Source organism: Mycobacterium sp. 852002-30065_SCH5024008, assembly GCF_001665645.1.
Taxonomy (GTDB): Bacteria; Actinomycetota; Actinomycetes; order Mycobacteriales; family Mycobacteriaceae; genus Mycobacterium; species Mycobacterium paraffinicum.
The window spans coordinates 1-56770 of sequence record NZ_LZSZ01000107.1; the positions used below are offsets into that span (position 1 = coordinate 1).

A 56770-nucleotide genomic window follows, 5' to 3' on the forward strand; every position below is an offset into this window, starting at 1 on the left:
CTGAAGTCGGCATACGAGATGTAGCTCCGTCTCGTGGGCTCGGAGATGTGTATAAGAGACAGGCCCGGAGGGTTGTGCTCGCTGCCGTGGGGATCGGCCGGGGTGCCTGGATACTCGGGAGGCTGGCTCATGTCCGTCCTAGCTGTTGACTCAACCTGTGGGCACGCGCACACGGGAACTTAGCAAAGATGAGTGCTCGGCGCCCGGATTCGTTTTCGTGGTATGCCTGAAGCCGTGTCCGACGGTCTTTTTGACCTGCCCGGCGCGCCGCCGACGAGCGATCACGCCCTGGGCGTGTCGGCCGGTGCACCGCTGGCGGTGCGCATGCGGCCGGCCTCGCTGGACGAGGTGGTCGGCCAGGAGCACCTGCTGGCGCCCGGGTCGCCGCTGCGCCGCCTGGTCGAGGGATCGGGCGTGGCGTCGGCCATCCTCTACGGCCCGCCCGGAAGCGGCAAGACCACACTGGCCGCGCTGATCTCCCAGGCGACCGGCCGCCGGTTCGAGGCGCTGTCGGCGCTGTCGGCCGGGGTCAAGGACGTGCGGGGGGTCATCGAGAAGGCACGGCATGCGCTCCTCAACGGCGAGCAGACGGTGCTGTTCATCGACGAGGTGCACCGCTTCTCCAAGACCCAGCAGGACGCCCTGCTGTCCGCCGTGGAGAACCGGGTGGTGCTGCTGGTGGCGGCGACCACCGAGAACCCGTCGTTCTCCGTGGTGGCGCCCCTGCTGTCCCGGTCGCTGATCCTGCAGCTGCGCCCGCTCGGCGCCGACGACATCCGCGCCGTCGTCCAGCGGGCGATCGACGACCCGCGCGGGCTGGGCGGGAAGGTCGCCGTGGCGCCCGAGGCCGTCGACCTGCTGGTGCAGCTGGCCGCCGGCGACGCCCGCCGCGCCCTGACCGCGCTGGAGGTCGCGGCCGAATCGGCTCAGGGGGCTGGCGACTCCGTCACCGTCGAGACCATCGAGCAGTCGCTGGACAAGGCCGCGGTGCGCTACGACCGCGACGGCGACCAGCACTACGACGTCATCAGCGCCTTCATCAAGTCGGTGCGCGGCTCGGACGTCGACGCGGCGCTGCACTACCTGGCCCGCATGCTCGTCGCGGGGGAGGACCCGCGGTTCCTCGCGCGCCGGCTGATGATCCTGGCCAGCGAGGACATCGGCATGGCCGACCCGAGCGCGCTGCAGATCGCGGTGGCCGCCGCCCAGACCGTGCAGCTGATCGGCATGCCCGAGGCGCAGCTGACGCTGGCGCACGCCACCATCCACCTGGCCACCGCGCCCAAGTCGAACTCCGTCACCACCGCGCTGGCCGCCGCGATGGACGACATCAAGGTGGGTAAGGCCGGCCTGGTGCCATCCCATCTGCGCGACGGGCACTACTCCGGCGCGGCGGCGCTGGGACACGCGCAGGGCTACCAGTACTCGCACAACGATCCCGACGGCGTCGTCGCCCAGCAGTATCCGCCGGACGAGCTGGTGGGCGTGGACTACTACCGGCCGACCGGCCGCGGCGGCGAGCGGGACATGGCCGGGCGGCTGGAACGGTTGCGGGCAATCATCCGCAGGAAGCGGGGACGGTGATGAAAACCTTCACTGACGAGGAGATGGGGCGGCTGCTGGCCACCACCAAGCCCTACAGCGTCGTCATCCTCAAGCAGGGGCCGCGCGTCGGCGAGGACACCACCCCGGGGACCGTCTGGGAGCACGGGCGGCGCAATTTCGGGCTGCGCGACGACGGCGTCATGGCCATCGTGTTGCCGGTCACCGACGGCTCCGACGTCTGCGGGATCGCGGTGTTCGCGGCCTCGGTCGACGACGCCGCCGCGATCATGGCAGACGACCCGGGTGTGGCGAGCGGCGTCTTCACCTTCGAGGTGCACCCCTGCCGCGGATTCCCGGGCGACGCGCTGCCCTAGCGGTCGCCCAGCGCCACGCTGGCGTGTCCCCCGCAAGCGGGCGGTACACCCAGCTCGACGGCCAGGGCGCCGCTAGACCAGCTCGGGCACCCGCAGGTGAGCGATCGCCAGCTCAAACTCGGCCACGTCAACGACCTCGGCGCCCAGCTCCCGAACGCGCCTGCTGCGCAATTCGGTGGCCCGGTCGCGGTTGCGGGCCATGGCGTCCATTGAGTCGAACGTCGAGCAGGACACCGCCCGCCGGCACGCGGGATGGTCGACCAGCAGGCTGGCGCTGCAGAACCCGTCGAGATCCTCCATCTCCGGCAGCACCGACATCCGGTAGAAGTCCAGCGATCGGCTGAGCTGATCAGGCACCACCTTGAGCCAGGTGGCCCGCACGCAGGCTCCCGGACGGGACGGGTGGTCGCGGTGTAGCAAAGCGATGTCCCACTCCTCGACCTGCGCGCTGCCGTCGAACATCAACGCGGCCTGATCGCGAATCGGGGCGACCCGTTCGGCGCTGGCGCGCATGGCGTCGATGCTGTCCCACGAGCTGGTGGCGATGCAGGTTCCGGACTGCCGGTCGACCAACAGTGACAGTCCGACACACCCGTCGATCTCCATGAGGGCCGGCATGACGATGTCGCGAATGTGCGCGATACCGATGTCTACCGATAAGGGTTGCGCCTGGATGGTGGTGGAGCGTGCGTACACGGCCGACCTCCTCTGTTGGGGCTTGTACCGAAGGGGCCCGGTGGGCGACCGGCCCATCAGTTACCTTCCTCCTGCCCGTTGCGCGCCGCAATGCCTTGATGTGGTCGCGCTCACAAACGATTGGCTGGTCGCAACAGGTGCGCCGTAGGCTGGTTCGGATGCATACCGATGTGCTCGACGTGGACACCACACGGCGCCGCATCGTCGATCTGACCGAGGCGGTGCGGGGCTTCTGCTGGTCGCGGGGCGACGGCTTGTGCAATGTGTTCGTCCCGCACGCGACGGCGGGCGTCGCCATCATCGAGACCGGGGCCGGCTCCGACGAGGACCTCCTCGACACGCTGGAACGGCTGCTGCCGCGCGACGACCGTTACCGGCACTCGCATGGCTCGCCGGGCCACGGCGCCGATCACGTGATGCCGGCGCTGGTGGCGCCGTCGGTGACGGTGCCGGTCTCCGCCGGCGAGCCGATGCTGGGCACGTGGCAAAGCATCGTGTTGGTCGACCTGAACCGGGACAACCCGCACCGCTCGGTGCGGTTGAGCTTTCTGGAGGGTTAGCGGCCCGGTAGCCAGCTATTCCGGCGAATACGCTGGAATAGACGTCCACGCAGAAAAAGTGAACAGGAAGAAGCGGACCAGAAGTGCAGACACACGAGATCAGGAAGAGGTTTCTTGATCACTTCGTGAAGGCGGGTCACACCGAGGTGCCCAGCGCATCGGTGATCCTCGACGACCCCAACCTGCTGTTCGTCAACGCGGGCATGGTCCAGTTCGTGCCGTACTTCCTGGGCGCGCGCACACCGCCGTACTCGACGGCCACCAGCATTCAGAAGTGCATCCGCACGCCCGACATCGACGAGGTGGGCATCACCACCCGGCACAACACCTTCTTCCAGATGGCCGGCAACTTCTCGTTCGGCGACTACTTCAAGCGCGGCGCCATCGAGCTGGCGTGGACCCTGCTGACCAACGGCGTGTCCGAGGGCGGCTACGGCCTGGACCCCGAAAGAATCTGGACGACGGTCTATTTCGACGACGACGAGGCCGTGCAGCTGTGGCAGGAGATCGCCGGGCTGCCGGCCGAGCGGATCCAGCGCCGCGGCATGGAAGACAACTACTGGTCCATGGGCATCCCCGGTCCGTGCGGCCCGTCGTCGGAGATCTACTACGACCGTGGCGAGGAGTTCGGCGTCGGCGGCGGCCCGGTGGCCAACGAAGATCGCTACATCGAGATCTGGAACCTCGTGTTCATGCAGAACGAACGCGGCGAGGGCACCGGCAAAACCGACTTCGAAATCCTCGGGCCTCTGCCGCGCAAGAACATTGACACCGGCATGGGCGTCGAGCGCGTCGCGTTCATCCTGCAGGGCGTGCACAACGTCTACGAGACCGACCTGCTGAGGCCCGTCATCGATGCCGTGGCCGCCCGTGCGCCGCGCGGGTACGACGCCGGCAACCACTCCGACGACGTGCGCTACCGGGTCATCGCCGACCACAGCCGCACCGCAGCGATCCTGATCGGCGACGGCGTCACTCCCGGCAACGACGGGCGCGGGTACGTGCTGCGCCGCCTGCTGCGCCGGGTGATCCGTTCGGCCAAGCTGCTCGACATCGAAGGCCCCATCGTCGGCGAGCTGATGGTCACCGTTCGCGACGCGATGGGGCCGTCGTATCCCGAACTGGTCGCCGACTTCGACCGGATCAGGCGGATCGCCGTCGCCGAGGAGACCGCGTTCAACCGCACGCTGGTGGCCGGCTCCAAGCTGTTCGACGAGGTGGCCGGCACCACCAAAGCCGCGGGAGCCAAAGCGATTTCCGGCTCGGACGCCTTCACGCTGCACGACACCTACGGCTTCCCGATCGAGCTGACCCTGGAGATGGCCTCCGAGGCCGGCCTGCAGGTCGACGAGATCGGCTTCCGGGAACTGATGGCCGAACAGCGCCGCCGGGCCAAAGCGGACGCCGCCGCCCGCAAGCACGCGCACGCCGACCTGAGCGCCTACCGCGAGCTGGTCGACGCCGGCCCCACCGAATTCACCGGCTTCGACGAACTGGCCTCCGAGGCAAGAATTCTGGGCATCTTCGTCGACGGGAAGCGGGTGCCGGTGGTGACTCACGGCTCGCGAACGGAAGGGACCGACGGCGCGCACCAGGTCGAACTCGTGCTGGACCGCACTCCGCTCTACGCCGAATCCGGGGGGCAGATCGCCGACGAGGGCACCATCAGCGGGACGGGCGCCTCAGAGTGCGCCCGCGCGGCCGTCACCGACGTGCAGAAGATCGCCAAAACCCTGTGGGTGCACCGGGTCAACGTCGAGTCCGGGGAATTCGTGGAGGGCGACACCGTGGTGGCGGCGGTCGACCCGGAATGGCGCCGGGGTGCCACCCAGGGCCACTCGGGCACCCACATGGTGCACGCCGCGCTGCGACAGGTGCTCGGCCCCAACGCCGTTCAGGCCGGGTCGCTGAACCGCCCGGGCTACCTGCGGTTCGACTTCAACTGGCAGGGTTCGCTGTCCGACGAGCAGCGCACCCAGATCGAAGAGGTCACCAACGAGGCCGTCCAGGCGGACTTCGAGGTGCACACCTTCACCGAGCAACTCGAGAAGGCCAAGGCCATGGGGGCGGTCGCGCTGTTCGGCGAGAGCTACCCGGAGCAGGTGCGGGTGGTGGAGATCGGCGGCCCGTTCTCGCTGGAACTCTGCGGTGGAACCCATGTCCACAACTCGGCGCAGATCGGACCGGTGACCATCCTGGGCGAATCGTCGGTCGGGTCCGGGGTCCGCCGGGTGGAGGCCTACGTCGGGCTGGACTCGTTCCGCCACCTGGCCAAGGAGCGCGCACTGATGGCGGGGCTGGCGTCGTCGCTGAAGGTGCCGTCCGACGAGGTGCCCAGCCGGGTGGCCGGCCTGGTGGAGCGGCTCAAGGCCGCCGAGAAGGAGCTCGAACGCGCGCGGTTGGCCGGGGCGCGAGCCGCCGCGACCAATGCCGCGGCCGGCGCGGAGCGTATCGGTAACGTCCGTGTGGTGGCGCAACGGATGTCGGCGGGGATGACGGCAGGCGACCTGCGTTCCCTGGTGGGCGACATTCGCGGCAAGCTGGGCAGCGACCCCGCCGTGGTGGCGCTGATCGCGGAAGGGGAGGGCGGCACCGTGCCGTACGCGATCGCCGCGAATCCGGCCGCCCAAGACCTCGGGATCCGCGCCAACGACCTGATCAAGCAGCTGGCCGCGACCGTCGACGGCCGCGGCGGGGGCAAGCCCGACCTGGCGCAGGGTTCCGGAAAGGACCCGACCCGCATCGACGCCGCGCTCGAGGCCGTCCGCTCTGAGATAGCGCGGGTCGGCTGAGTGGTTCCCACAGAGCATCGCTTGCCCGACCGGCCCGGCGACCCTGAGCAGGACCCCGGCCGGGGACCACGGCTCGGTATCGACGTCGGCAGCGTGCGCATCGGCGTCGCGTGCAGCGACCCAGACGGCATCCTGGCCACGCCCAAGGAAACCGTGCGCCGCGACCGCTCCGGCAAACACCTGCGGCGGCTGGCCGAGCTGGCCGCCGAGCTCGGGGCGGTCGAGGTGGTCGTCGGGTTGCCGCGGACACTGGCCGACCGCACCGGCCCGTCGGCGGTCGACGCGATGGAGCTGGCCAGCAAACTGGCGGAAGCGCTGGCCCACCGAGTTCCTCCCACCCCGGTGCGGCTGGCCGACGAGCGCCTGACCACCGTCAGCGCGCAGCGATCGCTGCGCGCGGCCGGCGTCCGCGCCAGGGAGCAGCGGGCGGTGATCGACCAGGCGGCCGCCGTGGCCATCTTGCAGAGCTGGCTCGACCAACGCCGAGCCACCCTGACGGCGGGGGAGTCCACCGATGGTTGACAGCGCACGGCGCGAACGGGCTGACCCAGAAGCGGTCGGTCCGTCGCGCAAAGGGGGCCGCGTTGCCCGGAACCGGGCCGACCGGGGGCGTCGCCGGCGGCTGTTCGCCGGCAAGATCGTGCTTGCGGTCGTCGCCGTCGTCGTGCTGGTGGGAGTTTTCGTCGGCGCCAAGCTGTGGCACACGGTGTTCGGGTCCGGCGACGACTACACCGGAAGCGGCAAGCGTGACATCGTGATTCAGATCAAGGACGGTGACTCGACCACCATGGTCGGGGAGACGCTGCAGCACGAGCAGGTGACCAAGACCGTCCGGGCATTCGTCAACGCCGCGCACGGCAACACCAAGATCTCTTCGATCCAGCCCGGCTTCTACCGGATGCGCACCGAGATCCCGGCGGCCAACGCCGTCGAGCGGCTGGCCGACCCGAACAGCCGGGTGGGCCGGCTGGTCATCCCGGAGGGCCGCCAACTCGACGACACCACCGACATGAAGACCAACAAGGTGACCCCGGGCATCCTGACGCTGATCTCCCGTGCCACCTGCGTGACCCTGGACGGCAACCAGCACTGCGTCGCGGTGGAGGAACTGCGGGCGGCGGCGACCAACAGCACGCCCGCGGCCCTGGCGGTGCCGCCGTGGGCGCTCGAGCCGTTCACCGAGCTCGGCAAGGACCATCGCCGGATCGAGGGGCTGATCGCGCCGGGCACCTTCAACGTCGACCCCTCGACGTCGGCCGAGACGATCCTGTCGGGGCTGATCAGCGCCGGCGCCGTGGAGTACGTGAAGTCGGGGTTGGTGGACACCGCCCAGGCCATGGGCCTGTCGCCCTACGACATCCTGGTGGTGGCGTCGCTGGTGGAGCAGGAATCCAAGTCGCAGGACTTCGCGAAGGTCGCGCAGGTCATCTACAACCGCCTGCATGCTCACCACACGCTGGAATTCGACTCGACGGTCAACTACCCGCTGGACCGCCGGGAAGTGGCCACCACCGACGCCGACCGCGCCCAGAAGACGCCGTGGAACACCTATGTGTCGCAGGGGTTGCCGGCGACCGCGATCTGTTCGCCCGGGGTGGACGCCCTGCATGCCGCCGAGCATCCCGAGCCCGGTGACTGGTTGTACTTCGTCACCATCGATGCCCAGGGGACGACGCTGTTCACCAAGGATTATCAGCAGCATCTGGCCAACATCGAGCTGGCTAAGCGCAACGGTGTCCTCGATAGCGCGCGCTGACGGCGCACCCCGGAAAGCGGCGGTGCTCGGCAAGCCGATCGCCCACTCGAAGTCCCCGCAACTGCACCTGGCCGCCTACCGGGCGCTGGGGCTGCACGACTGGACATACGAGCGCATCGAGTGCGACGCCGAGCAGCTGCCGGCGGTGGTCGGTGGGTTCGGACCCGAGTGGGTCGGGGTGTCGGTGACCATGCCGGGCAAGTTCGCCGCCTTGCGGTTCGCCGACGAGCGCACCGAACGCGCCGAGCGGGTGGGGTCGGCCAACACCCTGGTCCGCACGGCGGCGGGCTGGCGGGCGGACAACACCGACATCGACGGCGTGAGCGGGGCGCTGGGGTCAGCGGCCGGGCCGGCGCTGGTGTGCGGGTCGGGTGGGACCGCGCCGGCGGCCGTGCTGGGGCTGGCCCAGCTGGGCGTCACCGCCATCACCGTCGTCGCGCGCAATCCGGACAAGGCCGCCCGGCTGGTGGAGCTCGGCACGGGAATCGGGGTTCCGACGCGGTTCGTGGGTCTGGACAGCAGCGAATTGGCCGCTGCGGTGGCCGGCGCGGAGGTGCTGGTCAGCACGATCCCCGCCGAGGTCGGGGCGCGGTATGCGGACACCTTCGCGGCCATCCCGGTGCTGCTCGACGCCGTCTACGACCCGTGGCCCACGCCGCTGGCCGCCGCGGTGGCCGCCGCCGGCGGCCGCGTGATCAGCGGCCTGCAGATGCTGCTGCATCAGGCCTTCACCCAAGTCGAGCTATTCACAGGCCTCCCGGCGCCGCGAGAGGCCATGGCCGCCGCCTTGGGCTAGCGTCCCGCGGCATGCGGTTGACGGCGGCGGTCGCGGTGCTGGTCTGGCTGGCGGTGTTGAGCGGCTACGACATCCGCGAGCGGCGGTTGCCCAACCTGCTGACGCTGCCCGGCGCCGGGATGATCCTGCTGGCGGCCGCCCTGGCCGGGCGCGGCTGGTCCGCCCTCGCGGGGGCGACGGCGTTGACCGCGGTCTATCTACTGGTGCATTCCGCGGCCCCGGCGGGGATGGGGGCGGGAGACGTCAAGCTCGCGATCGGCCTGGGGGCGCTGGCCGGCTGTTTCGGCGTCGGGGTGTGGTTCCTGGCGGCGCTGGCGGCGCCGCTGCTGACCGTGTCGTTGGGCCTGCTCGGCCGGCTTCTCGGCGGCGCGGGCGCCACGTCGGTGCCGCACGGCCCCTCGATGTGCGCGGCCACCGCCGCCGCGATCGGCCTGGTGCTGGTGTGAGCCCGACGGCCACGCGCGGATTTAAGCCCACCCGGGCGCACATGGGAAGATGATCGGGTGTTGCGTTGGATCACCGCCGGGGAGTCCCATGGCCGCGCCTTGGTGGCCATGCTCGAGGGCATGGTCGCCGGCGTCGAGGTCAACTCGACCGATATCGGCGACCAGTTGGCCCGCCGCCGGCTCGGTTACGGCCGCGGCGCGCGGATGAAGTTCGAGCGCGACGCGGTGACCGTGCTCTCCGGGGTGCGCCACGGCATCACGCTGGGCGGCCCCATCGCCATCGAGATCGGCAACACCGAGTGGCCCAAGTGGGAGACCGTGATGGCCGCCGACCCAGTCGACCCGGCGGAGCTGGCCAATGTGGCGCGCAACGAACCGCTCACCCGGCCGCGGCCCGGCCATGCCGATTACGCGGGCATGCTCAAGTACGGCTTCGACGACGCCCGGCCGGTGCTGGAGCGGGCCAGCGCCCGGGAGACCGCCGCCCGCGTCGCGGTGGGCACCGTCGCGCGGTCCTTCCTGCGCCAGGCCCTGGGTGTCGAGGTGCTTTCGCATGTGATCGCGATCGGTCCGTCGGCGCCCTACGACGGCCCGCCGCCGCGCCCGGAAGACCTGCCCGCGATCGACGACAGCCCCGTGCGCGCCTTCGACAAAGAGGCTGAGGAGTCCATGATCGCCGAGATCGAGGCGGCCAAGAAGGACGGCGACACCCTCGGCGGCGTGGTCGAGGTGGTGGTCATGGGCCTGCCGGTCGGGCTGGGTTCGTTCACCAGCGGCGACAACCGGCTCGACAGCCAGCTCGCCGCCGCGGTGATGGGCATCCAGGCCATCAAGGGCGTGGAGATCGGCGACGGCTTCGAAACGGCCCGCCGCCGCGGTAGCCGCGCCCACGACGAGATGTATCCCGGACCCGACGGCGTGGTCCGCTCGACCAACCGCGCGGGCGGGCTCGAGGGCGGCATGACCAACGGGCAGCCGCTGCGGGTGCGCGCCGCGATGAAACCCATCTCCACCGTGCCGCGGGCGCTGGCCACCGTCGACCTGGCGACCGGTGACGAGGCCGTTGCCATCCACCAGCGCTCGGACGTGTGCGCGGTGCCGGCCGCCGGCGTCGTGGTCGAGGCCATGGTGGCGTTGGTGCTGGCCCGGGCGGCGCTGGAGAAATTCGGCGGTGATTCGCTCACCGAAACCCGCCGCAACATCGAGGCGTATCAGCGCGCCGTCGCCGACCGGGAAGCGCCGGCCGCCCGGGGTACCGCGTGATGGCACCCAGGGCGGTACTGGTCGGGTTGCCGGGTTCGGGCAAGTCCACCATCGGGCGGCGCCTGGCCAAGGCGCTCGGCGTCGGGTTCCTCGACACCGACGCGGCGATCGAGCAGCAGACCGGGCGCAGCATCGCCGACATCTTCGCCGCGGACGGGGAGCAGGAGTTCCGCCGCATCGAGGAGGGCGCGGTGCGCGCCGCGTTGGCCGACCATGACGGCGTGGTGTCGCTCGGAGGTGGGGCCGTCACCAGCCCGGGGGTGTGCGCGGCGCTCGCCGGCCACACCGTCATCTACCTGGAGATCAGCGCCAACGAGGGCGTGCGGCGCACCGGCGGCAGCGCCGTGCGCCCGCTGCTCGCCGGCCCGGACCGCGCCGAGAGATACAAAGCGCTGATGGCCGAGCGGGCCCCGCTGTACCGGCGCGTGTCGACGATCCGCGTCGACACCAACCGCCGCAATCCCGGGGCGGTGGTGCGCTACATCGTGTCCCGGCTGCAGACCCCCGAGAACGCCCACGCGGAGGCCGCGACATGACCCACACCGTGCAGGTGGCCGTCGACCCGCCCTACCCGGTGATCATCGGCACCGACCTGGGCGACCAGCTGGTCGAACTGCTCTGCGACCGGCACCGGGTGGCCATCGTGCACCAACCGGCGCTCGCGCAAACCGCCGAAGCGATCCGAAGCCGCTTGGCGGACAAGGGCGTTGACGCGCACCGCATCGAAATCCCGGACGCCGAGGCCGGAAAGGACCTACCCGTCGTGGGCTTCCTCTGGGAAGTCTTGGGCCGCATCGGGATTGACCGCAAAGACGCGTTGGTCAGCCTTGGCGGCGGCGCCGCCACCGACGTCGCCGGGTTCGCGGCGGCCACCTGGCTACGCGGCGTCGACATCGTCCACATCCCCACCACGTTGCTCGGCATGGTCGACGCGGCCGTCGGCGGCAAGACGGGCATCAACACCGACGCGGGCAAGAACCTGGTGGGCGCGTTCCATCAGCCGCTGGCGGTGCTGGTCGACCTGGCGACCCTGGAAACGTTGCCGCACAACGAACTCGTCGCCGGGATGGCCGAGGTGGTCAAGGCCGGCTTCATCGCCGACCCGGTGATCCTCGATCTCATCGAGGCCGACCCGCAGGCCGCCCTGGACCCCGCGGGTGACGTGCTTCCGGAGCTGATCCGGCGCTCGATCGCCGTCAAGGCCGAGGTCGTCGCCGCCGACGAGAAGGAGTCGGAGCTGCGCGAAATCCTGAACTACGGCCACACCTTGGCGCACGCGATCGAGCGCAGGGAGCGCTACGAGTGGCGGCACGGCGCCGCGGTGTCGGTGGGCCTGGTGTTCGCCGCGGAACTGGCCAGGCTCGCCGGCCGGCTCGACGACGCGACCGCGCAGCGCCATCGCACCGTCCTGTCGGCGCTCGGACTGCCGGTCGGTTACGACGCCGAGGCGTTGCCGCAACTGCTGGAATACATGGCCCAGGACAAGAAGTCGCGCGCCGGGGTGCTGAGGTTCGTGGTGCTCGACGGGCTGGCCAAGCCGGGGCGGCTGGCCGGCCCCGACCCGTCGCTGCTGGCGGCGGCATACGCGGGGCTGTCCGACGGAGAGGACGCCTGATGAGCACCACCGTCAACGTCATCAATGGCCCGAACCTCGGCCGGCTGGGCCGCCGTGAGCCCGAGGTGTACGGGGACACCACGCACGACCAACTGGCCGAGCTCATCGAGCGGGAGGCCGCCGCGCTCGGCCTGAAAGCCGTTGTGCGCCAGAGCGACAACGAAGCCCAACTGCTGGACTGGATCCATTCGGCCGCCGACGCGGGCGAACCGGTGATCCTCAATGCCGGCGGGCTGACCCACACGTCGGTCGCGCTGCGCGACGCGTGCGCCGAGTTGCGCGCGCCCCTGATCGAGGTGCACATCTCCAATGTGCATGCCCGCGAAGACTTTCGGCGGCACTCGTACCTCAGCCCGGTCGCGACGGGGGTGATCGTCGGGCTGGGAATCCAGGGCTACCTGCTCGCCCTGCGCTACCTGGCCGAAGCCGCCAAGGGTTAGCCCCTGCCGGGCGCGTTGCCCGGCGTGGTGGGCTCGTCGCCGGCCTTGCGGATCACCTCGGTTTTGGGCTCGGCCTCGGTCTTGGGGATCGTTTCGGTGGGCGCCTCACGCTCGGTGGTGCCCACCGTTTCGGTGGGCGCCTCACGCTCGGCCGTGGCGACCGCCGCGGTCCGCTCCTCGTGCCGCGCTCCAGCCGTGGGGATCTCCCCGGTCGGCGCGTCGTCACCGCGCACCGCCGAGAACACGTCAGTGTCGCTGTCCCGCCCTTCCCTGTCGCCAAGGCCGTGGCGCTTCTCCGGCTCCTTCTCGAACTGCCGGTCCACCCGCCAGCGGCCGATGGTTACGCCGATGATCCCGGGCAGGAACACGCAGAGCGCGGTGAACGCCGCGAACGTGGTCAGCTCGTTGATCAGGCCACCGGTGTAGAGACCCTTGTACACCAGCGCGATGAGCCAGGAGACGGCGCCGGATAGGACGCCGGCCACCAGGCCGGCCAGCAGCCAGGTCATCGCCAGATCGCGGCGCCGGTCCGGGTCCCGGTTCGCGTGGGCATCGGCCCGGCCGTCGAATACCCCCCAAACGACCACGCCGATGATGAACAAAAGCAGCAGCACCACGCTAAAAAGCCCGGCCTGCGTCTGCCATGCGTTTATCAACGCGCCTTGGAACAAGCGAACGATTACCATCGCCGCGGCGTAGACCAATCCGCGCAGCATCCAGGACCTCATGGGCAATCAGCGTAGCGAGTACCGTCAAGGGTCGTGACACATTCTCAGCGCCGGGACAACCTGAAGGCGCAAATTCGAGCCGGCGGACTGGACGCGCTGCTGGTCAGCGACCTGAACAACGTGCGCTACCTATCCGGGTTCACCGGCTCGAACGGCGCGTTGCTGGTTTTCGCCGACGATCGCGGCCCGGTGCTGGCCACCGACGGCCGGTATCGCACCCAGGCCGCGGAGCAGGCGCCCGGACTCGAGATCGCCATCGAACGCGCCCTCGGGCGCTACCTGGTCGGCCGGGCCGCCGAGGACGGCGTCGAGAAACTGGGCTTCGAAAGCAACGTGGTGACCGTCGACGCCTTCGACGTCCTGACCAGCGAGCTCGGCGAGCGCAAGGCGGCCACCGAGCTGGTGCGGGCCGCCGGGACCGTCGAGGCGCTGCGCGAGGTCAAGGACGACGGTGAGGTGGCGCTGCTGCGGCTGGCCTGCGAGGCGGCCGACGCCGCCCTCGCCACGCTGGTGGAGCGGGGCGGCCTGCGGCCCGGCCGGTCCGAGCGTGAGGTGAGCCGGGAGCTCGAGGCGCTGATGCTCGACCACGGCGCCGACGCGATCTCGTTCGAGACCATCGTGGCCGCCGGGCCGAATTCGGCGATCCCGCATCACCGTCCCACCGACGCCGCGCTGGCGGCCGGGGACTTCGTGAAGATCGACTTCGGCGCGCTGGTGGCCGGCTATCACTCCGACATGACCCGCACCTTCGTGCTCGGCAAGGCCGCCGACTGGCAGCTGGAGATCTATCAGCTGGTCGCCGACGCCCAGCGGGCCGGGCGGGAGGCGTTGCGGGCGGGCGCCAACCTGCGCGACGTCGACGGCGCGGCGCGCCAGCTGATCGTCGACGCGGGCTACGGCGAGCAGTTCGGCCACGGGCTGGGGCACGGCGTGGGGTTGCAGATCCACGAGGCGCCGGGGATCGGCGCCACGTCCACCGGCACGTTGCTGGCCGGTTCGGTGGTGACCGTCGAGCCGGGCGTCTACCTGCCGGGCCGCGGCGGCGTGCGCATCGAGGACACCCTGGTCGTGCCCGGCGAATCCGCGGCGACCCGCGGGCAGGCGCCGGAGTTGCTCACCCGGTTTCCGAAGGAGTTGGCGGTTCTGGCCTAGCCGAACCGCGCGGTTCGGCGGCCTGGCGGCCGGGGGTAAAGTCGGGTGGCGTGAATGGGGTGGAGCCAATCGAGCGTGGGCTGACGCGCTTGCGGGATTTTCGGTGGGAGCTGAGCGCCCAGCCCCTGCGGGAGCTGCGGCTAGAGATCGACATCGTGTATTTCCCAGTCCCGGTGCCGTTTTCCGGCGGGAGAAAGCTCAACGTCCCCTTCTTGACGATGATCAAGCGGCTGCGGCCTTCGCCGAGCGAGCCGGCCGAGGCCGGCCCCTAACGCGGGAGCTTCCCGCCGCCACCCGACGCGCGGGCGTCGGCCGCGTCGCGCTTTAGACTGACGGACAAATTGCAGACAGTTCGCGAACGACTGTCCATCCTCTAGGAGATACACCGAACCGTGGCAAGCACCGCCGATTTCAAGAACGGACTGGTGCTGGTGATCGACGGCCAGCTCTGGCAGATCGTCGAGTTCCAGCACGTCAAACCGGGCAAGGGTCCGGCCTTCGTGCGCACCAAGCTGAAGAATGTGCTTTCCGGCAAGGTCGTCGACAAGACGTACAACGCCGGCGTGAAGGTGGAGACGGCCACCGTCGACCGGCGCGACGCCACGTACCTGTACCGCGACGGCTCGGACTTCGTGTTCATGGACAGCCAGGACTACGAGCAGCACCCGCTGCCGGAGTCGCTGGTCGGCGACGCCGCCCGGTTCCTGCTGGAGGGCCTGCCGGTGCAGGTGGCGTTCCACAACGGGGCCCCGCTCTACCTCGAGCTGCCGGTGTCGGTCGAGATGGAGGTCACCCACACCGAGCCGGGCCTGCAGGGCGACCGGTCCAGCGCCGGCACCAAACCCGCCACCGTGGAGACCGGGGCGGAGATTCAGGTGCCGCTGTTCATCAACACCGGCGACAAGCTGAAGGTGGACACGCGCGACGGCAGCTATTTGGGGCGCGTCAACGCGTGAGCAGGCCCGTCAGGGGGCGCCATCAGGCCCGCAAGCGTGCCGTCGACCTGTTGTTCGAGGCCGAGGCCCGCGGGCTGGGCCCGGCCGAGGTCGCCGACGGGCGCGCCGCGCTGGCCGCGGCGAACTCGGAGGTGGCGCCGTTGCAGCCGTACACGGTCGCGGCCGCCCGGGGGGTCGGGGAACACGCCGCCCACATCGACGACCTGATCAGCTCGCATCTGCAGGGCTGGACGCTGGACCGGCTGCCCGCCGTCGATCGCGCCATCCTGCGGGTCGCGGTGTGGGAGCTGCTCTACGCCGACGACGTCCCGGAGCCGGTCGCCGTGGACGAGGCCGTGCAGCTGGCCAAGGAGCTGTCCACCGACGACTCGCCGGCCTTCGTCAACGGCGTGCTGGGCCAGGTCATGCTGGTGACGCCGCAGATCCGGGCGGCCGCCGCCGCGGTGCGTTCGAGTGCGGCGGCCGCGCCGGAAACCGAGGAACGCCAGGCGTGAGCCGGCTGGAGCTGCGCGCCGTCGTCGCGGGGTTGCTGGCCGCGACGGTGGTGCTGGGTGCCGTGGTCTGCGCCGCCTTCGGCTGGACCATCGTCGCGTCGGCGCTGTCGATCTACGCGCTCGCGGTGGGCGCCTGGCTGTATCACTGCGTCGAGCGGCTGATCGTGGCCCGCCGCATCAGCACGGTTCGCACCGCCGCGAGGCCGCTGCAGCCGCTGCTGCCCGTGATGGCCGCGATCATGGGCCTGACCCAGGCCGTGGTGCGATCGCTGTCCGACGTCACCGAGTTGCCGGCCCGCCGCTGGGACCTTCCGGTACTGCGCTGGGTGGACAGCACGCGCGTCAACCGGCGCATCGTGGACGCTGACGAGGATGACGACGAGCTGAACAGCTGAGGAGAGCTCACGCGAAACGATCACGTGGGCCGCGCGGCGGGGTGAGAATACAAGTCGCTCAGAAAACAGGTGAGGTCATGACTCGATACACCACCCAGCCGCGACGACTCCGCGTCTCCGCGCTGGCGGCGGTGGCCAACCCGTCCTACGCCCGCGTCGACACGTGGAATCTGCTCGACGACGCGTGCCGCCACCTCGCCGAGGTCGACCTGGCCGGGCTCGACAAGACCCACGACGTGGCCAGGGTGAAGCGCCTGATGGACCGCATCGCCGCCTACGAGCGGTACTGGCTGTATCCGGGGGCGGCGAACCTGGCGACGTTCCGCGCGCACCTCGAGAGCCTGTCCACGGTGCGGCTCACCGAAGAGGTTTCCATGGCCGTCCGGCTGCTGAGCGAATACGGCGACCGCGCAGGGCTTTTCGACACCTCGGCGCCGCTGGCCGACCAGGAGCTGGTAGCCCAGGCCAAACAGCAGCAGTTCTACACCGTTTTGCTCGCCGACGACGCGCCCGCGACGGCCCCGGACTGTCTGGCCGAATGCCTGCGGGACCTGCGCAACCCGTCCGACGATGTGCAGTTCGAGATCCTGGTGGTGCCCAGCGTCGAAGACGCCATCACCGCGGTCGCCCTGAACGGCGAGATCCAGGCCGCCATCATCCGCGACGACCTGCCGCTGCGCTCCCGCGACCGGCTGCCGCTGATGAACACGCTGCTCGGGCCCAACGAGGATGCGGACGGGGTCATTCCCGACCGTGCCAACGACTGGGTGGAGTGCGGCGAGTGGATCCGGGAGTTGCGGCCCCACATCGACCTGTATCTGCTGACCGACGAGTCCATCGCGGCGGGCGATGACACCGAGCCCGACGTCTACGACCGGACGTTCTACCGACTCAACGATGTCACCGACCTGCACAGCACCGTCCTCGCCGGGCTTCGAAACCGTTACGCCACACCATTTTTCGATGCGTTGCGGGCGTATGCGGCGGCACCGGTCGGCCAATTCCACGCGCTGCCCGTCGCGCGAGGTGCCAGCATCTTCAACTCGAAGTCGTTGCAGGACATGGGCGAGTTCTACGGCCGCAACATCTTCATGGCCGAGACCTCGACCACGTCCGGCGGCCTGGACTCGTTGCTCGACCCGCACGGCAACATCAAGAAGGCGATGGACAAGGCCGCGCACACGTGGAATTCCGACCACACGTATTTCGTCACCAACGGGACGTCCACCGCCAACAAGATCGTCGTCCAGTCCCTGACCCGGCCGGGCGACATCGTGCTGATCGACCGCAACTGCCACAAGTCGCATCACTACGGGCTGGTGCTGGCGGGTGCGTACCCGTTGTACCTGGATGCTTATCCGTTGCCGCAGTTCGCGATCTACGGGGCCGTGTCGCTGCGCACGATCAAGCAGACGCTGCTGGGTCTCGAGGCGGCCGGCCAGCTGGACCGGGTGCGCATGCTGCTACTGACCAACTGCACCTTCGACGGCGTGGTCTACAACCCGCTGCAGGTCATGCAGGAGGTGCTGGCGATCAAGCCGGACATCTGCTTCTTGTGGGACGAGGCGTGGTACGCGTTCGCGACCGCCGTGCCCTGGGCCCGGCAGCGGACCGCGATGGTGTCGGCCGAGCGTCTCGAGCGGATGCTGGCTTCGCCGGAATACGCTGCCGAGTACCGGGATTGGGCGGCGTCGATGGAAGGGGTCGACCGCTCGGAGTGGGTCGACCGCCCGCTGTTGCCCGACCCCGCCCGCGCGCGGGTCCGCGTGTACGCGACGCATTCGACGCACAAGTCGCTGTCGGCGCTTCGGCAGGCGTCGATGATCCACGTCCGCGACCAGGATTTCAACGCCCTGGCCCGCGATGCGTTCGGTGAGGCGTTCCTGACCCACACCTCGACGTCACCCAACCAGCAACTGCTGGCGTCGCTGGACCTGGCGCGCCGGCAGGTCGACATCGAGGGCTTCCAGCTGGTCCGGCAGACCTACGACATGGCGCTGGTATTCCGCCACCGGGTGCGCCGAGACCGGTTGATCAGCAAGTGGTTCCGCATCCTCGACGAGTCCGATCTGGTGCCCGAGGAGTTCCGGGCGTCGTCGGTGAGTTCCTACCGCGAGGTCCGGCAGGGGGCGCTGGCCGAGTGGAACGAGGCGTGGCGGTCCGATCAGTTCGTGCTGGACGCGACGCGGGTGACGTTGTTCGTCGGCAAGACGGGGATGAACGGGTACGACTTCCGCGAGAAGATCCTGATGGACCGATTCGGCATCCAGATCAACAAGACGTCGATCAACAGCGTGCTGTTGATCTTCACCATCGGTGTGACATGGTCGAGCGTGCACTATCTGCTCGATGTATTACGCAGGGTGGCAATCGATTTCGACCGCGCCGAGAACGCCGCCAGCGTCGCCGACCGGGCGCTGCAGGAGCGTCACGTCGAGGAGATCACGCAGGACCTGCCGCACCTGCCCGACTTCAGCGAGTTCGACGTCGCCTTCCGGCCGGTGGACGCGTGCATCTTCGGCGACATGCGGTCGGCCTTCTACGCCGGATACGAGGAGTCCGATCGCGAGCACGTCCTGATCGGCATGGCGGGCCGGCGTTTGGCGGAGGGCAAGACGCTGGTGTCCACCACGTTCGTGGTGCCCTACCCGCCGGGCTTCCCGGTTTTGGTCCCCGGTCAGGTGGTGTCCAAGGAGATCATCTACTTCTTGGCCCAGCTCGACGTGAAAGAGATCCACGGCTACAACCCCGACCTGGGGCTGTCGGTGTTCACCGAGGTGGCGCTGGCGCGGATGGAGGCCCAGCGGAACGCGGCGCTGGCGGCGGTGGGTACGGCGTATCCCTCGTTCGAGTTGCCGTCGGACGCTTCGGGCATGAACGGCGCCGGCAATGGTGACCGTACCGCGCGAGCCGTCAGCGAAGGCGCCTGAGGCTAGGGACGCGACGGGGCCGAGTATCGGGGGGTGGGCTGCGCCCAGCCGAGCTCGCCTGCCCGGATCCCTCGGGTGATCTCGTCGCCGCGGGCCGGGCTGCCGGCCGGCGCCGTTTCCGGACAGCCGCAGCTGAGGGTGCTGAACGGGCTCGGGTCGGCGCCTGCGGGGCCCGCTGCCACCAACCCCAATCCGACGGCGATGGCGGCGTAGACCAGCATTCGCGTGGTCGCGCGGTTCTTGTGACCCGCCGGGCGTGCAGTACCAGACATGACGGTGTCAGCGTAGGAGCCGATCGCTGAGAAGCCGCTGAGAAGAGTGCTGACCTCGGTGTTTCCCAACGGTGCGCGGCCCTGCAGAATCGGAGGGGTGCTGTCGCCTCGCCTCCCGCACGGGGGCATCGCCGCTCGCTCGGCCGCTGTGTCGGCTGTCGTCGTGCTCTGCGCCCTTGCCCTCGCCGGCGCGGGACTGGACGCGATCCTGTACCGGTCGCTACTGGTGGGCGTCGATTATGCCGCCGCCGAAAGAGTTCGCGACCTGGCGAACGCGCTGCAGGCCGAGCTGCCGGCCGGCCTCGACAACGCCCTGTTGACCACCGACCCCAGGGTGGTCGCCGTGCAAGTGATCGCCCCCGACGGCAGGGTGGTCAAGCGGTCGCGTTCCGCACCCGCCACGCCGCTCGTTCCCGTGAGCGAGTTCGACTTCGCGCTGCGTCGCGGCCTGTCTGACGACGCGGTGGCGGGTGACGACATGCGCGTCAGCGGTCGGCGGGTCGCAACCCCGTCCGGCGATTACACGGTGCTCGTTGGCGGGGGGAGCGAGGCGGTCGAGGAGACCGCGCGGACCGTCGCCCTGCTCCTGGCGGCCGGTGCGCCCATCGTCATCGCGGGGGCGGCGGTCGCGACGTTCGTGCTGGTTCGCCGGTCGCTGCGATCGGTGGACGCGATCCGCGCGCGGGTGGCCGAGATCTCGACCTCCGACCTGGCCGAGCGGGTGCCGGTGCCCAACGGCCGCGACGAGATCGCCGCTCTGGCGGTGACCATGAACCGGATGCTGTCCCGTATCGAAGCCGGCCACCGTGCGCAACAGCGCTTTATCGGCGACGCGTCGCATGAACTGCGCAGCCCGCTGGCCACCATCATCTCCGGGCTGGAAGTCGCCGAGGCCCACCCAGACCTGCTCGACGCCGAGTTGGCGGTCAACACCCTGCTTCCCGAGGCGCAACGCATGCACGCGCTGATCGAAGACCTGCTGCTGCTGGCCCGCGCCGACGAGCAGAGCCTGGTGCGGCGCAAGGAAGTACTCGCCCTCGATGAGGTCGCCGACGTCGAGGTCGCCCGCGTGCGACGGGAGGCGCGCTGCGCAATCGACACCGACATCGGCCCGGTGCGCTGCACCGGCGACCCGATGGCCATCTCGCGAATGATCCGCAACCTGGTGGAAAACGCTGTCCGCCATGCCACTTCGCGTGTCGCCGTGGAAGTCGGCAGCGGCAACGGGACGGCCACTGTTACCGTCAGCGATGACGGCCCGGGGATCTCCCCGGCCGACCGGACCCGGGTGTTCGAGCGCTTCGTGCGTCTGGATTCCGACCGTGCCCGCAGCGGCGGGGGAGCCGGCCTGGGCCTCGCGATCGTCGCCGAGGTGGTCGCCGCTCACGGCGGCTCGGTCGCCATCGAGGACCGGGCGGGCGGCGGAACCCGGATGGTGGTGTCCCTGCCGCTACACGACCCTCAGCACAGCAGCCGGTAGCCGACGCCCCGAATCGTTTCGATGGTGTTGGTGCCGAAGGGAATATCGATCTTGCGACGCAGATATCCCACGTAAACCTCCACCACGTTGTCGGGCCCGCGGTAGTGCGCATCCCACACGTTGCGAAGTATCTCGGCCTTGGTCACGACCATGTCCTTGTTGCGCATGAGGAATTCGAGCACCCCGAATTCCCTGGGGGTCAACGTGATCGGGGCGGAGTCACGGTGGACGGTGTGCCGCGCTGGGTCCAGGCGCAGCGATCCCGCGGCCAGCACCGCGGGCCGCTCCGGCACGCCGCGGCGCATCAGGGCCCGCAGCCGCGCCACCAGCACCCGAAACGAGAACGGTTTGGTCAGGTAGTCGTCGGCTCCCAGGTCGAAAGCGTCCGTTTCGTCGTACTCACCGTCCTTGGCCGTCAGCATCAGGACCGGCGTCCAGACGTTTTGCGCCCGCATCCGGCGCAGCACCTCGTATCCGCTGTGGCCGGGCAGCATGATGTCGAGGATCACCACGTCGAAGCCGGTGTCAACCGCCTCCCGTAGGCCGTCGACGCCCGTGCCGACGGCCACGACGACGAATCCCTCCGCCTTGAGCCCCCGAGCGAGAGTGGCCGACAGCCGCGCCTCGTCCTCGACGAGAAGGACTCTCATGCCATCACGCCTCTTCGTGGGCCGCGCCGGGGTGGTGTCCCGGCCGCTGCGGCAGGACGGCGATCAACGCCACGATGATCGCCGCGATCACGGCCGAGGCCAGCGGGCGGCTCAGGTTGAGGCCGCCGTCGGCGACCGGCTTGTCGATGAAGTCGCCGATCGTTGCGCCCAATGGGCGGGTCAGGATGAACGCAACCCAGAACAACGCGACCCGCGATACGGCGGTCCAGTAGTAGAGCGCGATGACGACGGCAAGGCCGGCGGCGAACACCAACGCCCCACGCTCGTAACCGAATCCGCGAGTGTCCGCGAGCCAGTCGCCCAGCGCGGTGCCCAGGGTCTGCGAGAACGTGATGGTTGCCCAATAGAAGGCCTCGACTTTCGGCGTCGAGACGGTGGTAACCGACACGGTGCCCTCCGACCACCGCCACAGGCCCAAGGTGGCCAGGAGGCAACCCAGGAGCAGGAGCGACCCGCCGGTGTAACCGATGCCGAGCGATCGGTCGGCGAAGTCGGCCAGCGTCGTGCCGAACGTCGTCGACGCCACGATCGTCGCCCAGTACAGGCTCGCGTGGAAGCGTTTGGCGACGATCTGAGCGGCAACCAGCACCACCAGCGCGACGCCGAAAAGGGCGACCCCGGCCGCGTAGCCCCAGTTCAGCGTCATCGTGACGGTGTCGCCGCCCGTCTCGCCCAACGTGGTCGCCAAGATCTTGATGATCCAGAAGCCCAGGGTGACCGCCGGCACCTTGGTCAACGCTTGCCGCGAAAGGTCACTCATCCACAGTCATCTTCCGGTGTCGTCGTTGATGCATTCCTAGGGTAGTCGCGCTGAGAAGACGCTGAGGGCCCGGATAAGAAACCGCTGTGTCCACACTGTGAATCGCCGTGTCGAATGGTCGTCCCACCGGGATCCCAAAAGGCCAGGCGCACAATGCAGTTCCGCACTTCGGGCCACGGGGGCCGGTGCGTGGACGCTGAGCTTTTTGTGTCAATTACCTTAGCGTTCAATAAGTTACAGCGATCTCGGCGCCAGGCGCCGGGTGAACGTCGTGCCACGATGGATTGCATGCTTTCCGGGGCCGGTAGCGCTAGCCAACTGGGCGCGGGTGCGCGCTGGTCGGTCATGATCGTCTCCTTGGGGGTGACGGCAACGTCGTTCCTGTTCATCAATGGCGTTGCGTTCCTGATCCCGTCGCTGCAGGCCCGCCGCGGCATCCCGCTGACCGAAGCCGGCCTGGTGTCGTCCATGCCGAGCTGGGGGATGGTGGTAACGCTTGTGCTCTGGGGCTGGGTGCTGGACCGCGTCGGCGAGCGGCTGGTGCTGACGGCAGGCTCGGCGCTCACGGCGGCAGCGGCCTACGCCGCGGCGTCTGCCCATTCGATGGTGGCCATCGGTGTCTTCCTCTTTCTCGGTGGGATGGCCGCGGCCAGCTGTAACACCGCCGGCGGGCGGCTGGTGTCCGCGTGGTTCCCGGCGCACCAACGGGGCCTGGCGATGGGCATCCGCCAGGCCGCGCAGCCGTTGGGCATCGCGTTGGGCGCGTTGGTGATTCCGGAGCTGGCCGAGCGCGGTCCCCGTTCGGGGCTGATGTTCCTCGCCCTCATGTGCACGGTGGCGGCAGCGGCCAGCACGCTGGGGATCGTCGATCCGCCGCGGAAATCACGCCAGGCAGCCACCGACACGGAACTGGCGAGTCCATATCGCGGGTCGTTCGTGCTGTGGCGGATTCACGCGGTGGGCGCCCTGCTGATGATGCCGCAAACGCTGACGGTGACGTTCATGCTCGTGTGGCTGATGAATCGCCATGGCTGGTCGGTCGCGGCGGCCGGCGGTTTGGTCACCCTGAGTCAGCTGCTGGGCGCGGTGGGCCGAATCGCGGTCGGGCGGTGGTCGGATCGCGTCGGCTCGCGGATGCGGCCGGTCCGCGCCATCGCCATCGCCGCCGCGCTGGCGCTGTTCCTGCTTGCCCTCACCGACGGCACCGGGTCGGGCTACGACGTGTTGCTCATGGTCGCCATCGCGGTGATCGCGATGCTCGACAATGGGCTCGAGGCCACCGCCATCACCGAGTTCGCCGGCCCGTTCTGGAGCGGGCGCGCCCTGGGCGTGCAGAACACCACTCAGCGGCTGATGGCCGCCGCCGGGCCGCCACTCTTCGGCGCGCTGATCGTCGCCGCCGAATACCCGCCCGCCTGGGCGCTTTGCGCGCTGTTCCCGTTGGCGGCCGTCCCGCTGGTGCCCACCCGGCTGCGACCGTCGGGACCGGAGAACCCGAAAAGTGCTGCGCCATCACGATTTACGCTGAATCGGGAGGTGACTGCCGCTAAGTGATCGCGCTCGACGAAGCCGGGCGCTGGGCGAAGCCGGGTAGCCGGCGATCGAGTGTGCGCTGACGGCTTTCAGTGTGCATTCACGGCGGCGACACGCCGGTGACTCCCGCCCTGGACGCACACTGGACTCAGCGCAGAATCCTGGCGTAGAGCAGGCTGTCTTGCGGCTCGGGCCCCAAGTTGGGGTAGACGGCGTGGCGGGCCAGCCGGCCCTCCAACACGAAACCGGCCCGCTCCAGCAACCGCGCCGAACGCACGTTCTCCACATTGCAGGTGGCCCACACCCGATACACCCCCCGGTCGCTGTCGAGCGCGGTCAACAGCATGTCGATCACCTCGGCCATCAAACCCTTGCCCCACCACCGGCGACCCAGGCAATAACCGATTTCGACCGAGTGCGGCACCGGACGCCTGCAACTGGCCAGCCCGACGACCTCACCGCTGTGCCGCAACTCGATCGCCCAGGTCCGCTCGTCGGCCGTGGCGTTGAGCTTCTCGGTGATCACCCGCCGCGTCGCCGCCACGTCGGGATGCGGCGCCCACATCAGGTACTTGGTGACCTCGGGGTCGCGGGCGACCCGCTGGAACAGTGCCCCGGCGTCGTCGAGCACGGGCCGGCGCAACACCAGCCGGGGCCCGGTGATGCGGTCGGGTGGGTAATCGGCCACGGCGCTAGAGGCCGAGCGCTTGATAGGTGCGGCGGACGAATTTCGGCTGCGCCGATTGGAGCTTCGCCAGCGAGGTGTTACCGGCTACCGCCGCCGACACGTCCGCGGACATGTCGGGCAGGTTCTGCACCAGATAGATCAAGACCAGGTCGGCGCTCGGATCGGCCTGCCACCACGTCCCGTAGGCACCCGGCCAGCTGAACGTCCCGAGGCCGCCCGGCCCGAACAACGGCGCGCTCTTGGCGGGGTCGGTCACCACCGACAGGTTCAGGCCGAAGCCGCGGCCCACCCAATACGGCGCCCCGAGGAAGTTGTGCCGCTTCTGTTCGTCGGTGAGCCGGTCGGTGCGCATCAGGCGGGCGGATTCGGGTGACAACACCCGCACGCCGTCGATCGTTCCTTCGCCGAGCAGCATCCGCACGAAACGCAGGTAGTCGTCGGCGGTCGACCACAGGCCGCCACCGGCGTTGGGGAAGGACGGCGGCGTGATGTGCGGCGGCCCCATCGCGTCGTGGTGCAGTTGGCCCTGCCCGTCGAGCCGGTACATGGTCGCGGCGCGCCGGCGTGCCTCGGGGGACACGAAGAACCCGGTGTCGGGCATGCCCACCGGGCCCAGCACGCGTTCGTCGAGAACCTGGTGGAACGGCTTGTCCTCGACGCGTGCCGCGATGACGCCCAGCAGGTCGATGGAGTGGCTGTAGGTAAGTCGGTCGCCGGGCTGATGCACCAGCGGCAGCTTGGCCAGCTCGGCCAGCCAGGCGTCCGGGCCCTGGTTGAACGGCAGCCGCACGTAGGCCTTGGCGATCGGCCCGGACACCGAGAATCCGTAGGCCATGCCGCTGGTGTGGGTGAGCAGATCCTCGATGAGGATGGCGCGCCGCGCCGGATGCGTCCGGTCCAGGGGGCCGTGCGGGTCGTCGAGCACCCGTACGTCGGCCAGCTCGGGCGCCCAGCGCACGATCGGGTCTTTCAACGTCAGCTTGCCCTCGTCGACCAGGCTCATCACCGCCGCGACGGTGACCGGCTTGGTCATCGACGCGATCCGGAACAGCGTGTCGCGCTGCATCGGCAGGCCCGCGTCCACATCGCGGTGACCGATTTCGTTGACCTGCAGCACTTCTCCGCGCCGCCACACCAGCGTCAGCGCACCGGCGAGCAGTCCCGTGTCGCACACTTCGCGGATGGAGGCCGCATTGGCGTCGAGATTCACCCGAATCAGGTTAGCGTCGGGCCCGGGGGAGCCGCGGCCAAGGCTTCATCCACGGTGGGGTAGAGGTCGATGAACTCGTCGAGGCCCACGATGCGCAGCGGCCGGCTGGTGGCCGAGCCGTCGGCGGCCACCCGCAATGACGTCGGGCTGTTCTCGGTCAGGCGATGCACCTCGACGAGCACGGTGATGCCGGCAGAGGACAGGAAATCGACCTCGGTGAGGTCGATGACGAGCACCGCGGGCGTGTCGGCCAGGGCAATGTCGATATGCGTGGCGAGCGAGGGCGCGGTGATGATGTCCACCACACCACTGACCTGCAACACCACCGCGTCACCGGCATCGCGGCGGTTGACCCAGAATTCCTCGCTCCTCACCATCCGAACGTACTGTCTGCCCCGCAACGGGCCATCACCCGGGCCGACTCTTGGCCGGGAGGGTTCGGTCAGCGCCGCTGCGCGCGGACGTACCAGAACGCCATTTCGACCTGCGCGCCCTCGACCTCGCGGCGCATCGTGGCGGGCTCCAGCGACGCGATGTCCCAGCCCGCGCCGCCGAGGACGTCGCGCAGCGTGGACTCCGGGACCGCGGGTCGGGGCCACCGCTCGTCCGGGGCGTTGGCGTCGGAGAAGCAGCTGATCAGCAGCGTGGCGCGGGGCCTGGTCGCCCGGTGCACCGCGGCGGCGTAGTTGCGCTTGCCGTCGTCGTCGAGGCAGTGGAACATCCCGCTGTCGATAACGGTGTCGAACGCATCGGTATAGCCCTCCAGCTTGGTGGAGTCAGCCACCGCGAACGTCACGTCGACCCCAGCGTCATGGGCCCGGCGCTGGGCGGTGACCAGCGCGGTGGGCGAGATGTCGAGCCCGGTGACCCGGAACCCGTTCTGCGCGAGGTAGATGGCGTTGTCGCCGAGCCCGCAGCCGATGTCCAGGACGTCACCGTGGACCCAGCCGCCGGCGTGCCACGCGATGACGTTGTCCTTGGGCGCCTTGGTGTCCCACGGGGGTGTGGCCATCGGCGGGATGCCTTCGCCGGGGCTCTCGCCGCGGTAGAGCGCGTCGAAGTCCATTTGCTGCAATCTGGAGAAGCCCGAGCCCGTCATTTTCGCCAGGGTAGCGCGGCACGGTGTCGCCGTGTGTTCACACATCGCCACGTATCGCGGCCAAATTTCATGACGGTTTCGGTTGCGCAAAGGTACTGCAGCGTACCCGCGATGCAAGGGCCGGTACCGCCTCCTTGGCTTTAGTGTTGACTGCATGGCCGAACTGAACACTTGCGTGAAGCGCTGGCGCACAGCGCTTCACGTATCCGTGTCGGCATTGATGGTTGCCGCCCTCGGACTCGCCGGCACCCCGGTAGCTCATGCGGCTGCGGCCTCGGCGACGTTGTCGGTGGAACATGCGTGGCAGACGGGTTTCATCGCCAACTTCACCGTCACCAACTTGAGCATGGCGCCGCTAACCGATTGGCGGCTCGACTTCGACATGCCGGCGGGACAATCCGTCTTGCACACGTGGAACAGCACCGTCACCCAATCGGGCACCCACTACGTTCTCACCCCCGCGAACTGGAATCGCAGCATCGCACCGGGTGGCTCAGCCACAGGTGGCCTGAGAGGCGTGGTGAGCGGTTCCTTCTCGCCACCGTCGAATTGTCTGCTCAACGGGCAATACCCCTGCACCTAGCGGTGCCGCGCACTGAGGACGCGCCGTAGAGCGCGTCGAAGCCGCTTCGCTGCAGCGGGAGAAGCCCGAGCCCGGCGGGACACCTGGGACGGGTGGGGTGCAGCGGGCCTTCGGGGACGGCGCCACCCGTGCCTCGCGCCGTCGCGCCTTCGAAGAAGTGCTACGCTGCCGGGCAGTCGACATCCTTTAACGATCCGTCCGGCGAGGCGGAGAAGGAGGTCAAGTCTCGTATGGGTGCTTTGGGTGAGAGCGGCGTGGGCCGCGAATCCCGGGAATTGATGTCGGCGGCCGACGTGGGTCGCACCATTTCCCGTATCGCACACCAGATCATCGAAAAGACCGCTCTGGATAATCCCGACGCGCCGCGGGTGGTGCTGTTGGGCATCCCGACCCGCGGCGTGATCCTGGCCAAGCGCCTGGCCACCAACATCGACGAGTACAGCGGTGTTCAGGTCGGCCACGGCGGGCTCGACATCACCCTCTACCGCGACGATCTGATGCAGAAGCCGCCGCGGCCGCTCGAGGCCACCTCGATTCCCGCCGGCGGCATCGACGACGCGCTGGTGATCCTCATCGACGACGTGCTGTACTCCGGGCGCTCGGTGCGCTCCGCGCTGGACGCGCTGCGCGACGTCGGCCGCCCGCGGGTGGTGCAGCTGGCGGTGCTGGTCGACCGCGGCCACCGCGAGCTGCCGCTGCGCGCCGACTACGTCGGCAAGAACGTCCCCACCTCCCGCAGCGAGAGCGTGCACGTGCTGCTGGCCGAGCAGGACGGTCGTGACGGGGTGGTGATCTCGCGATGACGCGTCACCTGCTGGCCGCCGGCGACCTGAGCCGTGACGAGGCCACTGCCATCCTCGACGACGCGGACCGGTTCGCCGAGGCGCTGGTGGGCCGCGAGATCAAGAAGCTGCCGACGCTGCGCGGCCGCACCGTGATCACGATGTTCTACGAGAACTCCACCCGTACCCGGGTGTCGTTCGAGGTGGCCGGCAAATGGATGAGCGCCGACGTGATCAACGTCAGCGCGGCCGGATCGTCGGTGGGCAAGGGGGAGTCGCTGCGCGACACGGCGCTGACGCTGCGGGCGGCCGGCGCCGACGCGCTGATCATCCGGCACCCGGCGTCCGGGGCGGCGCACCTGCTCGTCGACTGGACGTGCGCCGGCAACGACTCCGGCCCCTCGGTGATCAACGCCGGGGACGGCACCCACGAGCACCCGACGCAGGCGCTGCTGGACGCGCTCACCATCCGCCAGCGCCTGGGCGGCATCGAGGGCCGGCGCATCGTGATCGTCGGCGACATCCTGCACAGCCGGGTCGCTCGCTCCAACGTCATGCTGCTGAACACCCTGGGCGCCGAGGTGGTGCTGGTGGCGCCGCCGACGCTGTTGCCGGTCGGCGTCGATGGGTGGCCGGTCACCGTGACCAACGACTTCGACGCCGAGTTGCCCGCCGCCGACGCCGTGTTGATGCTGCGGGTGCAGGCCGAGCGGATGAACGGCGGCTTCTTCCCGTCGGTGCGCGAATACTCCTCCCGCTACGGGCTTTCCGATCGCCGCCAGGCCATGCTGCCCGCCCACGCCGCGGTGCTGCACCCTGGGCCGATGCTGCGCGGCATGGAGATCGCATCGTCGGTTGCCGACTCGTCGCAATCGGCCGTGCTGCAACAGGTTTCCAACGGTGTGCACGTGCGGATGGCGGTGCTGTTCCATGTACTGGTGGGAGCGGAATCCGCCGGAAAAGAGGGCGTGGCATGAGCGTGCTGATCCGCGGGGTCCGGTTGTACGGCGAGGGCGATCGGGTCGACGTGCTGGTCGATGACGGCCAGATCGCCGAAATCGGTGCCAAGTTGGCGATCCGCGACACCGCCGACGTCATCGACGCCACCGGCCACGTGCTGCTGCCGGGACTGGTCGACCTGCACACCCATCTGCGCGAACCGGGCCGCGAGTACGCCGAGGACATCGAAACCGGTTCGGCCGCAGCGGCGTTGGGCGGCTACACCGCGGTGTTCGCGATGGCCAACACCAACCCGGTCGCCGACAGCCCGGTGGTCACCGACCACGTGTGGCACCGCGGCCAACAGGTCGGCCTGGTCGACGTGCACCCCGTCGGCGCCGTCACCGTCGGACTGGCCGGCGCGGAGCTCACCGAGATGGGCATGATGGCGGCCGGGGCCGGCCAGGTCCGGATGTTCTCCGACGACGGCATCTGCGTGCACGACCCGCTGGTGATGCGCCGCGCCCTTGAGTACGCCACCGGCCTGGGGGTGCTCATCGCCCAGCACGCCGAGGAACCCAGGCTGACCGTCGGCGCCGTCGCCCACGAGGGACCGACCGCCGCCCGGTTGGGGCTTTCGGGATGGCCGCGGGCCGCCGAGGAATCGATCGTGGCCCGCGACGCGCTGCTGGCGCGCGACGCCGGCGCCCGCGTCCACATCTGCCACGCGTCCACCGCGGGCACCGTCGAGATCGTGAGATGGGCTAAGGAGCAAGGGATTTCGATCACCGCCGAGGTCACCCCGCATCACCTGATGCTCGACGACGCCAGGCTGGCCAGCTACGACGGGGTGAATCGCGTCAACCCGCCGCTTCGCGAGGCCGCCGACGCGGTGGCGTTGCGGCAGGCCCTGGCCGACGGTGTCATCGACTGTGTGGCCACCGACCATGCCCCGCACGCCGAGCACGAGAAGTGCGTGGAGTTCGCCGCGGCCCGTCCCGGCATGCTGGGTCTGCAGACCGCGCTGTCGGTCGTGGTGCAGACGATGGTGACGCCCGGGCTGTTGACGTGGCGTGACGTCGCGCGGGTGATGAGTGAGAACCCCGCCCGCATCGTCGGGCTGCCCGATCACGGCCGCCCGCTGGAGGTGGGGGAGCCGGCCAACCTGACGGTGGTGGATCCCGACGCCACCTGGACGGTCGCCGGATCGGATCTGGCCAGCCGGTCGGCCAACACGCCATTCGAGTCGATGGCGCTGCCCGCCACCGTGACGGCGACCCTGTTGCGCGGCAAGATCACCGCGCGAGACGGGAAGTGCCCGGCATGAATTCAGGGACGCTGGTGGGGTCGCTGATCTTCGCGGCCGTGCTGGTGGTGGTGATAGCGGTGGTGATCCAGCTGATGATGCGCAGCTGGCGGCGCCGCTCGCTGCGGCAGGCGGAGCTGATCGGCGACCTGCCCGACGTGCCCGACCAGGTGGGCGCGGCGATGGTCACCACCCGCGGCCACTATTGCGGTTCCATGATGGCGCCGGATTGGCACGAGCGGATCGCGGCCGGCGATCTGGGTTATCGAACCCAAGGGGTGCTGACCCGCTATTCCGGCGGAATCATGGTGGAACGGCTGCGGGCCCAACCGATTTGGATTCCGAAGGACTCGATCAGCGCTATCCGCATGGAACGCAGCATGGGAGGCAGGACGCCGGCCCGGATCGGGATATTGGCGATTCGGTGGCGGCTGCCATCAGGAGTCGAGATCGACACCGGCTTTCGCGCAAACCACCGCGAAGACTACGCCGAGTGGCTGGAAGAGGAAGCAGCGTGACGAACAAGGCCCTACTGGTACTCGAGGACGGGCGGGTCTTCACCGGCACGCCGTTCGGCAAGGTCGGCGAAACGCTGGGCGAGGCCGTGTTTTCCACCGGCATGTCCGGCTACCAGGAGACGCTCACCGATCCCAGCTACCACCGGCAGATCGTGGTGGCCACCGCGCCCCAGATCGGCAACACCGGCTGGAACACCGAGGACGGTGAGAGTCGGGGCGACAAGATCTGGGTCGCCGGTTACGCGGTGCGCGACCCGTCGCCGCGCGCGTCGAACTGGCGCGCCACCGGCACCCTGGAGGACGAGCTGGTGCGCCAGCACATCGTCGGGATCGCCGGCATCGACACCCGGGCGGTGGTGCGCCACCTGCGCACCCGCGGATCGATGAAGGCGGGGGTGTTCTCCGGTGAGGCGCTGGCCGACACCGCCGAGTTGGTCGAGCGGGTGCGGGGGCAGCAGTCCATGCTGGGTGCCGACCTCGCCGGCGAGGTCAGCACCCCGGACCGCTACATCGTGGAACCCGAAGGGCCGCAACGCTTCACGGTGGTCGCGCTGGACCTGGGAATCAAGACCAACACCCCACGCAATTTCGCGCGCCGCGGCGTCCGCAGCCACGTGCTGCCGTCGTCGACGAGCTTCGAGCAGATCGCCGACATCAAGCCCGACGGCGTGTTCTTGTCCAACGGCCCCGGCGACCCCGCGACCGCCGACCACGTCGTCGCGCTCACCCGCGAGGTGCTGGGCGCCGGGATCCCGTTGTTCGGCATCTGTTTCGGCAACCAGATCCTGGGCCGGGCGCTGGGCCTGTCCACCTACAAGATGGTCTTCGGTCACCGCGGCATCAACATCCCGGTCATGGACCACGCCACCGGGCGGGTGGCGGTGACCGCGCAGAATCACGGCTTCGCGCTGGAAGGCGAAGCGGGCCAATCCTTCGACACGCCGTTCGGGCAGGCCGTCGTCAGCCACACCTGCGCCAACGACGGGGTGGTCGAGGGCGTCAAACTCGCTGACGGCCGGGCGTTCTCGGTGCAGTACCACCCCGAGGCCGCCGCCGGTCCACACGACGCGGAATACCTGTTCGACCAATTCATCGAGCTCATGGCCGCCCAACAGAGCGAAAGGGGGCGCTAGTGCCGCGTCGCACCGACTTGCGTCACGTGCTGGTGATCGGCTCGGGGCCGATCGTCATCGGCCAGGCGGCCGAATTCGATTACTCCGGCACCCAGGCCTGCCGGGTGCTGCGAGCGGAGGGGCTGCAGGTCAGCCTGATCAACTCCAACCCGGCCACCATCATGACCGATCCGGAATACGCCGACCACACCTACGTCGAGCCCATCACCCCGGCGTTCGTGGAACGGGTGATCGCCCAGCAGGCCGAGCGCGGCAACAAGATCGACGCGCTGCTGGCCACGCTGGGCGGGCAGACCGCGCTCAACACCGCGGTCGCGCTGTACGAGAACGGGGCGCTGGAGCGCCACGGTGTCGAGCTCATCGGGGCCGACATCGACGCCATCCAGCGCGGCGAGGACCGGCAGATGTTCAAGGACATCGTCGCCAAGGTCGGCGGTGAATCTGCCCGCAGCCGAGTGTGTTTCACCATGGAAGAGGTTCGCGAGACGGTCTCCGAGCTCGGCCTGCCGGTCGTGGTGCGGCCCAGCTTCACCATGGGCGGCCTCGGCTCGGGCATGGCGCGATCCATCGAGGAGGTCGACCGGATGGCCGGCGCCGGCCTGGCCGAAAGCCCCAGCGCCAACGTGCTGATCGAGGAATCGATCTACGGCTGGAAGGAATTCGAGCTCGAGCTCATGCGCGACGGCAACGACAACGTGGTCGTGGTGTGCTCGATCGAGAACGTCGACCCGATGGGCGTGCACACCGGTGACTCGGTCACCGTCGCGCCGGCCATGACGCTGACCGACCGGGAATACCAGCGGATGCGCGACCTGGGCATCGCAATCCTGCGCGAGGTCGGCGTGGACACCGGCGGCTGCAACATCCAGTTCGCGATCAACCCGACCGACGGCCGGCTGATCGTCATCGAGATGAACCCCCGGGTGTCTCGGTCCAGCGCGCTGGCCTCCAAGGCCACCGGCTTCCCGATCGCCAAGATCGCCGCCAAGCTGGCCATCGGGTACAGCCTCGACGAGATCGTCAACGACATCACCAAGGAAACGCCGGCCTGCTTCGAACCCACCCTCGACTACGTCGTCGTCAAGGCTCCGCGGTTCGCGTTCGAGAAGTTCCCCGGGGCGGACCCCACCCTGACCACCACGATGAAGTCCGTCGGCGAGGCAATGTCGTTGGGCCGCAACTTCATCGAGGCGCTCGGCAAGGTGATGCGATCGCTGGAGACCACCCGCGCGGGTTTCTGGACCAAGCCGGACCCGGACGGGGACGTCCACGAGGTGCTCGACCGGCTCCGCACCGCGACCGAGGGCCGGCTCTACGACATCGAACTGGCGCTGCGGCTGGGCGCCTCGGTCGAGCAGGTCGCCGAGGCCAGCGGCGTTGACCCGTGGTTCGTCGCCCAGATCGGCGAGCTGGGCAAGCTGCGCACCGAGCTGCTGGACGCCCCGGTGCTCGACACCGACCTGCTGCGCCGCGCCAAGCACAACGGGCTGTCGGACCGCCAGATCGCCGCGCTGCGGCCCGAGTTGGCGGGGGAGAACGGGGTGCGCTCGCTGCGTTCGCGGCTGGGCATCCACCCGGTGTACAAGACGGTGGACACCTGCGCAGCGGAGTTCGAGGCCAGGACGCCCTACCACTACAGCAGTTACGAACTCGACCCGGCGGCCGAGACGGAGGTGGCCCCGCAGGCCGAGCGCCCCAAGGTGCTGATCCTCGGGTCCGGACCCAACCGCATCGGCCAGGGCATCGAATTCGACTACAGCTGCGTGCACGCGGCAACCACGTTGAGCCAGGCCGGTTTTGAGACCGTGATGGTCAACTGCAACCCGGAGACGGTGTCCACCGACTACGACACCGCCGACCGACTGTACTTCGAGCCGCTGACCTTTGAGGACGTGCTGGAGGTGTTCCGCGCCGAGCAGCAGTCGGCCGGCGCGGGGCCCGGGGTGGCGGGCGTCATCGTGCAATTGGGCGGCCAGACCCCGCTCGGGCTGGCGCAGCGCCTCGCCGACGCCGGGGTCCCGATCGTGGGCACCCCGCCCGAGGCGATCGACTTGGCCGAGGACCGCGGCGCCTTCGGCGACGTGCTGCTGAGCGCCGGCTTGCCGGCGCCGAAATACGGCATGGCAACGACTTTCGCGCAGGCCCGCCGGATCGCCGACGAGATCGGTTATCCGGTGCTGGTGCGGCCGTCGTACGTGCTGGGCGGGCGCGGGATGGAGATCGTCTACGACGAGGAGACGCTGGAGGGCTACATCACCCGCGCCACCGAGCTCTCACCCGAGCACCCGGTGCTGGTCGACCGCTTCCTCGAGGACGCGGTGGAGATCGACGTCGACGCGCTGTGCGACGGCAGCGAGGTCTACATCGGCGGGATCATGGAGCACATCGAGGAGGCCGGCATCCACTCCGGCGATTCGGCATGCGCGTTGCCCCCGGTCACGTTGGGCCGCAGCGACATCGAGAAGGTGCGCCACGCGACGGAGGCCATCGCGCACGGCATCGGGGTGATCGGCCTGCTCAACGTGCAGTACGCCCTCAAGGACGACGTGCTCTACGTCCTGGAGGCCAACCCGAGAGCGAGCCGTACCGTTCCTTTCGTATCCAAGGCCACCGCAGTCCCGCTCGCCAAGGCGTGCGCCCGGATCATGTTGGGCGCCACCATTCCCCAGCTCCGCGCCGAAGGCATGCTGGCGGCTTCCCGGGACGGCGCCCACGCGGCGCAGAACGCCCCGATCGCGGTCAAGGAGGCGGTGTTGCCGTTCCACCGCTTCCGTCGCGCCGACGGGGCCGCCATCGACTCACTGCTGGGCCCCGAGATGAAATCGACCGGCGAGGTCATGGGCATCGACCGCGACTTCGGCAGCGCCTTCGCCAAGAGCCAGACCGCCGCGTACGGGTCGCTGCCGGCCGAGGGCACCATCTTCGTCTCGGTCGCCAACCGGGACAAGCGGTCGCTGGTGTTCCCGGTCAAGCGCCTTGCCGACCTGGGCTTCCGCGTCCTGGCCACCGAGGGCACGGCGGAGATGTTGCGCCGCAACGGGATTCCCTGTGACGAGGTTCGTAAGCACTTCGAGCCGGCGCAGCCGGGCCGCCCGGCCGTGTCCGCCGTCGACGCGATCAAGGCCGGCGAAATCGACATGGTGATCAACACGCCCTACGGCAATTCCGGCCCCCGCATCGACGGCTACGAGATCCGTTCGGCCGCGGTGTCGGTCAACATCCCCTGCGTCACAACGGTGCAGGGCGCGTCGGCCGCCATCCAGGGCATCGAGGCCGGCATCCGCGGCGACATCGGCGTGCGGTCCCTGCAAGAACTGCACAGCCTGATGGGGCAGGGCGCCGCGCCCGGCGAAGGCACCCGGTGACAAGGTTCGGCCTCCGGCTGGCCGAGGCCAAGGCGCAACGCGGCCCGCTGTGCGTGGGAATCGACCCGCACCCCGAGCTGCTACGCGCGTGGGATTTGCCGACCACCGCCGACGGGCTGGCCGCGTTCTGCGACATCTGCGTCGAGGCGTTCGCCGGGTTCGCCGTCGTCAAGCCCCAGGTGGCGTTCTTCGAGTCCTACGGCGCCGCCGGGTTCGCCGTGCTGGAACGCACCATCGCGGCCCTGCGGTCGGTGGGCGTGCTGGTTCTGGCCGACGCGAAGCGCGGCGACATCGGCACCACGATGGCGGCGTACGCCGCCGCCTGGGCGGGGGACTCGCCGCTGGCCGCTGACGCCGTGACTGCCTCGCCGTACCTGGGGTTCGGCTCGCTGCGGCCGCTGCTGGAGGCCGCCGCCGCGCACGATCGGGGTGTGTTCGTGCTGGCCGCCACCTCCAACCCCGAGGGGGCGACCGTCCAGCGCGCCGCGTTCGACGGCCGCACGGTCGCCCAGCTGGTCGTCGACCAGGCGGCGGTGGTGAACAAGTCCGCCACGCCGGACGGGCCCGGATACGTCGGCGTGGTGGTGGGCGCGACGGTCCTCGAGGCCCCCGACCTCGGCGCGCTGGGCGGACCGGTCCTGGTGCCGGGGCTGGGCGTGCAGGGCGGCCGGCCGGAGGCGCTCGCCGGGCTGGGCGGGGCGCATCCCGGCCAGCTGCTGCCCGCGGTGGCGCGCGAGGTGCTGCGCGCCGGGCCGGGAGTCCCCGAGCTGCGGGCGGCCGGCGAGCGGATGCTGGACGCGGTGGCCTATCTGGGAGCCCTCTAGACGCCCCGCTGGGCGCCGAGTGTGGCCCCTACGCACCGGAAACGCCACGGGGCCGCGTCCGGGGCCCCAGGCGCGCGTCAGTCCGACGCGATCGACGTGCTGGGCCGGGCGGTCTCCACGATCACCGTGGTGGCCTTGACGACCGCCACGGCGACGCTGCCGGGCCGCAGCTGCAATTCCTCGGCGGCCTCGGTGCTCATCAGCGAGACGACGGTGAACGGGCCGCACTGCATCTCCACCTGGGCCATCACCTTGTCGCTGGTGACCTTGGTGACCAGGCCGACAAAGCGGTTGCGGGCCGAGCTGCCGATGCTGAGCGGGTCCGGCGGCGGGGCGGGCGCGTTGGTCCTGGAAAACCGGGCCAGGTCCTCGCTGGCGATCACCTTGCGGCCGGCCGCGTCGTGACTGACCGACAACGATCCTTGGTTGATCCATCGCCGGACGGTGTCGTCGCTGACTCCGAGCAGCTCAGCGGCCTGACGGATCCGCAGGTTCGACACCGCTAGATGGTAACCCGGCCGGTATTAGCTGGGGCTGCTACCAGCAATCGTCACCTGGTCGAACCGCGCCGGACGGCAGCGACGCGACACGCGCGACACGCGACGAAAAATGCGTGATCCCCGGCACGAGGGGTTTTCGGCCGTCGAGACCGCCCTTCGCCGCCGCCCCGGCGACGGTGACCCCGCCACTCCGATGTGCTAAAACCGCTGGTCAGAGCGCTGATTTCGGCGCCCGACAAGGCGATGCCGCCGCGCGGAGGGCACCGGTCGCGGACGTCGTCGGCGACGTTCGGCGAACCGGATTTTCGGGCCGCGCGCGGGGCTCATGCTGGGAGTTTGCCCCCCGAACCAGGGGGTCGGGTTAGATTTCGTCAGGAGGCCTGAGTACGGTCGTCTGCGCTGGCTGAAGTGCCGGCGGAGACAAAAAGCGATCGATTGAGATTGATTGATCAGATACGGAGGAATCGTGGCCCTTCCCCAGTTGACCGACGAGCAGCGCGCGGCCGCGTTGGAGAAGGCGGCTGCCGCACGTCGAGCGAGAGCAGAGCTCAAGGACCGGCTGAAGCGCGGCGGCACCAACCTCACGCAGGTGCTCAAGGACGCCGAGACCGACGAAGTCCTGGGCAAGATGAAGGTTTCCGCGCTGCTTGAGGCGTTGCCCAAGGTGGGCAAGGTCAAAGCACAGGAAATCATGACCGAGCTGGAGATCGCCCCCACCCGCCGCCTGCGCGGCCTGGGCGATCGGCAGCGCAAGGCCCTGCTGGAAAAGTTCGGCTCTTAACCCGGCCTCGGCCAACCCGCCCTGTGGGCGCACCGGCCCAGGAGCGCCAGTGAGCGCCGGCGGGGGACCGGACGTCGAGCACGGGACGCGTCCCAAACCACCTGGCAAGGGACGCGTGGTCGTGCTGTCCGGTCCCTCCGCGGTCGGCAAGTCGACAGTGGTCCGGTGTCTGCGCGAGCGGATACCGGACCTGCATTTCAGCGTCTCTGCCACGACGCGGGCGCCGCGGCCGGGTGAGGTCGACGGCGTCGATTACCACTTCGTCAGCCCCGCCCGCTTCCAGCAGCTCATCGACGACGGCGCGCTGCTGGAGTGGGCCGACATCCACGGCGGACTGCACCGGTCGGGCACCCTGGCCGAGCCGGTGCGGACCGCCACCGCCGCCGGGATCCCGGTGCTCATCGAGGTCGACCTGGCCGGCGCCAGGGCGGTCAAGAAGGCGATGCCCGAGGCAATCGCCGTTTTCCTGGCCCCACCCAGCTGGGAAGACCTGGAGTCCAGACTCGTCGGCCGCGGCACCGAAACACCGGAGGCCATGCAGCGCCGCCTCGAGACCGCCCGCATTGAAATGGCGGCCAAGGACGACTTCGACGAGGTCGTCGTCAACAGTCAATTGGAGTCTGCGTGCGCAGAATTGGTATCCTTGCTGGTGGAAACTGCGCCGGCTCGGCATGAGGCGCCCGGCCAGACCAGTCAGACCAGATCCAATCGAGACTGAGCATCGAATTGCCAGCGGTAGTTAAGCCGTTTCGGGGCTCTGACCGCTTCGAACGTTGAGGAGATTGACCTAAGTGACCATTCCGCAGTCCGACGCCGCGTTGGCCGCCGTCCCCGATCGGTTTGACCCCTCGGCGGGAGGGCAGGGCGCCTACGACACCCCGCTGGGCATCACCAACCCGCCCATCGACGAGCTGCTGGACCGCGTGTCGAGCAAGTACGCCCTGGTGATCTACGCCGCCAAGCGGGCCCGCCAGATCAACGATTACTACAACCAGCTCGGCGAGGGCATCCTCGAATACGTTGGACCGCTGGTCGAGCCGGGGCTTCAGGAGAAGCCGCTGTCGATCGCCCTGCGCGAAATCCACGCCGACCTGCTCGAGCACACCGAGGGCGAGTAACTAGGGCAGGGCCGGGCAGGCTGTGGACCGTAAACGGATCGTCGTCGGCGTCTCCGGTGGCATCGCCGCCTACAAGGCGTGCACGGTCGTTCGTCAGCTCTCCGAGGCCGGCCACCTGGTCCGGGTCATTCCCACCGAATCCGCGCTGCGGTTCGTCGGGGCCGCCACCTTCGAGGCACTCTCCGGCCAGCCGGTGCACACCGGGGTTTTCGAGAACGTCCCGGAGGTGCCGCACGTTCAGCTCGGCCAGAAGGCCGACCTGGTTCTGGTGGCGCCGGCCACCGCGGATCTGCTGGCGCGCGCGGTGCACGGCCGCGCCGACGACCTGCTGACCGCAACCCTGCTCACGGCGCGATGCCCGGTGTTGTTCGCGCCGGCGATGCACACCGAGATGTGGTTGCACCCGGCCACCGTCGACAACGTGGCGACGCTGCGGCGCCGTGGCGCGGTGGTGCTGGAACCCGCCTTCGGCCGGCTCACCGGCCCCGACAGCGGCTCGGGCCGGCTGCCCGAGGCGGAGGAGATCACCACGCTGGCCCAGCTGCTGCTGGAGCGCCACGACGCGCTTCCCTACGACCTCGCCGGATGCAAGGTGCTGGTGACCGCCGGCGGCACCCGCGAACCGATCGACCCGGTGCGCTTCATCGGCAACCGCAGCTCGGGCAAGCAGGGCTACGCGGTGGCCCGCGTCGCCGCCCAGCGGGGCGCCGAGGTCACGCTGATCGCCGGTCACACCGCCGGACTTATCGACCCCGCGGGCGTCGAGGTGGTCCACGTCAGCTCCGCGGAGCAGCTCGGTGACGCGGTGGCCAAGCACGCCCCCGCGGCCGACGTGCTGGTGATGGCGGCCGCCGTCGCCGACTTCCGGCCCGCGCAGGTTTCCGCCGCCAAGATCAAAAAGGGTGACGAAGGGCCACCGACGATCGAGCTGGTGCGCAACGACGACGTGCTGGCCGGCGCGGTGCGGGCGCGCGCGAGCGGCGAGCTGCCCAACTTGCGGGCCATCGTCGGGTTCGCCGCGGAGACGGGCGATGCCAACGGCGATGTGCTGTTTCACGCCCGCGCCAAGCTGCGCCGCAAGGGCTGCGACCTGTTGGTGGTCAACGCGGTGGGCGACGGCAGGGCGTTCGAGGTGGACAGCAACGACGGGTGGCTGCTCGCGTCCGACGGCACCGAGTCCGCACTGCAGCATGGCTCCAAGACGCTGATGGCCAGTCGTATCGTGGATGCGATCGCCACGTTCCTGCACGGCGGCGGGTAATAAGGTTCGGTTCTCCTGTGGCGCCAGGCCAGGTGCTGGCCGAAAGACGCCCGCCGATATAATTCGGTTAACTAATTATTCGGAAGGATTGAGATTGTGAGCGAAAATGGTCGCCTGTTTACCAGTGAGTCGGTGACTGAGGGACATCCCGACAAGATCTGTGACGCGATCAGCGACTCGGTTCTCGACGCCCTGCTGGCGCAGGACCCCCGCTCACGTGTCGCGGTCGAGACGCTGGTGACCACCGGCCAGGTGCACGTCGTCGGCGAGGTGACGACGACGGCGAAGGAGGCATTCGCCGACATCACCAACACGGTCCGCGAGCGCATCCTCGAGATCGGCTACGACTCGTCGGACAAGGGTTTCGACGGGGCGTCCTGCGGGGTGAACATCGGCATCGGCGCGCAGTCGCCCGACATCGCCCAGGGCGTCGACACCGCCTACGAGGCCCGGGTCGAAGGTGAGCAGGACCCGCTGGACGCGCAGGGCGCCGGTGACCAGGGGCTGATGTTCGGCTACGCGATCGCCGACACCCCCGAATTGATGCCGCTGCCCATCGCGCTGGCCCACCGCCTGTCCCGGCGGCTGACCGAGGTACGCAAGAACGGCGTGCTGCCCTACCTCCGCCCCGACGGCAAGACTCAGGTGACCATCGAATACGAGGACAACGTTCCGGTCCGGCTCGACACCGTGGTGATCTCCACCCAGCACGCGGCCGACATCGACCTGGAGCACACCCTGACCCCCGACCTCCGGGAAAAGGTGGTCAACACCGTCCTCGACGACCTGGCCCACGACACGCTGGACACCTCGTCGACGCGGTTGCTTTTCAACCCGACCGGCAAGTTCGTCCTGGGCGGCCCGATGGGCGACGCGGGGCTGACCGGCCGCAAGATCATCGTCGACACGTACGGCGGGTGGGCCCGCCACGGTGGCGGCGCCTTCTCCGGCAAGGATCCGTCCAAGGTGGACCGCTCGGCGGCCTACGCGATGCGCTGGGTGGCCAAGAACATCGTCGCCGCCGGCCTGGCGGAGCGGGTCGAGGTGCAGGTGGCCTACGCCATCGGCAAAGCGGCCCCCGTCGGCTTGTTCGTCGAGACCTTCGGCACCGCCACGGTCGACCCGGTCAAGATCGAGAAGATCGTCCCGGAGGTGTTCGACCTGCGGCCCGGCGCCATCATCCGCGACCTGGACCTGCTGCGCCCGATCTACGCGCAGACCGCCGCCTACGGCCACTTCGGCCGCACCGACATCGAGCTGCCGTGGGAGCAGCTGAACAAGGTCGACGACCTCAAGCGCGCCGTCTAGGGGATTCGACGAGAAGACACGAAATCGCATGAATCACCAAGGCAAAAGGTGATTTTGCGTCTGTTCGCGGGCACCGGCGTCAGCCGGTGAATCGATAGTCGTCGAGGTCGAACCGCCGGCTGCGCCAATAGGCCTCCACCGTGGTGGTGGGGCGCAGCGGCACGTCGCCGTTCTTGTCGAAGTAGTAGCTGTTGGCCAGCCGGCAGCTGTCCTGCCAGAAGATCTGCCGGTGCCGTCGCCGCATCATCTCGTCGAAGTACCGGACGTTGGCTTCCTCGGTGACCTCGACCCGCGTCGCGCCCTCACGCTCGGCCCGTTTCAGGCACCGCACGATGTGGTGGGTCTGCGTCTCGATCAGCGCGAAATATGAAGAGCCGACGTAGCCGTAGGGGCCGAACACCGTGAACAGGTTGGGGAAATCGGGGACGCTGACGCCCTCGTAGGCCTGCAGCCGGTGTTCGTCCCAGAACCGGCTCAGGGATTTGCCGCCGCTTCCGGTGACCGCGAACGTCGGGACGTCGTCGGGGTCCATCACTTTGAAGCCGGTGGCCAGGATCAGCACGTCGATTTCGTGGTTCTCGCCGTCGGTGGTGGCCACCGCCGACGGGGTGATCTTGTCGATCGGCTCGGTGACCAGCCGCACGTTGTCCCGGTTGAACGTGGCCAGGTACTCGTTGTGGAAACCGGGGCGCTTGCAGCCGACCGCGTAGCGCGGGGTGAGTTGATCGCGCACCGTCGGGTCGTGAACCTGTTTGCGCAGATAGGCCATCCCCGCCGACTCCATCCTCTTGGCCAGCGGGATGACCGTGAAGTAGTGCGCGGAGATCGGGAAGGTGACTTCGACGAAGGCCTGGCTCAGTAACCGCTGCACGACCTTTCCGCCGGGGATCCGCATCGCCCAGCGGGCCGGCGCGGGCAACGCGACGTCCAGCTTGGGAAAGCACCAGATCGGGGTGCGCTGAAAAACGGTGAGTTGCTTGACAATCGGCGCGATTTCGGGAATGACCTGAACGGCCGAGGCACCGGTGCCGATGATCGCGACGCGCTTGCCGCTCAGGTCCTGGTCGTGATCCCAGCGCGCGGTGTGCATCGTGATGCCGCCGAAGGTGTCCACGCCGTCGATGTCGGGCAGGTTGGGGACGGTGAGTACCCCGCAGGCGCTGATCAGGAATCGGGCGGTCACCGTGCCGCCGGGGTCGGTCTGCACCCGCCACAGGCAATGCTCGTCGTCGAACTCGGCGGCTTGGACCTTGGTGTTCAACCGGATTCGGGATCGGAGCCCGTATTTGTCGACGCAGTGTTCGGCATACGCCTTGAGCTCGCGCCCCCGCGCGTAGGTTCGCGACCAGTCCGGGCTCTGCTCGAAGGAGAACTGGTAGGAGAACGACGGAATGTCCACGGCGATACCGGGATAGGTGTTCCAGTGCCACGTCCCGCCGACCCCGTCGCCGGCCTCGACGACGAGATAGTTCGACAGTCCGGCGTTGTCGAGCTTGATGGCGGCACCGATTCCGGAGAAGCCGGCGCCCACGATCAGCGTGTGGTAGTCGGGAGTGCTGCTCATCGGTGTCCGCCTAGGGGTGTAGTGCCTTCTTGAGTGCGGCCAGCCCCCGCTCGGTGGCGTCGCCGGCCGCGGGTATCACCAGAGCGAAGCTGGCGTAGCCGTGCACCAGGTCCGGCTCGTTGCTCAATTCCGCGGGCACGCCGGCGCTGTCCAGCAGCTCGGCGTAGCGGGCCCCGTCGTCGCGCAGCGGGTCGTGTTCGGCGGTCCCGATGTAGGCGGGCGGCAACCCGGACAGGTCCGTCGCATTCGCCGGGGCGAGGGTGACGGGCAGCGCCGTCGGGTCGCTGATGTCGAGGTCGGGCAGATACCAGGACAGGAAGGCGTCGATCACGTCGCGGTCCAGGATGGGCGCGTTGGCGTTCTCGGTGAACGACGGCAGCGACAGGTCCGCGGTGACGACCGGGTACCACAGCAGCTGAAAGCTGAGCTCGGGTCCCGCGTTCTCGTTGGCCAGATGCGCCATCACGGCGGCCAGGTTGCCGCCGGCCGAGTCGCCGGCGACGGCGATGCGAGTGGGGTCACCGCCCAGCTCGGCGGCGTGCTCGGCAACCCACTGCAACGCCGCCCAGGAGTCGTTGACCCCGGCCGGGAACGGATGCTCGGGTGCCAGCCGGTAGTCGACGGACACCACGATGGCCTCGGCGCCGACGGCGTGCGCGCGGGCCAGGGGGTCGTGGGTGTCCAGGCCGCCGAGGCAGAAGCCGCCGCCGTGGTAGAAGACGACGACCGGCAACGCCTCCTCCGGCTCCAGGGGCGGCCAGTAGATGCGCACGGGGACGTCGGTGAGCTCTCCGTGACCGATCGTGCGGTCCTCGATGCGCAGGTCCGGCAGCATTTCGGGGGGCACCTGGAGCAGCCGCAGGCGCGAGCGCGCGACCTCCACGCCGTCGGCTGCGCTGAAGGTCATCGGGAAGGCGTCGAGCAACGCCTTGAACGTCGGATCGATGCCGGGTCGGGCGAAGGTGGGCTCCGTCATGGATTCACCGTACGCCCCACATTTACCCGCGCAGCCCGGTTCGCAGGGCCCTCAGGCCGCGTTCCATCGCGGCGGTGGCCGCGGGCACCACACCGCCGTAACCGAGGTAGCCGTGCACCAGGGTCTCGGCGTTGTGCACCTCGACCAAGACGCCCGCTTCGGCCAGCAGCTCGCCGTACCGAATGCCGTCGTCGCGCAGCGGGTCGTGACCCGCGACGGCGATGTAGGCGGGCGGCAGGTTGGACACGTCTGCGGCGCGTCCCGGCGCCATACCCGGTGGCGGGGCGGACAAGTCGACTTCGCCCGCGTACCAACGCGAAAACTCGGCGACGGCCTTGACGTCCAGGATCGGAGCGGCGGCGTTTTCGGCGAAGGACGGCAGCGAGGCGTCCCACATCGTGGAGGGATACCAGAGCAGCTGGAACGCGATGAGCGGTGCGCCGCTATCGCGCGCCCGCTGTGCCATCACGGCCGTGATGGTTCCGCCGGCTGAATCCCCGGCCAAGGCCAACCGATTCGGGTCACCGCCCAGCTCGCCGGCGTGCTCGGCGGTCCAAAGCATTGCGGCCCAAGCGTCTTCGATGGCCGCGGGGTAGGGATGCTCGGGCGCCAACCGGTAGTCGACGGACACCACGATCGAGTCGGCGCCCACCGCGTGCTGGCGGGCCGTGCCGTCATAACTGTCGAGGTCACCCACGACGAAACCGCCGCCGTGGAAGTACAGCACGACGGGCGGCGCGGTACTCCCGGTGCTCACGTCCGAATCGATTGTCGGCCAATAGATCCGGATGCCGATCGGCCCCGCCGGACCGGGGATGGCGCGGTCTTCGACGCGCAGCTCGGGATGCAGTGGCCGGCGGGGCAGGTCACGGAACCGCTGCCGCGCCGCATCAACACCGTCGTCGGTGGATAGCCGGAAGGGAACCGCATCCAGTACCTTCTGCAGGATGGGGTCGATCGCGGGCTTTTCGTCGGCTGTGTTATCCAAGCTTGGCATGGACGTACCGTACGCACCGCGTCTGGTGTTCGGCGGCTGGGTGGTGGCCGGCTGGGCGGCCCTTGGCTATGGCGTCTACCTGACGGTGTTGGCGTTGGGTTCGCCGCCGGGAACCGAGCTGACCGGGCACTGGGTGCTCCAGCCGCTGTTCAAGGCGTCGATGGCGTTGTTGCTGACCGCCGCCGCGGTCGGCCACGCCGTCGTCCGCGAGCGACGGTGGCTGATGCCGGCGCTGCTGCTGTCGGCCACCGGCGACTGGGCACTGGCGATCCCGTGGTGGGAGCAGTCCTTCGTCGTGGGCCTGGCCGCATTCCTGTTGGCGCACTTGTGCTTCCTGGGCGCGCTCCTGCCCCTGGCGGCGAGGCGTCCGTCGAAGCCGCGCATCGCCGCCGTGGTGGCCATGTGCCTGGCCACCATCGCGCTGCTGGCGTGGTTCTGGCCGCATCTGGACAAACTGAAGCTTCCGGTGACGGCCTACATCCTCGTGCTGACCGCGATGGTGTGCGCCGCCCTAGTGGCGCAGCTGCCGACGATCTGGACGGCGGTGGGGGCGGTGTGTTTCGCGGCGTCCGATTCACTGATCGCCATCGGCCGCTTCATCCTGGGCAACGAGGCACTGGCGGTGCCGATCTGGTGGTCGTACGCCGCCGCGCTGATCCTGATGACGGCCGGGTTCTTCTTCGGTCGTGAGGCACCGGTCGACGCCGGCACCCCGGAACCGGCCGAAAGCTGACCCGGACGGTAAAGGCGTTGAGCACCAGCCTGTTTCGGCGCGCGGGGGTGCCGTGAGCGGCGCCGCGCGCACACCCGTGCAGGTGGAACCCATCGCCCGGGTGCTGCCGATGCTCTCGGTGCCGCATCTGGACCGTGAGTTCGACTACCTGGTGTCGGCCGAGCAGTCCGACGACGCCCAGCCCGGGGTGCGGGTGCGGGTGCGGTTTCACGGCCGCCTGGTGGACGCGTTCGTGCTGGAGCGCCGCAATGAGACCGACCACCAGGGCAAGCTCGGCTATCTGGACCGCGTCGTGTCTGCCGAACCCGTGCTGACGCCGGAGATCCGCCGGCTGGTTGACGCGGTGGCGGCGCGTTACGCCGGGACCCGGCCGGACGTGCTGCGCCTGGCGGTGCCGGCCCGGCACGCCCGGGTGGAGCGGGAACCGACGGCGTCCCACCGGCTGCCGGTGCCCGCGCCCGTCGACCCGTCGGCGTGGGATGGGTACGCCCAGGGCGCCCAGTTCCTGGCCGCCCTGGCCGAGTCCCGGGCCGCGCGTGCCGTCTGGCAGGCGCTGCCGGGGGAATCGTGGGCGGACCGATTCGCCGAGGCCGCCGCGCAAACCATCCGCGCCGGACGGGCGGTGTTGGGGATCGTGCCCGATCAGCGGGACCTGGACGCGCTGTGGCGGGCCGCGACCGCGCGGATCGACGAGAGCGGCGTGGTGGCGCTTTCGGCCGGGCTGGGGCCGGCCGCCCGCTACCGGCGGTGGCTCGCGGCGCTGCGTGGTCAGGCGCGGCTGGTGATCGGCACTCGCAGCGCGGTTTTCGCGCCCCTTGGCGACCTGGGGCTCGTCATGGTGTGGGCCGACGCCGACGACTCACTGGCCGAGCCGCGGGCGCCCTACCCGCACGCCCGGGAGGTAGGGATGCTGCGGGCGCATCAGGCGCGCTGTGCGGCGCTGATCGGTGGCTACGCGCGCACCGCAGAAGCCCAGGCGCTGGTGCGCAGCGGGTGGGCGCACGACATCGTCGCGACCCGGGCGGTGGTGCGCGCCCGCACGCCGCGGGTGGTCGCCCTCGACGACACGGGCTACGCCGACGAACGCGACCCGGCCGCGCGCACCGCGCGCATCCCGTCGATCGCGCTGCGCGCCGCCCGCTCGTCGCTCGAGGCCGGGGCGCCGGTGCTGGTGCAGGTGCCGCGGCGCGGGTATGTCCCGTCGCTGGCCTGCGCGCGCTGCCGCACGATCGCCCGGTGCCGGCACTGCACGGGACCCTTGTCGTTGCAGGAGGGCGGCCAGGCGCTGATCTGCCGGTGGTGCGGGCGCATCGACCCGACGCGGCGGTGCGCGCGCTGCGGTTCCGACGCGGTGCGCGCCGTGGTCGTCGGGGCCCGCCGCACCGCCGAGGAGCTTGGGCGCGCGTTTCCCGGTACCGCGGTGGTCACCTCGTCGGGGGAAGGTGTCGTGCCGGAGGTCGCCGCCGGCCCGGCCCTGGTGGTGGCCACCCCGGGGGCCGAACCCGCCGCGGCGGGCGGCTATGGCGCGGCACTGCTGCTGGACACCTGGGCGCTGCTGGGGCGACAAGACCTGCGTGCGGCCGAGGACGCGCTGTGGCGCTGGATGACCGCTGCCGCGCTGGTGCGTCCCCGCGGTGACGGCGGGGTGGTGCTGGTGGTGGCCGAATCATCAATCCCCACAGTCCAATCGCTGATCCGCTGGGATCCGGTAGGTCACGCGGACGCCGACTTGGCGGCTCGGGCCGAGGTGGGCTTGCCGCCGAGCGTGCACATGGCGGCGCTCGACGGTGCGGCCGATGCGGTGGCGGCACTGCTCGACGAGGCCGGGCTGCCGGACGGGGCTGACGTGCTGGGGCCGGTGGATTTGCCGGCGGGCGTGCGCCGCCCGGCGGGGACGCCGGCCGGCGTCCCGGTGACGCGGATGCTGGTGCGCGCCCGGCGAGAGCAGGGCCTGGCGCTGGCCGCGGCGCTGCGTCGCGGTGTTGGCGTGCTGTCCGCCCGCCAGACCCACGAGCCGGTCCGGGTGCAGATCGACCCCCTGCACATCGGGTGACCTCGCCAAATCCTGCCCGAGGGGATAGTATGCGTCGGAAATAATGCCTGACTACGACATTGGAAGGTTGTTACACTTCCTGATCTTTAGCCGCCGATAGCCGGAGACGGCCCGGAGAAGGGGCGACATGGCAGCGGACAACGCGACGACGGCGGACGAGTCGCTGGACGTCATCACTGACGCTTTGCTGACGGCTTCCCGCTTGCTGGTTGCCATTTCGGCGCGCTCGATCGGTCAGGTGGACGAGACGATCACGATCCCGCAATTCCGGACGCTGGTGATCCTGTCCAATCGGGGCCCGGTCAACTTGGCCACCCTGGCCGGTCTGCTCGGGGTGCAGCCATCCGCAACCGGGCGGATGGTCGACCGACTGGTCGCGGCAGGGCTGATCGATCGCCTACCGCACCCGACGTCCCGTCGCGAGCTGTTGGCCGCGCTGACCAAGCGGGGGCGGGAGGTCGTTCGTCAGGTCACCGCGTACCGGCGCAACGAAATCGCCGTCATCGTGGAGAAGATGCCGCCGCCGGAACGCCACGGGCTGGTGCGGGCCCTGACCGCGTTCACCGCCGCCGGCGGCGAGCCGGACGTGCACCTGGATGCCGAGCTCGATCTCTAGCGCTTCCCTGCGGTGACCAGCAGATACTCCCAGGCCATGGTGCCGTTGGCGAGGTAGTGCTGCGCGAGCTCGACGAGTTGGGCGTCCAGCTCGGCGGCCAGCACCCGGTTGTGGCCGATGTTCGCGTAGGCCTCGATCGTCGGACCGTAGTGGTTCTTGAAGTACGCGTGCACGGCGTCGGCGCCGTCGAACCGGTTCACTTCCAGCATTCCCCGCACCGCGTTCATCGGGCCGACGCGCTCGCCGAGCAATCCGGTGACGTAGCCCGCACGCCCCCACAGCGCGGCCGGCGGCACGGCCTGCGACAGGCTGGGCCGGTACGGCCGAATGGTGGCAAGCATGCGGCCGAAGAACCCATCCGGCGTCCAGCTGATCACGCCGATCGTCCCGCCCGGCCGGCAGACCCGGACCAGTTCGTCGGCGGCCCGCTGCTGGTTTGGCGCGAACTGCACGCCGATCGCGGAGATGACGACGTCGAACCCGCCGTCGCCGAACGGCAGCGCGTGCGCGTTGGCCTCCCGGTAGTCGATCGTCAGGCCCTGGGCCGCGGCGCGGGCCCGCGACCGCTGCAACAGCTCGGGGGTCAGGTCACTGGAAACCACGGCGGCGCCCGTCGCGGCGGCCGGAAGCGAGATGTTGCCCGAGCCGGCCGCGACGTCGAGCACCCGCATGCCCGGCCCGATGCCGGTGGCTTTGACCAGGACCGGACCCAGCGGGGCCATCACTTCCTCCGCCATCAGGGCGTAGTCGCCGAGCGCCCATACCGCGCGATGGGGAGCGGCGTCGCTGATCGTGGTGTCGAGAGTCATCAGGCCTCCGTGAAGGTAAGGAAAGGGCTGCCCACTCGACCTCGTTGTCCCTAGCACGGCAGTGCGGTCACCGAGATAGATAGTGACCTGTATCAACAGTATGCATTAGAAACAATATATATGCGCAATTTTGTGTGGGACGGCCGTCCTGGCTTTCTAGACTGTGCCGGTGCGCCTTGTCTTCGCCGGCACCCCCGAACCCGCGCTGCCCGCGCTGCGCCGCCTCGTCGACTCGCCGCGTCACGAGGTGATCGCCGTGCTGACCCGGCCCGACGCGGCAGTCGGCCGGCACGGCAAGCCGCAGCCCTCGCCGGTGGCCCGCGAGGCGCTCGACCGTGACATCCCACTGCTGCGACCGGCGCGGCCGAACGCGCCAGAGTTCGTCGCCGAGCTGTCGGAGCTGGCACCGGACTGTTGCGCGGTGGTGGCCTACGGCGCGTTGCTGCGCGACGGCCTGCTCGCGGTGCCCCCGCACGGGTGGATCAACCTGCACTTCTCGCTGCTGCCGGCCTGGCGCGGGGCGGCCCCGGTGCAAGCGGCGATCGCGGCCGGGGACACCATCACCGGGGCGACCACCTTCCAGATCGAGCCCAGCCTGGACTCCGGCCCCGTCTACGGCGTCGTCACCGAGACGATCCGGCCCACCGACACCGCGGGCGAACTGCTTGAGCGGCTGGCCGTTTCGGGTGCGGCGCTGCTGTCGACCACGCTGGACGGCATCGCCGACCAGACGTTGACGCCACGGCCGCAACCCGCCGACGGCGTCAGCATCGCCCCGAAGATCACCGTCGAGCAGGCCCGGGTGCGCTGGGACCTGCCGGCGCTCGTCGTGGAGCGCCGGATCCGTTCGGTGACACCCAGCCCGGGCGCCTGGACGCTGATCGGCGACCTCCGCGTCAAGCTCGGTCCGGTGCACGTCGACGCGGGCGGCCCAGAATCATTGGCGCCCGGCGCTATTCACGCCGACCGTAAAAGCGTGTGGATCGGCACCGGTTCGCAAGCCGTGCGGCTGGGCCAGATACAGCCGCCCGGAAAGAAACTCATGGATGCCGTCGACTGGGCGCGCGGCGCCCGACTCGACTCCACTGTGCGGGCGACGTGAGCCGGCCCCGACCGCCGGATCGCGGGCGCGGCAAGCGGCGCCGGCCGCTCGACCCCGCGCGTGCCGCCGCGTTCGAGGTGCTGCGGGCGGTCAGCGAGCGCGACGCATACGCGAACCTGGCGCTGCCCGCGCTGCTGCGCGAGCGCGGGATCAGCGGCCGCGACGCCGCGTTCGCCACCGAACTGACCTACGGCACCTGCCGAAGCCGGGGCCTGCTCGACGCGGTCATCGGCGCCGCCGCCGGCCGCTCGCCGGACACCATCGACCCGATACTGCTCGACCTGCTACGACTCGGCACGTACCAGTTGCTGCGCACCCGGGTCGACAAGTACGCCGCCGTGTCCACCACGGTCGAGCAGGCCGGCATCGAATTCGATTCGGCCCGAGCGGGTTTCGTCAACGGCGTGCTGCGTGCAATCTCCGCGCGCGACGAGAAGTCCTGGGTCGAGGAACTGGCGCCCGACCCGTCGCGAGACCCGGTCGGGCATGCCGCCTTCGTGCATGCGCACCCGCGCTGGATCGCGCAGGCCTTCGCCGACGCGCTGGGAGTGGACGCCGGTGAACTCGACGCGGTGCTGGCCAGCGACGACGAACGGCCTCAGGTGCACCTGGCGGCCCGCCCCGGGGTACTGACGGCCGCGGAACTGGCCGACGCCGTGGGTGGCACGGTCGGCCGGTATTCGCCCTATGCGGTGTACCTGCCGGGCGGCGACCCCGGGCGGATGGCGCCGGTGCGCGACGGCGCCGCGCTGGTCCAGGACGAGGGCAGCCAGCTGGTGGCGCGGGCGCTGACGCTGGCGCCGGTCGAGGACGACACCGGGCGGTGGCTCGATCTGTGCGCCGGACCGGGCGGCAAGACCGCGCTGCTGGCCGCCCTGGGCGCCGGTTCCGGGGCCCGCGTCACTGCGGTGGAGCCGAACCCGCGCCGCGCCGACCTGGTGGCCGAGAACACCCGGGGGCTCCCGGTCGACGTGCTGCGGGTCGATGGGCGGCAGACCGAACTGGAGCCGACCTTCGACCGGGTGCTCGTGGACGCGCCGTGCACCGGGCTGGGCGCGTTGCGGCGCCGGCCCGAGGCGCGGTGGCGGCGGCAGCCGGCCGACGTGCCGATGCTCACGAAGCTGCAACGCGAGCTGCTGGGCGCCGCGATCGCGCTCACCCGGCCCGGCGGTGTGGTGCTCTACGCGACCTGTTCGCCCCACCTCGCCGAAACCGTCGGGGTGGTCGCCGACGCGCTGCGCCGGCACCCGGTGTGCGCGTTGGACACCCGGCCGCTGTTCGAGCCCGTCACCGGGCTGGGGGATGGGCCGCATGTCCAGCTGTGGCCGCATCGGCAGGGCACCGACGCCATGTTTGCCGCCGCGCTGCGCCGCGAAGCGTGAACCCTCCGGCGCGGCTCAGTAGTGTGGCGCACATGCCTGGTAACACCGGTAGGCCCCTGATCGCGCCGTCCATTCTGTCCGCCGATTTCTCGCGGCTGGCCGACGAAGCGGCCGCGGTGGTGGGCGCCGACTGGCTGCACGTCGACGTGATGGACAACCACTTCGTGCCCAACCTGACCATCGGCCTCCCGGTGGTCGAGAGCCTGCTGACCGCCACGGCCATCCCGATGGACTGCCATCTGATGATCGAGGACCCCGACCGATGGGCGCCCGGTTACGCCGAGGCGGGCGCCTACAACGTCACCTTCCACGCCGAGGCCACCGACCACCCGGTCGCGGTGGCGCGCGACATCCGCGCCGCGGGCGCCAAGGCGGGCATCAGCGTGAAGCCGGGAACCCCGCTGGAGCCGTACCTGGAAATCCTGCCGCAGTTCGACACCCTGCTCATCATGTCGGTCGAGCCCGGCTTCGGCGGCCAGAGCTTCATCCCCGAGGTGCTGAGCAAGGTCCGCACCGCGCGCAAGCTGATCGACGCGGGGGAGCTGACGATCCTGGTCGAGATCGACGGCGGCATCAACGACGACACCATCGAGCAGGCCGCCGAGGCCGGCGTCGACTGCTTCGTCGCCGGGTCGGCCGTCTACGGCGCGGAGGACCCGCAGGCCGCCATCGCGGCGCTGCGGAGGCAGGCCGCCGCCGCGTCGCCGCACCTGCGCCGATGAATCAACCCGCCGGCGGCCTCGACGCGGCCATGCGCCTGGCGATCGAGCAGTCCAACCACGTCAAGGGCGCCACATATCCGAATCCGCCGGTGGGCGCCGTCATCCTGGACGCCGACGGCGTGGTGGTCGGAGTCGGCGGCACCGAACCCGCCGGGGGCGACCACGCCGAGGTGTTGGCGCTGCGGCGGGCCGGCGAGCTGGCGGCCGGCGGGACCGCGGTGGTCACCCTGGAGCCCTGCAACCACCACGGCAAGACCCCACCCTGCGTGAACGCCCTGCTGGAAGCCAAGGTGGGGGCGGTGGTTTACGGCGTCGCCGACCCGAACCCGATCGCCGCCGGCGGCGCGGCCCGGCTAGCCGAAGCGGGCGTGCGGGTGACGTCCGGGGTGCTGGCCGACGAGGTGGCCGGCGGACCGCTGCGGGAGTGGTTGCACAAGCAGCGGACCGGGCTGCCGCACCTGACCTGGAAGTACGCCAGCAGCGTCGATGGTCGCAGCGCGGCCGCCGATGGCACCAGTCAGTGGATCTCCAGCGAGGCCTCCCGGTTGGACCTGCATCGCCGCCGCGCGGCCGCGGACGCGATCGTGGTGGGCACCGGCACCGTGCTGGCCGACGATCCGGCGCTGACCGCGCGGCTGCCCGACGGATCGCTGGCCAACCGGCAACCGCTGCGCGTGGTGGTGGGCATGCGCGAGATGCCGCCGGAGGCAAAGGTTCTCAACGACGATTCGCGGACCATGGTGATTCGCACGCACGATCCCATGGAGGTGATCAAGGCGCTTTCGGACCGCACCGATGTCCTGCTGGAGGGCGGCCCCACCCTCGCCGGCGCGTTCCTGCGGGCCGGGGCGGTCAACCGCATCCTGGTTTACGTCGCGCCGATGCTGCTCGGCGGCCCGGTCTCGGCGGTCAACGACGTCGGGGTGCCTACCATCGCGCGGGCGTTGCGCTGGCAATTCGACGGAGTCGACCGCGTGGGGCCGGATCTGCTGCTCAGCCTGGTGCCGCGCGGCGAGTAGGAGCGCCTAGCGCTCGCCCAATGAGATCGTCTGCGGCTCGGGCACTTCCGGTTCCTCGGCGTGTTCCTTGCGGCCACCGATCAACAGGCCCAGCAGCGCACCCACGATGCAGATGACCACGGTGGCGCTGAAGATGTCGCCGTACATCATCGCGAACGCCTTGAGGTACATCGTCCCCTGCGCGGCGATCCGCTCCAGCAGGGAGGCGTTGGGAGGTATGGCGGCCGTCAACCCGGCGACGATCTGGTTGAACCGGTAGAGGCCCCACGCGCTCAGCGCGGCCACACCGATGAGCATGCCCGTCATCCGGGCCACCACCACCGCCGCCGAGGCGATGCCGTGCTGGGCCGAGGGCACGACCCGGAGGGCGGCCGAGGTCAGCGGCCCGATCACCAGGCCGAGGCCCACACCGGCTACCAGCAGGTCGGCGTGCAGCACGGGGACGCTGAACACCCCGAAGATGTCGTGCTTCTGGCTCAGCACGTCTTGGCGCCAGTAGTGAATCAGCCAGTAGCCGTAGGCCGCGATCATCAGCCCGATGAAGGTCATCACCCGGTCGCCGACCCGGGTGGCGATCCAGCCGCCCAGCACGGCGCCGATCGGCAGCGCGATCAAAAACCACAGCAGCAACCCGGCAGCTTGCGTCTGGTCCATCTGCAGCACGCCCTGGCCGAACAGCTCCACGTCGACCAGCGTCACCATCAGCGCCGCGCCCGCGGCCAGCGACGCGCCCAGCGCGGCCAGGAACGGGCGGAAGTGCACCCCCGCCGGCTCGATCAGCCGGGTGCGCGAGAACCGTTCCCAGAGCAGGAACAGCACCGCGACGATGACCGCCCCGATGACCAGCGGCAGGCCGTAGCTCGGCAGGATCTGTTTGCCGTCGGGTTGCGGGTTGTACAGGCCGATGACCGCAAGGCCCAGGGCGACCGCGAGCAGCACACCGCCGACCAGGTCGACCTTCTCAGGGTTCTCGACCTTTTCGTGCGACGGCAGGCTGAACTGGATCATCGCCATCGCGATCAGGGTCAGCGGGACGTTGATCCAGAACACGTAGCGCCAGTCGTGGAACAAGTACACGATGAAAATTCCGTACAGCGGGCCCAGGACGCTGCCGAGCTCCTGCGCGGCGCCAATACCGCCCAGCACGCCGGCGCGGTTGCGCTGTGCCCACAGGTCGGCGCCCAGGGCGAGCGTGACCGGCAGCAGCGCGCCGCTGGCCACACCCTGGATGGTGCGGCCGGCGATCAGCAGGTGGAAATCGCCCCAGTGCCCGGCCAGCGCCGTCACCACCGACCCCACCATGAACAGGGTCAGGCTGACTTGCAGCACCAGCTTGCGGCCGAACCGGTCGGAGGCCCGCCCCAGCAGCGGCATGGCGGCGATGTAGCCCAGCAGGTACATCGTGATGATCCAGGTGATGCGCTGCAGCTGGTTGATCGGGATGTGAACGTCGCTCATGATGTCGCGCATGATCGTCACGACGACGTAGGCGTCCAGGGCGCCTAGCAGGACCGCCAGACTGCCGGCGCTGATCGCGACGCGGCGGCCGGTCTGCGAACTCATGAACTCACCGGGGGCTTGGTGACCTGAACCTGCTCGCCCCAGTTGGACAGTGTCACCTGGATGGAGTTGCCGGAACTCTTCTGCATGTTGGCCTGGACCAGCTGGTGGTCGCCGGTCTCCTGGATCCACACCGTGCTCGGCACCGGCTGTGTCGCGTTGAACTGCGGCATGATCTTGTTCACCGCATCCGCCGAGACGTTCCCGCTGACGCGAATCGTGCTCTGACCGTTGATGGTGTCGCGGCCCTCGGCCTTGGCGTTGGTGAAGTTGACCAACGCGTTGGCCAGCCCGGTGTCCGGGTTCAGCAGCACCGAAACGTCGTAGATGTCGGACGCCTTGCCGAAGTCGCTCCATTTGTTGGGCGTCAGGGTGGCGTACAGGTTGCCGTCGACGACCACGAAGTTGGCGTCGATGTCGGATCCGCCGAGGGTGATCGTGGCGTTGCCCGACGCGGCGGTGGCCGGCGCCGTGGTGAGGTCACCGGTCAGCGTTTTGATGGGCAGCCCCTGGATCTTGCCCTGAATGCTCAGCACGAGGTGCACGCTCTTCACATTCTTGGTGGCATCGGCCGACTGCTTGACCAGGGTCGTGGCGTCGGGCAGCGGGGCGCCGCTCTGCTTTGAGCCGGACGAGCAGCCGGCGATCAAGGCGGTGGCGAGGGTCAGGGATGCGAGGACGGCCGATAGACGGCGGCGGGTCTGCATACCTTGCATCGTAGAGGGTGCCCATGACCGGCTTGGGAGATGTGGGGCCGCGGTGTCGGCCCGGCGCTGACGCTTTGGCCTGCTCACCAGTGCGGCTGCGGCATCTGGACGGCCGATTAACCTGATGGAATGTTCACCGGAATTGTCGAGGAGCTCGGGGAGGTGACCGGCCGCGACGTGCTCGCTGACGCCGCCCGGCTCACCATCCGCGGACCGGTCGTGACCTCCGACGCCGGGCACGGCGACTCGATCGCCGTCAACGGTGTCTGCCTGACGGTCGTCGAGCTGCTGCCGGACGGCCAGTTCACCGCCGACGTGATGGCCGAAACCCTCAACCGGTCCAACCTGGGCTCCCTGCAGGTCGGCAGCCCTGTCAACCTGGAGCGCGCTGCGGCGGTCAACAGCCGGCTCGGCGGGCACATCGTGCAGGGGCACGTGGACGGTACGGGCCAGGTGGTGAGCCGGGAGCCGTCCGAGCACTGGGAAGTGGTGCGGATCGAGATCCCCGCGGAGGTGGCCCGCTACGTGGTCGAGAAGGGGTCGATCACCGTCGACGGCATCTCATTGACGGTCTCCGGGCTCGGTGCCGGACCGGGGGACTGGTTCGAGGTTTCGCTGATCCCCACCACCCGCGAGCTGACCACCCTGGGCCGCGCCCCGGTCGGAACGCAGGTCAACCTCGAAGTCGACGTGATTGCGAAATACGTTGAGCGGCTGCTGACCCCGCGTTAGGCCGCGTTCGGGGAAGTGCGCCGCATGCCGGTTCGGTCAGCAGGGCTCGCCCGGCGGCGTCCAGTACGGCTCGCCGGACGGGGTGTAGCACGGCGGGGGTGCGTCGGGTGGTGGGACCGTCATCGCGCCGGCCGGAAGGACCCAGTTGTCCCAGCGCCCCGGATCCGTGCACCCGCCGACGCTCACATGCCGACCGCCGACGTCAGCGCACGCGTCGGCCGTGGCCCGTTGCGGGCAGGCGATACCCGCTGCAAGTCCGGCCGCGAATATCGAGGTCACGACCGGTACCGCCAGTCTCACTGCCATTCTCATGCCGCTCAGCGTAGATTGCTGGCGCCGGATCGGGAGCCGTTTCGCCGAGCCCATCCGCGTTGTTGCAAAGGTGCGCAGACAGCCCAGGACTGCTGCCCCCGCCGCATGGTCAACTTGCCCGCCAGTCGCCGGTCATGGGGAAACTGCCGCGGCAATAACGCGGCCCGCGCGGTGGTTCATACTGAATGCAACACTTGGGCTCTTCCTGCGGACCCCTGAGACAGCAAGGTAGCGACGATGACGAGGTTGGACTCCGTCGAGAGGGCGGTTGCCGACATTGCGGCCGGAAAGGCCGTGGTCGTCATCGACGACGAGGATCGCGAGAACGAAGGCGACCTGATCTTCGCCGCCGAAAAGGCGACGCCGGAGCTGGTGGCCTTCATGGTCCGCTACACCTCGGGGTACCTGTGCGTCCCG

Annotated in this window: 59 protein-coding genes (1 of these 59 cut by a window edge); 42 read left to right on the forward strand and 17 right to left on the reverse strand. The window is 69.7% G+C overall.

Annotation, left to right across the window (positions count from 1 at the left end; genetic code table 11):
• Positions 1-222 precede the first annotated feature (222 nt).
• Positions 223-1584, forward strand: a complete 1362-nt coding sequence (locus tag A5781_RS14710; protein WP_067207276.1) for a replication-associated recombination protein A — start codon at positions 223-225, stop codon at positions 1582-1584.
• Positions 1584-1919 carry a hypothetical protein gene (locus A5781_RS14715; RefSeq protein ID WP_067207279.1) on the forward strand — a complete coding sequence of 112 codons (336 nt, stop codon included), beginning with the start codon at positions 1584-1586 and terminating at the stop codon, positions 1917-1919. Before A5781_RS14710 ends, A5781_RS14715 begins: the two co-directional genes overlap by 1 nt.
• A gap of 72 nt (positions 1920-1991) precedes the next feature.
• On the opposite strand, the gene A5781_RS14720 is transcribed toward A5781_RS14715, so the two are convergent.
• On the reverse strand, positions 1992-2615 hold the full coding sequence (locus A5781_RS14720; RefSeq protein WP_067207282.1) for a hypothetical protein: 624 nt from the start codon (positions 2613-2615) through the stop codon (positions 1992-1994).
• A gap of 170 nt (positions 2616-2785) precedes the next feature.
• Between A5781_RS14720 and A5781_RS14725 the strand changes: the two genes are divergently transcribed.
• The 10 genes from A5781_RS14725 to aroQ all read left to right on the forward strand — a co-directional run bounded on the left by A5781_RS14725 (position 2786) and on the right by aroQ (position 12283).
• Positions 2786-3175, forward strand: a complete 390-nt coding sequence (locus tag A5781_RS14725) for a secondary thiamine-phosphate synthase enzyme YjbQ (protein ID WP_197503851.1) — start codon at positions 2786-2788, stop codon at positions 3173-3175.
• Between the two features lie 83 nt (positions 3176-3258).
• Positions 3259-5967, forward strand: coding sequence for an alanine--tRNA ligase (gene alaS / locus A5781_RS14730; protein ID WP_067207288.1), 2709 nt, complete (start codon positions 3259-3261; stop codon positions 5965-5967).
• Complete coding sequence (ruvX, locus tag A5781_RS14735) at positions 5968-6489, forward strand: Holliday junction resolvase RuvX (RefSeq protein ID WP_067207291.1); 522 nt, start codon at positions 5968-5970, stop codon at positions 6487-6489.
• A complete protein-coding gene (gene mltG / locus A5781_RS14740; RefSeq protein WP_067207294.1) occupies positions 6482-7723 on the forward strand; it encodes an endolytic transglycosylase MltG in 1242 nt (413 codons plus the stop codon). The genes ruvX and mltG overlap by 8 nt, the downstream gene beginning before the upstream one ends.
• Entirely contained in the window at positions 7710-8519 is an 810-nt protein-coding gene (locus A5781_RS14745; RefSeq protein ID WP_156624664.1) for a shikimate dehydrogenase, read from the forward strand. The genes mltG and A5781_RS14745 overlap by 14 nt, the downstream gene beginning before the upstream one ends.
• Before the next feature lie 11 nt (positions 8520-8530).
• Entirely contained in the window at positions 8531-8965 is a 435-nt protein-coding gene (locus A5781_RS14750; RefSeq protein WP_067207300.1) for an A24 family peptidase, read from the forward strand.
• 57 nt (positions 8966-9022) lie between these two features.
• Complete coding sequence (gene aroC, locus A5781_RS14755; protein ID WP_067207303.1) at positions 9023-10228, forward strand: chorismate synthase; 1206 nt, start codon at positions 9023-9025, stop codon at positions 10226-10228.
• Positions 10228-10764 (forward strand): shikimate kinase, encoded by a 537-nt coding sequence (locus A5781_RS14760; RefSeq protein WP_067207308.1) that lies wholly within the window; start codon positions 10228-10230, stop codon positions 10762-10764. Before aroC ends, A5781_RS14760 begins: the two co-directional genes overlap by 1 nt.
• Positions 10761-11843, forward strand: a complete 1083-nt coding sequence (gene aroB, locus A5781_RS14765; protein ID WP_067207313.1) for a 3-dehydroquinate synthase — start codon at positions 10761-10763, stop codon at positions 11841-11843. Before A5781_RS14760 ends, aroB begins: the two co-directional genes overlap by 4 nt.
• Positions 11843-12283: a type II 3-dehydroquinate dehydratase gene (aroQ, locus tag A5781_RS14770; RefSeq protein WP_067207317.1), complete on the forward strand. Its 441-nt coding sequence runs from the start codon at positions 11843-11845 to the stop codon at positions 12281-12283. The genes aroB and aroQ overlap by 1 nt, the downstream gene beginning before the upstream one ends.
• Here the strand turns inward: aroQ and A5781_RS14775 are convergent.
• Entirely contained in the window at positions 12280-13011 is a 732-nt protein-coding gene (locus tag A5781_RS14775; protein WP_082939356.1) for a B-4DMT family transporter, read from the reverse strand. The two genes, aroQ and A5781_RS14775, sit on opposite strands and share 4 nt — an antisense overlap.
• A gap of 33 nt (positions 13012-13044) precedes the next feature.
• Here A5781_RS14775 and A5781_RS14780 point away from each other — a divergent pair, with 33 nt between their 5' ends.
• The 6 genes from A5781_RS14780 (at position 13045) to A5781_RS14805 (ending at position 18938) form a co-directional block, all read left to right on the forward strand.
• Positions 13045-14163 (forward strand): Xaa-Pro peptidase family protein, encoded by a 1119-nt coding sequence (locus A5781_RS14780; protein ID WP_067207325.1) that lies wholly within the window; start codon positions 13045-13047, stop codon positions 14161-14163.
• A gap of 50 nt (positions 14164-14213) precedes the next feature.
• The gene (locus tag A5781_RS14785) at positions 14214-14435 is read left to right on the forward strand and encodes a hypothetical protein (RefSeq protein ID WP_067207328.1); all 222 of its coding nucleotides are present in this window, start codon (positions 14214-14216) and stop codon (positions 14433-14435) included.
• Between the two features lie 120 nt (positions 14436-14555).
• Entirely contained in the window at positions 14556-15119 is a 564-nt protein-coding gene (efp, locus tag A5781_RS14790) for an elongation factor P (protein ID WP_066945215.1), read from the forward strand.
• Positions 15116-15613 carry a transcription antitermination factor NusB gene (nusB, locus tag A5781_RS14795; protein ID WP_067207331.1) on the forward strand — a complete coding sequence of 166 codons (498 nt, stop codon included), beginning with the start codon at positions 15116-15118 and terminating at the stop codon, positions 15611-15613. Before efp ends, nusB begins: the two co-directional genes overlap by 4 nt.
• A complete protein-coding gene (locus A5781_RS14800) occupies positions 15610-16008 on the forward strand; it encodes an antitermination protein NusB (protein WP_067207334.1) in 399 nt (132 codons plus the stop codon). The genes nusB and A5781_RS14800 overlap by 4 nt, the downstream gene beginning before the upstream one ends.
• A gap of 77 nt (positions 16009-16085) precedes the next feature.
• Complete coding sequence (locus tag A5781_RS14805) at positions 16086-18938, forward strand: aminotransferase class I/II-fold pyridoxal phosphate-dependent enzyme (protein WP_067207339.1); 2853 nt, start codon at positions 16086-16088, stop codon at positions 18936-18938.
• A 2-nt stretch (positions 18939-18940) separates the two neighbouring features.
• On the opposite strand, the gene A5781_RS14810 is transcribed toward A5781_RS14805, so the two are convergent.
• Positions 18941-19210, reverse strand: coding sequence for a hypothetical protein (locus A5781_RS14810; RefSeq protein WP_067207499.1), 270 nt, complete (start codon positions 19208-19210; stop codon positions 18941-18943).
• Between the two features lie 58 nt (positions 19211-19268).
• On the opposite strand from A5781_RS14810, the gene A5781_RS14815 reads away from it, so the two are divergent.
• The gene (locus tag A5781_RS14815; protein ID WP_067207502.1) at positions 19269-20690 is read left to right on the forward strand and encodes a HAMP domain-containing sensor histidine kinase; all 1422 of its coding nucleotides are present in this window, start codon (positions 19269-19271) and stop codon (positions 20688-20690) included.
• On the opposite strand, the gene A5781_RS14820 is transcribed toward A5781_RS14815, so the two are convergent.
• Positions 20672-21340: a response regulator transcription factor gene (locus A5781_RS14820; RefSeq protein ID WP_067207342.1), complete on the reverse strand. Its 669-nt coding sequence runs from the start codon at positions 21338-21340 to the stop codon at positions 20672-20674. The two genes, A5781_RS14815 and A5781_RS14820, sit on opposite strands and share 19 nt — an antisense overlap.
• Before the next feature lie 4 nt (positions 21341-21344).
• Positions 21345-22121, reverse strand: a complete 777-nt coding sequence (locus A5781_RS14825) for a hypothetical protein (RefSeq protein ID WP_067207344.1) — start codon at positions 22119-22121, stop codon at positions 21345-21347.
• Between the two features lie 288 nt (positions 22122-22409).
• Between A5781_RS14825 and A5781_RS14830 the strand changes: the two genes are divergently transcribed.
• Complete coding sequence (locus A5781_RS14830; RefSeq protein WP_067207504.1) at positions 22410-23675, forward strand: MFS transporter; 1266 nt, start codon at positions 22410-22412, stop codon at positions 23673-23675.
• 127 nt (positions 23676-23802) lie between these two features.
• Here A5781_RS14830 and A5781_RS14835 read toward each other — a convergent pair whose 3' ends face one another.
• The 4 genes from A5781_RS14835 to A5781_RS14850 all read right to left on the reverse strand — a co-directional run bounded on the left by A5781_RS14835 (position 23803) and on the right by A5781_RS14850 (position 26627).
• Entirely contained in the window at positions 23803-24342 is a 540-nt protein-coding gene (locus A5781_RS14835; protein ID WP_067207346.1) for a GNAT family N-acetyltransferase, read from the reverse strand.
• 4 nt (positions 24343-24346) lie between these two features.
• The gene (locus A5781_RS14840) at positions 24347-25552 is read right to left on the reverse strand and encodes a serine hydrolase (RefSeq protein ID WP_067207349.1); all 1206 of its coding nucleotides are present in this window, start codon (positions 25550-25552) and stop codon (positions 24347-24349) included.
• Positions 25553-25557: 5 nt separating this feature from the next.
• Positions 25558-25929, reverse strand: coding sequence for an STAS domain-containing protein (locus tag A5781_RS14845; RefSeq protein ID WP_067207353.1), 372 nt, complete (start codon positions 25927-25929; stop codon positions 25558-25560).
• 65 nt (positions 25930-25994) lie between these two features.
• A complete protein-coding gene (locus A5781_RS14850) occupies positions 25995-26627 on the reverse strand; it encodes a class I SAM-dependent methyltransferase (RefSeq protein ID WP_156622661.1) in 633 nt (210 codons plus the stop codon).
• 178 nt (positions 26628-26805) lie between these two features.
• On the opposite strand from A5781_RS14850, the gene A5781_RS14855 reads away from it, so the two are divergent.
• The 8 genes from A5781_RS14855 (at position 26806) to pyrF (ending at position 36101) form a co-directional block, all read left to right on the forward strand.
• Positions 26806-27234 (forward strand): cellulose-binding domain-containing protein, encoded by a 429-nt coding sequence (locus A5781_RS14855; RefSeq protein WP_067207360.1) that lies wholly within the window; start codon positions 26806-26808, stop codon positions 27232-27234.
• A gap of 230 nt (positions 27235-27464) precedes the next feature.
• Positions 27465-28037 (forward strand): bifunctional pyr operon transcriptional regulator/uracil phosphoribosyltransferase PyrR, encoded by a 573-nt coding sequence (gene pyrR, locus A5781_RS14860; protein ID WP_067207362.1) that lies wholly within the window; start codon positions 27465-27467, stop codon positions 28035-28037.
• Entirely contained in the window at positions 28034-28993 is a 960-nt protein-coding gene (locus tag A5781_RS14865) for an aspartate carbamoyltransferase catalytic subunit (protein ID WP_067207365.1), read from the forward strand. Before pyrR ends, A5781_RS14865 begins: the two co-directional genes overlap by 4 nt.
• Positions 28990-30282, forward strand: a complete 1293-nt coding sequence (locus tag A5781_RS14870) for a dihydroorotase (RefSeq protein ID WP_067207368.1) — start codon at positions 28990-28992, stop codon at positions 30280-30282. Before A5781_RS14865 ends, A5781_RS14870 begins: the two co-directional genes overlap by 4 nt.
• On the forward strand, positions 30279-30779 hold the full coding sequence (locus tag A5781_RS14875) for a transporter (protein WP_067207508.1): 501 nt from the start codon (positions 30279-30281) through the stop codon (positions 30777-30779). The genes A5781_RS14870 and A5781_RS14875 overlap by 4 nt, the downstream gene beginning before the upstream one ends.
• The gene (gene carA / locus A5781_RS14880; RefSeq protein ID WP_067207370.1) at positions 30776-31912 is read left to right on the forward strand and encodes a glutamine-hydrolyzing carbamoyl-phosphate synthase small subunit; all 1137 of its coding nucleotides are present in this window, start codon (positions 30776-30778) and stop codon (positions 31910-31912) included. Before A5781_RS14875 ends, carA begins: the two co-directional genes overlap by 4 nt.
• A complete protein-coding gene (gene carB / locus A5781_RS14885; RefSeq protein ID WP_067207373.1) occupies positions 31912-35277 on the forward strand; it encodes a carbamoyl-phosphate synthase large subunit in 3366 nt (1121 codons plus the stop codon). Before carA ends, carB begins: the two co-directional genes overlap by 1 nt.
• Positions 35274-36101 carry an orotidine-5'-phosphate decarboxylase gene (gene pyrF, locus A5781_RS14890; RefSeq protein WP_067207377.1) on the forward strand — a complete coding sequence of 276 codons (828 nt, stop codon included), beginning with the start codon at positions 35274-35276 and terminating at the stop codon, positions 36099-36101. Before carB ends, pyrF begins: the two co-directional genes overlap by 4 nt.
• Before the next feature lie 77 nt (positions 36102-36178).
• Here the strand turns inward: pyrF and A5781_RS14895 are convergent, their stop codons facing one another.
• Complete coding sequence (locus tag A5781_RS14895; RefSeq protein WP_066945151.1) at positions 36179-36601, reverse strand: molybdopterin-binding protein; 423 nt, start codon at positions 36599-36601, stop codon at positions 36179-36181.
• Between the two features lie 466 nt (positions 36602-37067).
• On the opposite strand from A5781_RS14895, the gene mihF reads away from it, so the two are divergent.
• The 5 genes from mihF to metK all read left to right on the forward strand — a co-directional run bounded on the left by mihF (position 37068) and on the right by metK (position 41069).
• The gene (gene mihF / locus A5781_RS14900; RefSeq protein WP_007171927.1) at positions 37068-37382 is read left to right on the forward strand and encodes an integration host factor, actinobacterial type; all 315 of its coding nucleotides are present in this window, start codon (positions 37068-37070) and stop codon (positions 37380-37382) included.
• Positions 37383-37431: 49 nt separating this feature from the next.
• Positions 37432-38100, forward strand: a complete 669-nt coding sequence (gene gmk / locus A5781_RS14905) for a guanylate kinase (RefSeq protein WP_082939358.1) — start codon at positions 37432-37434, stop codon at positions 38098-38100.
• Between the two features lie 73 nt (positions 38101-38173).
• A complete protein-coding gene (gene rpoZ / locus A5781_RS14910; protein ID WP_055403752.1) occupies positions 38174-38500 on the forward strand; it encodes a DNA-directed RNA polymerase subunit omega in 327 nt (108 codons plus the stop codon).
• 22 nt (positions 38501-38522) lie between these two features.
• Positions 38523-39761 carry a bifunctional phosphopantothenoylcysteine decarboxylase/phosphopantothenate--cysteine ligase CoaBC gene (gene coaBC, locus A5781_RS14915; RefSeq protein ID WP_067207382.1) on the forward strand — a complete coding sequence of 413 codons (1239 nt, stop codon included), beginning with the start codon at positions 38523-38525 and terminating at the stop codon, positions 39759-39761.
• Positions 39762-39857: 96 nt separating this feature from the next.
• Positions 39858-41069, forward strand: coding sequence for a methionine adenosyltransferase (metK, locus tag A5781_RS14920; RefSeq protein ID WP_066945137.1), 1212 nt, complete (start codon positions 39858-39860; stop codon positions 41067-41069).
• Between the two features lie 79 nt (positions 41070-41148).
• Here metK and A5781_RS14925 read toward each other — a convergent pair whose 3' ends face one another.
• Genes A5781_RS14925 through A5781_RS14935 form a run of 3 tightly spaced genes read right to left on the reverse strand, consistent with a single transcriptional unit; the run spans position 41149 to position 44606 of the window.
• Positions 41149-42633, reverse strand: coding sequence for an NAD(P)/FAD-dependent oxidoreductase (locus A5781_RS14925; protein ID WP_067207384.1), 1485 nt, complete (start codon positions 42631-42633; stop codon positions 41149-41151).
• Positions 42634-42643: 10 nt separating this feature from the next.
• The gene (locus A5781_RS14930) at positions 42644-43609 is read right to left on the reverse strand and encodes an alpha/beta hydrolase (protein ID WP_067207387.1); all 966 of its coding nucleotides are present in this window, start codon (positions 43607-43609) and stop codon (positions 42644-42646) included.
• A 22-nt stretch (positions 43610-43631) separates the two neighbouring features.
• Positions 43632-44606: an alpha/beta hydrolase gene (locus A5781_RS14935; protein WP_067207391.1), complete on the reverse strand. Its 975-nt coding sequence runs from the start codon at positions 44604-44606 to the stop codon at positions 43632-43634.
• Between A5781_RS14935 and A5781_RS14940 the strand changes: the two genes are divergently transcribed.
• The 3 genes from A5781_RS14940 (at position 44605) to A5781_RS14950 (ending at position 48008) form a co-directional block, all read left to right on the forward strand.
• Positions 44605-45339 (forward strand): lysoplasmalogenase, encoded by a 735-nt coding sequence (locus tag A5781_RS14940; RefSeq protein ID WP_067207394.1) that lies wholly within the window; start codon positions 44605-44607, stop codon positions 45337-45339. The genes A5781_RS14935 and A5781_RS14940 overlap by 2 nt on opposite strands.
• Positions 45340-45448: 109 nt before the next feature.
• Positions 45449-47392, forward strand: a complete 1944-nt coding sequence (locus A5781_RS14945) for a primosomal protein N' (protein WP_067207511.1) — start codon at positions 45449-45451, stop codon at positions 47390-47392.
• A gap of 127 nt (positions 47393-47519) precedes the next feature.
• A complete protein-coding gene (locus tag A5781_RS14950; RefSeq protein WP_067207397.1) occupies positions 47520-48008 on the forward strand; it encodes a MarR family winged helix-turn-helix transcriptional regulator in 489 nt (162 codons plus the stop codon).
• Here the strand turns inward: A5781_RS14950 and A5781_RS14955 are convergent.
• Positions 48005-48817 (reverse strand): class I SAM-dependent methyltransferase, encoded by an 813-nt coding sequence (locus tag A5781_RS14955; RefSeq protein WP_067207401.1) that lies wholly within the window; start codon positions 48815-48817, stop codon positions 48005-48007. The two genes, A5781_RS14950 and A5781_RS14955, sit on opposite strands and share 4 nt — an antisense overlap.
• A 169-nt stretch (positions 48818-48986) precedes the next feature.
• On the opposite strand from A5781_RS14955, the gene fmt reads away from it, so the two are divergent.
• From fmt to ribD, 4 genes are read left to right on the forward strand one after another with little or no spacing between them, the layout of a single operon-like run.
• Positions 48987-49919: a methionyl-tRNA formyltransferase gene (gene fmt / locus A5781_RS14960; RefSeq protein ID WP_067207515.1), complete on the forward strand. Its 933-nt coding sequence runs from the start codon at positions 48987-48989 to the stop codon at positions 49917-49919.
• Positions 49916-51301: an RsmB/NOP family class I SAM-dependent RNA methyltransferase gene (locus tag A5781_RS14965; protein WP_067207406.1), complete on the forward strand. Its 1386-nt coding sequence runs from the start codon at positions 49916-49918 to the stop codon at positions 51299-51301. Before fmt ends, A5781_RS14965 begins: the two co-directional genes overlap by 4 nt.
• A 32-nt stretch (positions 51302-51333) precedes the next feature.
• Entirely contained in the window at positions 51334-52023 is a 690-nt protein-coding gene (gene rpe / locus A5781_RS14970; RefSeq protein ID WP_067207411.1) for a ribulose-phosphate 3-epimerase, read from the forward strand.
• On the forward strand, positions 52020-53042 hold the full coding sequence (gene ribD / locus A5781_RS14975) for a bifunctional diaminohydroxyphosphoribosylaminopyrimidine deaminase/5-amino-6-(5-phosphoribosylamino)uracil reductase RibD (RefSeq protein WP_067207415.1): 1023 nt from the start codon (positions 52020-52022) through the stop codon (positions 53040-53042). Before rpe ends, ribD begins: the two co-directional genes overlap by 4 nt.
• Positions 53043-53048: 6 nt before the next feature.
• On the opposite strand, the gene A5781_RS14980 is transcribed toward ribD, so the two are convergent.
• Together A5781_RS14980 and A5781_RS14985 are read right to left on the reverse strand one after the other, a co-directional pair.
• Entirely contained in the window at positions 53049-54605 is a 1557-nt protein-coding gene (locus A5781_RS14980; protein WP_067207419.1) for an MFS transporter, read from the reverse strand.
• On the reverse strand, positions 54602-55309 hold the full coding sequence (locus tag A5781_RS14985; RefSeq protein ID WP_067207422.1) for an LppX_LprAFG lipoprotein: 708 nt from the start codon (positions 55307-55309) through the stop codon (positions 54602-54604). The genes A5781_RS14980 and A5781_RS14985 overlap by 4 nt, the downstream gene beginning before the upstream one ends.
• Before the next feature lie 129 nt (positions 55310-55438).
• On the opposite strand from A5781_RS14985, the gene A5781_RS14990 reads away from it, so the two are divergent.
• Entirely contained in the window at positions 55439-56041 is a 603-nt protein-coding gene (locus A5781_RS14990) for a riboflavin synthase (protein ID WP_067207424.1), read from the forward strand.
• Between the two features lie 36 nt (positions 56042-56077).
• Here A5781_RS14990 and A5781_RS25055 read toward each other — a convergent pair whose 3' ends face one another.
• Positions 56078-56353, reverse strand: a complete 276-nt coding sequence (locus A5781_RS25055) for a hypothetical protein (protein WP_231990717.1) — start codon at positions 56351-56353, stop codon at positions 56078-56080.
• A 237-nt stretch (positions 56354-56590) separates the two neighbouring features.
• Between A5781_RS25055 and A5781_RS14995 the strand changes: the two genes are divergently transcribed.
• On the forward strand, positions 56591-56770 hold the start of the coding sequence (locus A5781_RS14995) for a bifunctional 3,4-dihydroxy-2-butanone-4-phosphate synthase/GTP cyclohydrolase II (RefSeq protein WP_067207427.1). The gene runs 1098 nt beyond the window's last position; the window shows 180 of its 1278 coding nt (coding positions 1-180); its start codon is at positions 56591-56593; its stop codon lies off the right edge, out of view.

Bases quoted from the DNA above. Each gene is read 5' to 3' on its own strand.
- A5781_RS14710 (WP_067207276.1), top strand. From the start codon at position 223: ATGCCTGAAGCCGTGTCCGACGGTCTTTTTGACCTGCCCGGCGCGCCG.
- A5781_RS14715 (WP_067207279.1), top strand. From the start codon at position 1,584: ATGAAAACCTTCACTGACGAGGAGATGGGGCGGCTGCTGGCCACCACC.
- mltG (WP_067207294.1), top strand. From the start codon at position 6,482: ATGGTTGACAGCGCACGGCGCGAACGGGCTGACCCAGAAGCGGTCGGT.
- A5781_RS14750 (WP_067207300.1), top strand. From the start codon at position 8,531: ATGCGGTTGACGGCGGCGGTCGCGGTGCTGGTCTGGCTGGCGGTGTTG.
- A5781_RS14760 (WP_067207308.1), top strand. From the start codon at position 10,228: ATGGCACCCAGGGCGGTACTGGTCGGGTTGCCGGGTTCGGGCAAGTCC.
- aroB (WP_067207313.1), top strand. From the start codon at position 10,761: ATGACCCACACCGTGCAGGTGGCCGTCGACCCGCCCTACCCGGTGATC.
- aroQ (WP_067207317.1), top strand. From the start codon at position 11,843: ATGAGCACCACCGTCAACGTCATCAATGGCCCGAACCTCGGCCGGCTG.
- A5781_RS14775 (WP_082939356.1), bottom strand. From the start codon at position 13,011: ATGAGGTCCTGGATGCTGCGCGGATTGGTCTACGCCGCGGCGATGGTA.
- A5781_RS14805 (WP_067207339.1), top strand. From the start codon at position 16,086: ATGACTCGATACACCACCCAGCCGCGACGACTCCGCGTCTCCGCGCTG.
- A5781_RS14810 (WP_067207499.1), bottom strand. From the start codon at position 19,210: ATGTCTGGTACTGCACGCCCGGCGGGTCACAAGAACCGCGCGACCACG.
- A5781_RS14820 (WP_067207342.1), bottom strand. From the start codon at position 21,340: ATGAGAGTCCTTCTCGTCGAGGACGAGGCGCGGCTGTCGGCCACTCTC.
- A5781_RS14825 (WP_067207344.1), bottom strand. From the start codon at position 22,121: ATGAGTGACCTTTCGCGGCAAGCGTTGACCAAGGTGCCGGCGGTCACC.
- A5781_RS14830 (WP_067207504.1), top strand. From the start codon at position 22,410: ATGCTTTCCGGGGCCGGTAGCGCTAGCCAACTGGGCGCGGGTGCGCGC.
- A5781_RS14845 (WP_067207353.1), bottom strand. From the start codon at position 25,929: ATGGTGAGGAGCGAGGAATTCTGGGTCAACCGCCGCGATGCCGGTGAC.
- A5781_RS14855 (WP_067207360.1), top strand. From the start codon at position 26,806: ATGGCCGAACTGAACACTTGCGTGAAGCGCTGGCGCACAGCGCTTCAC.
- pyrR (WP_067207362.1), top strand. From the start codon at position 27,465: ATGGGTGCTTTGGGTGAGAGCGGCGTGGGCCGCGAATCCCGGGAATTG.
- A5781_RS14865 (WP_067207365.1), top strand. From the start codon at position 28,034: ATGACGCGTCACCTGCTGGCCGCCGGCGACCTGAGCCGTGACGAGGCC.
- A5781_RS14870 (WP_067207368.1), top strand. From the start codon at position 28,990: ATGAGCGTGCTGATCCGCGGGGTCCGGTTGTACGGCGAGGGCGATCGG.
- A5781_RS14875 (WP_067207508.1), top strand. From the start codon at position 30,279: ATGAATTCAGGGACGCTGGTGGGGTCGCTGATCTTCGCGGCCGTGCTG.
- A5781_RS14925 (WP_067207384.1), bottom strand. From the start codon at position 42,633: ATGAGCAGCACTCCCGACTACCACACGCTGATCGTGGGCGCCGGCTTC.
- A5781_RS14930 (WP_067207387.1), bottom strand. From the start codon at position 43,609: ATGACGGAGCCCACCTTCGCCCGACCCGGCATCGATCCGACGTTCAAG.
- A5781_RS14940 (WP_067207394.1), top strand. From the start codon at position 44,605: ATGGACGTACCGTACGCACCGCGTCTGGTGTTCGGCGGCTGGGTGGTG.
- A5781_RS14935 (WP_067207391.1), bottom strand. From the start codon at position 44,606: ATGCCAAGCTTGGATAACACAGCCGACGAAAAGCCCGCGATCGACCCC.
- A5781_RS14945 (WP_067207511.1), top strand. From the start codon at position 45,449: ATGCTCTCGGTGCCGCATCTGGACCGTGAGTTCGACTACCTGGTGTCG.
- A5781_RS14950 (WP_067207397.1), top strand. From the start codon at position 47,520: ATGGCAGCGGACAACGCGACGACGGCGGACGAGTCGCTGGACGTCATC.
- A5781_RS14955 (WP_067207401.1), bottom strand. From the start codon at position 48,817: ATGACTCTCGACACCACGATCAGCGACGCCGCTCCCCATCGCGCGGTA.
- rpe (WP_067207411.1), top strand. From the start codon at position 51,334: ATGCCTGGTAACACCGGTAGGCCCCTGATCGCGCCGTCCATTCTGTCC.
- ribD (WP_067207415.1), top strand. From the start codon at position 52,020: ATGAATCAACCCGCCGGCGGCCTCGACGCGGCCATGCGCCTGGCGATC.
- A5781_RS14980 (WP_067207419.1), bottom strand. From the start codon at position 54,605: ATGAGTTCGCAGACCGGCCGCCGCGTCGCGATCAGCGCCGGCAGTCTG.
- A5781_RS14985 (WP_067207422.1), bottom strand. From the start codon at position 55,309: ATGCAGACCCGCCGCCGTCTATCGGCCGTCCTCGCATCCCTGACCCTC.
- A5781_RS14990 (WP_067207424.1), top strand. From the start codon at position 55,439: ATGTTCACCGGAATTGTCGAGGAGCTCGGGGAGGTGACCGGCCGCGAC.
- A5781_RS25055 (WP_231990717.1), bottom strand. From the start codon at position 56,353: ATGAGAATGGCAGTGAGACTGGCGGTACCGGTCGTGACCTCGATATTC.